This window comes from Roseburia sp. AF15-21 (genome assembly GCF_003479505.1).
GTDB lineage: Bacteria > Bacillota > Clostridia > Lachnospirales > Lachnospiraceae > Roseburia_C > Roseburia_C amylophila.
Genome location: NZ_QUHG01000007.1, coordinates 57,672 through 115,342, shown reverse-complemented (window position 1 = coordinate 115,342; position 57,671 = coordinate 57,672). Strand labels below are relative to the sequence as shown.

The 57,671-nt window shown below is 40.8% G+C and carries 62 protein-coding genes and 1 other annotated feature (2 of these 63 cut by a window edge); of the genes, 55 read left to right on the top strand and 7 right to left on the bottom strand.

The window, feature by feature from the left end:
* The 9 genes from DWW33_RS11015 to DWW33_RS10975 form a co-directional block, all read left to right on the top strand.
* Window positions 1-299 carry the 3' end of a DUF4367 domain-containing protein gene (locus DWW33_RS11015; RefSeq protein WP_118639508.1) on the top strand. The gene continues 451 nt to the left of window position 1, outside the view, so the window shows 299 of its 750 coding nt (coding positions 452-750); its start codon lies beyond the left edge, outside the window; its stop codon occupies window positions 297-299.
* A gap of 108 nt (window positions 300-407) precedes the next feature.
* Window positions 408-839: a hypothetical protein gene (locus DWW33_RS11010; RefSeq protein ID WP_118639507.1), complete on the top strand. Its 432-nt coding sequence runs from the start codon at window positions 408-410 to the stop codon at window positions 837-839.
* A 119-nt stretch (window positions 840-958) separates the two neighbouring features.
* On the top strand, window positions 959-1,147 hold the full coding sequence (locus DWW33_RS11005) for a hypothetical protein (RefSeq protein WP_118639506.1): 189 nt from the start codon (window positions 959-961) through the stop codon (window positions 1,145-1,147).
* 351 nt (window positions 1,148-1,498) lie between these two features.
* Entirely contained in the window at window positions 1,499-2,662 is a 1,164-nt protein-coding gene (locus DWW33_RS11000) for a starch-binding protein (RefSeq protein WP_158577484.1), read from the top strand.
* 56 nt (window positions 2,663-2,718) lie between these two features.
* Entirely contained in the window at window positions 2,719-3,945 is a 1,227-nt protein-coding gene (locus DWW33_RS10995) for an extracellular solute-binding protein (protein WP_147404723.1), read from the top strand.
* Window positions 3,946-3,949: 4 nt separating this feature from the next.
* Window positions 3,950-4,849, top strand: a complete 900-nt coding sequence (locus tag DWW33_RS10990) for a carbohydrate ABC transporter permease (RefSeq protein WP_118639503.1) — start codon at window positions 3,950-3,952, stop codon at window positions 4,847-4,849.
* Window position 4,850: 1 nt separating this feature from the next.
* Window positions 4,851-5,693: a sugar ABC transporter permease gene (locus tag DWW33_RS10985; RefSeq protein ID WP_117698341.1), complete on the top strand. Its 843-nt coding sequence runs from the start codon at window positions 4,851-4,853 to the stop codon at window positions 5,691-5,693.
* 17 nt (window positions 5,694-5,710) lie between these two features.
* Window positions 5,711-7,519, top strand: a complete 1,809-nt coding sequence (locus DWW33_RS10980) for a glycoside hydrolase family 13 protein (protein WP_118639502.1) — start codon at window positions 5,711-5,713, stop codon at window positions 7,517-7,519.
* Between the two features lie 66 nt (window positions 7,520-7,585).
* Window positions 7,586-8,611, top strand: coding sequence for a LacI family DNA-binding transcriptional regulator (locus DWW33_RS10975; RefSeq protein WP_117947381.1), 1,026 nt, complete (start codon window positions 7,586-7,588; stop codon window positions 8,609-8,611).
* Window positions 8,612-8,785: 174 nt separating this feature from the next.
* Here the strand turns inward: DWW33_RS10975 and DWW33_RS10970 are convergent, their stop codons facing one another.
* The 3 genes from DWW33_RS10970 to DWW33_RS10960 all read right to left on the bottom strand — a co-directional run bounded on the left by DWW33_RS10970 (window position 8,786) and on the right by DWW33_RS10960 (window position 12,880).
* Complete coding sequence (locus DWW33_RS10970; protein WP_117698344.1) at window positions 8,786-10,780, bottom strand: 2-isopropylmalate synthase; 1,995 nt, start codon at window positions 10,778-10,780, stop codon at window positions 8,786-8,788.
* Window positions 10,781-10,865: 85 nt separating this feature from the next.
* Window positions 10,866-11,096 (bottom strand) — a binding site (T-box leader).
* A 76-nt stretch (window positions 11,097-11,172) separates the two neighbouring features.
* Window positions 11,173-11,868, bottom strand: coding sequence for a zinc ribbon domain-containing protein (locus DWW33_RS10965; protein ID WP_118056977.1), 696 nt, complete (start codon window positions 11,866-11,868; stop codon window positions 11,173-11,175).
* Window positions 11,869-12,061: 193 nt separating this feature from the next.
* On the bottom strand, window positions 12,062-12,880 hold the full coding sequence (locus DWW33_RS10960) for a hypothetical protein (protein ID WP_118639501.1): 819 nt from the start codon (window positions 12,878-12,880) through the stop codon (window positions 12,062-12,064).
* A 159-nt stretch (window positions 12,881-13,039) separates the two neighbouring features.
* On the opposite strand from DWW33_RS10960, the gene putP reads away from it, so the two are divergent.
* From putP to DWW33_RS10780, 36 genes are all read left to right on the top strand, one after another.
* Complete coding sequence (putP, locus tag DWW33_RS10955; protein ID WP_118541694.1) at window positions 13,040-14,611, top strand: sodium/proline symporter PutP; 1,572 nt, start codon at window positions 13,040-13,042, stop codon at window positions 14,609-14,611.
* 410 nt (window positions 14,612-15,021) lie between these two features.
* Window positions 15,022-15,333 carry a 30S ribosomal protein S10 gene (gene rpsJ / locus DWW33_RS10950; protein ID WP_117698348.1) on the top strand — a complete coding sequence of 104 codons (312 nt, stop codon included), beginning with the start codon at window positions 15,022-15,024 and terminating at the stop codon, window positions 15,331-15,333.
* 92 nt (window positions 15,334-15,425) lie between these two features.
* Window positions 15,426-16,109: a 50S ribosomal protein L3 gene (gene rplC / locus DWW33_RS10945; protein WP_022242791.1), complete on the top strand. Its 684-nt coding sequence runs from the start codon at window positions 15,426-15,428 to the stop codon at window positions 16,107-16,109.
* A gap of 27 nt (window positions 16,110-16,136) precedes the next feature.
* Complete coding sequence (gene rplD / locus DWW33_RS10940) at window positions 16,137-16,757, top strand: 50S ribosomal protein L4 (RefSeq protein WP_022242790.1); 621 nt, start codon at window positions 16,137-16,139, stop codon at window positions 16,755-16,757.
* Window positions 16,757-17,056 carry a 50S ribosomal protein L23 gene (gene rplW, locus DWW33_RS10935; RefSeq protein ID WP_022242789.1) on the top strand — a complete coding sequence of 100 codons (300 nt, stop codon included), beginning with the start codon at window positions 16,757-16,759 and terminating at the stop codon, window positions 17,054-17,056. Before rplD ends, rplW begins: the two co-directional genes overlap by 1 nt.
* 68 nt (window positions 17,057-17,124) lie before the next feature.
* Window positions 17,125-17,967, top strand: coding sequence for a 50S ribosomal protein L2 (rplB, locus tag DWW33_RS10930; RefSeq protein ID WP_022242788.1), 843 nt, complete (start codon window positions 17,125-17,127; stop codon window positions 17,965-17,967).
* 18 nt (window positions 17,968-17,985) lie between these two features.
* The gene (rpsS, locus tag DWW33_RS10925) at window positions 17,986-18,267 is read left to right on the top strand and encodes a 30S ribosomal protein S19 (protein WP_022242787.1); all 282 of its coding nucleotides are present in this window, start codon (window positions 17,986-17,988) and stop codon (window positions 18,265-18,267) included.
* Between the two features lie 27 nt (window positions 18,268-18,294).
* Complete coding sequence (gene rplV, locus DWW33_RS10920) at window positions 18,295-18,681, top strand: 50S ribosomal protein L22 (protein WP_022242786.1); 387 nt, start codon at window positions 18,295-18,297, stop codon at window positions 18,679-18,681.
* A 10-nt stretch (window positions 18,682-18,691) separates the two neighbouring features.
* Window positions 18,692-19,348, top strand: coding sequence for a 30S ribosomal protein S3 (gene rpsC, locus DWW33_RS10915; RefSeq protein WP_117698349.1), 657 nt, complete (start codon window positions 18,692-18,694; stop codon window positions 19,346-19,348).
* Window positions 19,348-19,785 carry a 50S ribosomal protein L16 gene (gene rplP, locus DWW33_RS10910; RefSeq protein WP_022242784.1) on the top strand — a complete coding sequence of 146 codons (438 nt, stop codon included), beginning with the start codon at window positions 19,348-19,350 and terminating at the stop codon, window positions 19,783-19,785. The genes rpsC and rplP overlap by 1 nt, the downstream gene beginning before the upstream one ends.
* Window positions 19,775-19,984 (top strand): 50S ribosomal protein L29, encoded by a 210-nt coding sequence (gene rpmC, locus DWW33_RS10905; RefSeq protein WP_022242783.1) that lies wholly within the window; start codon window positions 19,775-19,777, stop codon window positions 19,982-19,984. The genes rplP and rpmC overlap by 11 nt, the downstream gene beginning before the upstream one ends.
* 64 nt (window positions 19,985-20,048) lie before the next feature.
* A complete protein-coding gene (rpsQ, locus tag DWW33_RS10900) occupies window positions 20,049-20,306 on the top strand; it encodes a 30S ribosomal protein S17 (protein ID WP_022242782.1) in 258 nt (85 codons plus the stop codon).
* A gap of 18 nt (window positions 20,307-20,324) precedes the next feature.
* Window positions 20,325-20,693 (top strand): 50S ribosomal protein L14, encoded by a 369-nt coding sequence (gene rplN, locus DWW33_RS10895; RefSeq protein ID WP_022242781.1) that lies wholly within the window; start codon window positions 20,325-20,327, stop codon window positions 20,691-20,693.
* 13 nt (window positions 20,694-20,706) lie between these two features.
* A complete protein-coding gene (rplX, locus tag DWW33_RS10890; RefSeq protein WP_022242780.1) occupies window positions 20,707-21,018 on the top strand; it encodes a 50S ribosomal protein L24 in 312 nt (103 codons plus the stop codon).
* Between the two features lie 24 nt (window positions 21,019-21,042).
* Entirely contained in the window at window positions 21,043-21,582 is a 540-nt protein-coding gene (gene rplE, locus DWW33_RS10885) for a 50S ribosomal protein L5 (RefSeq protein WP_022242779.1), read from the top strand.
* A gap of 17 nt (window positions 21,583-21,599) precedes the next feature.
* Window positions 21,600-21,785 (top strand): type Z 30S ribosomal protein S14, encoded by a 186-nt coding sequence (locus DWW33_RS10880; RefSeq protein ID WP_022242778.1) that lies wholly within the window; start codon window positions 21,600-21,602, stop codon window positions 21,783-21,785.
* 115 nt (window positions 21,786-21,900) lie between these two features.
* Window positions 21,901-22,305 (top strand): 30S ribosomal protein S8, encoded by a 405-nt coding sequence (gene rpsH, locus DWW33_RS10875; RefSeq protein ID WP_117698350.1) that lies wholly within the window; start codon window positions 21,901-21,903, stop codon window positions 22,303-22,305.
* Window positions 22,306-22,495: 190 nt separating this feature from the next.
* Window positions 22,496-23,035 carry a 50S ribosomal protein L6 gene (gene rplF, locus DWW33_RS10870; protein WP_022242776.1) on the top strand — a complete coding sequence of 180 codons (540 nt, stop codon included), beginning with the start codon at window positions 22,496-22,498 and terminating at the stop codon, window positions 23,033-23,035.
* 18 nt (window positions 23,036-23,053) lie between these two features.
* Window positions 23,054-23,422: a 50S ribosomal protein L18 gene (gene rplR / locus DWW33_RS10865; protein WP_117698351.1), complete on the top strand. Its 369-nt coding sequence runs from the start codon at window positions 23,054-23,056 to the stop codon at window positions 23,420-23,422.
* A gap of 18 nt (window positions 23,423-23,440) precedes the next feature.
* Window positions 23,441-23,950, top strand: coding sequence for a 30S ribosomal protein S5 (gene rpsE / locus DWW33_RS10860; protein ID WP_022242774.1), 510 nt, complete (start codon window positions 23,441-23,443; stop codon window positions 23,948-23,950).
* A gap of 13 nt (window positions 23,951-23,963) precedes the next feature.
* Window positions 23,964-24,143, top strand: a complete 180-nt coding sequence (rpmD, locus tag DWW33_RS10855) for a 50S ribosomal protein L30 (RefSeq protein ID WP_022242773.1) — start codon at window positions 23,964-23,966, stop codon at window positions 24,141-24,143.
* Between the two features lie 25 nt (window positions 24,144-24,168).
* A complete protein-coding gene (rplO, locus tag DWW33_RS10850) occupies window positions 24,169-24,609 on the top strand; it encodes a 50S ribosomal protein L15 (protein ID WP_022242772.1) in 441 nt (146 codons plus the stop codon).
* Entirely contained in the window at window positions 24,609-25,925 is a 1,317-nt protein-coding gene (secY, locus tag DWW33_RS10845; protein ID WP_117698352.1) for a preprotein translocase subunit SecY, read from the top strand. The genes rplO and secY overlap by 1 nt, the downstream gene beginning before the upstream one ends.
* A 117-nt stretch (window positions 25,926-26,042) precedes the next feature.
* A complete protein-coding gene (locus DWW33_RS10840) occupies window positions 26,043-26,687 on the top strand; it encodes an adenylate kinase (RefSeq protein ID WP_022242770.1) in 645 nt (214 codons plus the stop codon).
* Window positions 26,688-26,690: 3 nt separating this feature from the next.
* Complete coding sequence (map, locus tag DWW33_RS10835) at window positions 26,691-27,473, top strand: type I methionyl aminopeptidase (RefSeq protein WP_022242769.1); 783 nt, start codon at window positions 26,691-26,693, stop codon at window positions 27,471-27,473.
* The gene (locus tag DWW33_RS10830) at window positions 27,455-27,721 is read left to right on the top strand and encodes a KOW domain-containing RNA-binding protein (protein WP_117698353.1); all 267 of its coding nucleotides are present in this window, start codon (window positions 27,455-27,457) and stop codon (window positions 27,719-27,721) included. The genes map and DWW33_RS10830 overlap by 19 nt, the downstream gene beginning before the upstream one ends.
* Before the next feature lie 19 nt (window positions 27,722-27,740).
* Window positions 27,741-27,959: a translation initiation factor IF-1 gene (gene infA / locus DWW33_RS10825; protein ID WP_022242767.1), complete on the top strand. Its 219-nt coding sequence runs from the start codon at window positions 27,741-27,743 to the stop codon at window positions 27,957-27,959.
* A gap of 170 nt (window positions 27,960-28,129) precedes the next feature.
* Window positions 28,130-28,243, top strand: a complete 114-nt coding sequence (rpmJ, locus tag DWW33_RS10820; protein ID WP_003022746.1) for a 50S ribosomal protein L36 — start codon at window positions 28,130-28,132, stop codon at window positions 28,241-28,243.
* 262 nt (window positions 28,244-28,505) lie between these two features.
* Window positions 28,506-28,874, top strand: a complete 369-nt coding sequence (rpsM, locus tag DWW33_RS10815) for a 30S ribosomal protein S13 (RefSeq protein WP_022242766.1) — start codon at window positions 28,506-28,508, stop codon at window positions 28,872-28,874.
* A gap of 50 nt (window positions 28,875-28,924) precedes the next feature.
* Entirely contained in the window at window positions 28,925-29,317 is a 393-nt protein-coding gene (gene rpsK, locus DWW33_RS10810) for a 30S ribosomal protein S11 (RefSeq protein WP_022242765.1), read from the top strand.
* A gap of 18 nt (window positions 29,318-29,335) precedes the next feature.
* Entirely contained in the window at window positions 29,336-29,929 is a 594-nt protein-coding gene (gene rpsD, locus DWW33_RS10805) for a 30S ribosomal protein S4 (protein ID WP_022242764.1), read from the top strand.
* Between the two features lie 59 nt (window positions 29,930-29,988).
* Window positions 29,989-30,951 carry a DNA-directed RNA polymerase subunit alpha gene (locus DWW33_RS10800; protein WP_022242763.1) on the top strand — a complete coding sequence of 321 codons (963 nt, stop codon included), beginning with the start codon at window positions 29,989-29,991 and terminating at the stop codon, window positions 30,949-30,951.
* A 131-nt stretch (window positions 30,952-31,082) separates the two neighbouring features.
* A complete protein-coding gene (locus tag DWW33_RS10795; RefSeq protein WP_118639500.1) occupies window positions 31,083-31,619 on the top strand; it encodes a bL17 family ribosomal protein in 537 nt (178 codons plus the stop codon).
* 169 nt (window positions 31,620-31,788) lie between these two features.
* Window positions 31,789-33,222 (top strand): helix-turn-helix transcriptional regulator, encoded by a 1,434-nt coding sequence (locus DWW33_RS10790; protein WP_158577483.1) that lies wholly within the window; start codon window positions 31,789-31,791, stop codon window positions 33,220-33,222.
* A 228-nt stretch (window positions 33,223-33,450) separates the two neighbouring features.
* Window positions 33,451-35,256 carry a hypothetical protein gene (locus tag DWW33_RS10785; RefSeq protein ID WP_118639498.1) on the top strand — a complete coding sequence of 602 codons (1,806 nt, stop codon included), beginning with the start codon at window positions 33,451-33,453 and terminating at the stop codon, window positions 35,254-35,256.
* An 86-nt stretch (window positions 35,257-35,342) separates the two neighbouring features.
* Window positions 35,343-36,020 (top strand): TIGR00266 family protein, encoded by a 678-nt coding sequence (locus tag DWW33_RS10780; protein WP_118639497.1) that lies wholly within the window; start codon window positions 35,343-35,345, stop codon window positions 36,018-36,020.
* A 213-nt stretch (window positions 36,021-36,233) separates the two neighbouring features.
* On the opposite strand, the gene DWW33_RS10775 is transcribed toward DWW33_RS10780, so the two are convergent.
* From DWW33_RS10775 to pdxR, 4 genes are all read right to left on the bottom strand, one after another.
* A complete protein-coding gene (locus DWW33_RS10775; protein ID WP_118639496.1) occupies window positions 36,234-37,655 on the bottom strand; it encodes a HAMP domain-containing sensor histidine kinase in 1,422 nt (473 codons plus the stop codon).
* The gene (locus DWW33_RS10770; RefSeq protein ID WP_117698358.1) at window positions 37,652-38,353 is read right to left on the bottom strand and encodes a response regulator transcription factor; all 702 of its coding nucleotides are present in this window, start codon (window positions 38,351-38,353) and stop codon (window positions 37,652-37,654) included. The genes DWW33_RS10775 and DWW33_RS10770 overlap by 4 nt, the downstream gene beginning before the upstream one ends.
* A 41-nt stretch (window positions 38,354-38,394) precedes the next feature.
* Window positions 38,395-40,773: an endonuclease MutS2 gene (locus DWW33_RS10765; RefSeq protein WP_118639495.1), complete on the bottom strand. Its 2,379-nt coding sequence runs from the start codon at window positions 40,771-40,773 to the stop codon at window positions 38,395-38,397.
* A gap of 127 nt (window positions 40,774-40,900) precedes the next feature.
* Window positions 40,901-42,325 carry a MocR-like pyridoxine biosynthesis transcription factor PdxR gene (gene pdxR / locus DWW33_RS10760; RefSeq protein ID WP_118639494.1) on the bottom strand — a complete coding sequence of 475 codons (1,425 nt, stop codon included), beginning with the start codon at window positions 42,323-42,325 and terminating at the stop codon, window positions 40,901-40,903.
* A gap of 264 nt (window positions 42,326-42,589) precedes the next feature.
* Here pdxR and DWW33_RS10755 point away from each other — a divergent pair, with 264 nt between their 5' ends.
* The 10 genes from DWW33_RS10755 to DWW33_RS10710 all read left to right on the top strand — a co-directional run.
* Complete coding sequence (locus DWW33_RS10755; protein ID WP_117841527.1) at window positions 42,590-43,825, top strand: MFS transporter; 1,236 nt, start codon at window positions 42,590-42,592, stop codon at window positions 43,823-43,825.
* Between the two features lie 82 nt (window positions 43,826-43,907).
* Window positions 43,908-45,149 carry an MFS transporter gene (locus tag DWW33_RS10750; RefSeq protein WP_118639493.1) on the top strand — a complete coding sequence of 414 codons (1,242 nt, stop codon included), beginning with the start codon at window positions 43,908-43,910 and terminating at the stop codon, window positions 45,147-45,149.
* An 11-nt stretch (window positions 45,150-45,160) separates the two neighbouring features.
* Window positions 45,161-46,114, top strand: a complete 954-nt coding sequence (locus tag DWW33_RS10745) for a phosphoglycerate dehydrogenase (protein ID WP_118639492.1) — start codon at window positions 45,161-45,163, stop codon at window positions 46,112-46,114.
* A gap of 15 nt (window positions 46,115-46,129) precedes the next feature.
* Window positions 46,130-47,305, top strand: a complete 1,176-nt coding sequence (locus tag DWW33_RS10740; protein ID WP_118639491.1) for a pyridoxal phosphate-dependent aminotransferase — start codon at window positions 46,130-46,132, stop codon at window positions 47,303-47,305.
* A 152-nt stretch (window positions 47,306-47,457) separates the two neighbouring features.
* Window positions 47,458-48,732 carry a S1C family serine protease gene (locus DWW33_RS10735; protein WP_117841531.1) on the top strand — a complete coding sequence of 425 codons (1,275 nt, stop codon included), beginning with the start codon at window positions 47,458-47,460 and terminating at the stop codon, window positions 48,730-48,732.
* A gap of 13 nt (window positions 48,733-48,745) precedes the next feature.
* Window positions 48,746-49,693, top strand: coding sequence for a 3'-5' exoribonuclease YhaM family protein (locus DWW33_RS10730; protein ID WP_117841532.1), 948 nt, complete (start codon window positions 48,746-48,748; stop codon window positions 49,691-49,693).
* A 5-nt stretch (window positions 49,694-49,698) separates the two neighbouring features.
* Complete coding sequence (gene rlmD, locus DWW33_RS10725) at window positions 49,699-51,066, top strand: 23S rRNA (uracil(1939)-C(5))-methyltransferase RlmD (RefSeq protein WP_118639490.1); 1,368 nt, start codon at window positions 49,699-49,701, stop codon at window positions 51,064-51,066.
* Between the two features lie 431 nt (window positions 51,067-51,497).
* Window positions 51,498-51,725 carry a helix-turn-helix domain-containing protein gene (locus tag DWW33_RS10720; RefSeq protein WP_118639489.1) on the top strand — a complete coding sequence of 76 codons (228 nt, stop codon included), beginning with the start codon at window positions 51,498-51,500 and terminating at the stop codon, window positions 51,723-51,725.
* 91 nt (window positions 51,726-51,816) lie between these two features.
* Window positions 51,817-55,047, top strand: a complete 3,231-nt coding sequence (locus DWW33_RS10715) for a hypothetical protein (protein WP_118639488.1) — start codon at window positions 51,817-51,819, stop codon at window positions 55,045-55,047.
* A protein-coding gene (locus DWW33_RS10710) for a DEAD/DEAH box helicase (protein ID WP_118639487.1) crosses the window boundary here: on the top strand, window positions 55,044-57,671 show its 5' portion. 2,058 nt of this gene lie beyond the right edge of the window; the window shows 2,628 of its 4,686 coding nt (coding positions 1-2,628); it begins with the start codon at window positions 55,044-55,046; its stop codon lies off the right edge, out of view. The genes DWW33_RS10715 and DWW33_RS10710 overlap by 4 nt, the downstream gene beginning before the upstream one ends.

Below are 57,671 nucleotides of genomic sequence, written 5' to 3'. Positions count from 1 at the left end.
AGAACGAGGAGTATGATGATGATTTTCGTTTATATCAGAAAAGGTATGAAAACAGTGTTGGAAAGTATATATTATATCAGCAGATGAGGAATGATGGAATAGATAATATAGGAATCAGTTCTAATGGAGGCGAACAGCAGGAAGTTATGATTGAGAATTTTAAAGGATATTTTATTCCGGATAATGTACTGGATAAAAAGAAAGGAAATCTTGTTTGGAAAGATGGAAAGTATCTTTATATGATAGTAGGAGATTTGACAAAAGAAGAATTAATCAGTATGGCAGAAACAATAAAATAGTAAGTGAAATAAAATGTTGCTGCAAAAAATAAAAAAATGGAAAAAATTGTCATAAAACCTCTTTTTCATTTGTTACATAAGTAGAACAGGTGGAAAGGAGGTTTTGCAATGAAAAGAAAAACATTAAAAAAGAAAATCCTGGGTATCATTTGTGCCTTTTGCCTTTGCATATGTATGACTGGTGGTAGCACAGCAGTATATGGAGCAAGTGTAGATAGCTGTATAGATAAAATAGCAGAAGCAAGATATGCAAATATTGCGTCTTACTATACGAATATGATTAGAAAGGGCTCTACCTTTACTGCAAAAGCCAATGTAAGTGCAAAGATAAAGGCATCCATATCTATTACCATGACATTGCAGAGACAGTCAGGTACAAGCTGGTCAGATGTAACAAGCTGGTTTGATTCTACAACAGGCGGTGGCTTGGATTTGACTAAGAGTTACGTCGCTGGCACGAGAGGAAATTATCGTGTACGTGCAGTTTATACTGTGAATGGTGAAACAATAACAACATATAGCAGTACAGTCACCTATTAGCAGTAAAGGGAGAAAGTTATTTCGAGATATAAGAATGAGCAAAAAATACGGGAGAAAAGCACGAGAGACATGAGCAATATTTATATCGACGGTAAAATCGGTATATCAGAGGATGAAAAATGAATATATTCACAATCAAAATCATAGCATTAATCCTGATGCTGATTGACCATATAGGCGAGTTCTTTCCGGACTCGCCTATATGTTATGTGCCAGGGAGATATCCTGCAACGGAAAGCATGGCAAAAGCCTTAAATGGCTGTTTTATGCGGCATATCCGCTGCAATTTCTGGTATTGTATGGTATAAGTTATTATAAATAAGAAAGGTATATCGGCTGCTGCCGGTATACCTTTTTTGCGGGAAATTCGCAAAGCGTATTTCTTACATTTTCCGGTATCTGGTAAGGAAACCACAGGGAAACTGTTTCGTTAATAATTCACAAAAATTTCCTCTTTGTGCACATTGATAAGAAATCACTGTGAAACATCTACAAAAAATCCAAAACAAATTAGTAAAAACCACCATAAAATAAGGGAAAACGATTACCTAAATAAGAATTGACCGACAATTTCGGGTGAAATATAATCAGCTTATCAAACAAAAAGCGCGCAGATTGTTTTGGAAGATACTGATGAAGGATGTATAGGAGGAATGTTTATGAGTAAAGTGATGAAAAAAATAATCGCATTTTGCTTTATGGCAGTATTGACGATAGCCATGATACCGCAGACAATAAAAGCAGACGAAGCAACGGATGCAAAGAAGGCAGTATATGTACAGGTGCCACAGGACTGGAAAAATCCATGTGTCTGGGCATGGGATGATGATGGAAATAATGCATTTGAGGCGTGGCCGGGCGAAGAGATGGACGCAGACAGCGCAAATGAAGGCTGGTATTACATCTGGGTTCCAACCTGGGTAAATCATGTGATTGTAAATGCCAATGATGGAAATGTCCAGACTGCAGAGCAGGTGCTGGATGGAGAAAAGGACTGCTGGATTACCGTAACAGACGCAGATAATGCAGAAGTAACCTATGACAAGCAGACCACCGGTGAGACACCGGAATATGTGGAGAAATTTGCAATCCATGCAAAAGTAGATGCAGGCTGGGAAAATCCTTGCCTCTGGGCATGGTCAGCACCGGATGGAACTAACGCATTTGAAGCATGGCCGGGCATGGAAATGAAGCAGGATGACAACGGCTGGTATACCGCCAAAGCTCCAATCTGGGTAAATTCTATCATTGTCAATGCCAACGAAGGAAGTGTTCAGACCGATGACATTTCTATTGATGCCGCAGAAGTCTGGGTAACAGTAGATGCAGACGGAAAAGCAGATTTTAGTTATACAGACCCGGATAAAGCAGAGGTGGCAAATATAACCGTACATGTAATCGCACCATCTGACTGGGATGCACCTTGCCTTTGGGCATGGTCGGCACCGGACGGAACCAATGCATTTACATCCTGGCCGGGCGAAGCCTTAGAAGAAGGCGAAAATGGATGGCTCATAAAAGAAGTACCGGGCTGGGTAAATTCCATTATTGTCAATGGAAATGAAGGAAGTGTTCAGACCAGTGATATTTCTGTGGATACAGGAAAGGATATCTGGCTTGTGGTAAAAGATGCCGATAACTTTGAAGTAAGTTATGAAGAGCCACAGGTAGATGTGGCAGCAGAACCGGCAACCGAAGCTCCGACAGAGACAGCAGAAGCAGGAAGCAACAATACTGCTCCAATCGTAATCGGTATTGTAGTTATTGCGGCAGCAGTTGTGATTATAATAGTTGTAGCAAAGAAAAATGCAAAAAATAAATAAAGATTAAACAAATAAGAACCAAGAAAAAGTCACAAGTAAAAGACAGGAGGACAGAAGTGAGAAGAAGAGTTAGAAGTAAATTGATGTCAATGGCACTTACACTTACCATGGCAGCAGGATTGTTAAGCGGCTGTGGCGGAAACAGCGTGTCAGAGACGGATAAGACTACCATAACAATCTGGCATGATAAAGAAGATGCAGTGGCGGAAGTCCTTCAGAAGAAACTGGAGGAACTGGAACCGGATGTGCATGTTGTGCTGGAGAAGAAAAGTGATTTGACAGAAAGCCTTAAGATGGTGGGAAGTGACCCGAAAGCAGCACCGGATATGTATTTCTTTGCCCATGATAAAATTGGAGTATATGCAGAGATGGACATTCTTGCACCGATTACAGACATTATCCCGGAAGAGGAACTGGATGTATATATGGATAATACCTTAGAGGCAGCAACCTACAAGGGAGAAATCTATCAGCTTCCTGTCTATTACGAGACTTTGTTATTCATGTATAACCGGCTTTATATGAAGGATGATGAAGTGCCGCAGACTACGGAAGAACTGTATCAGTATATGCAGAATAACACTGCCGGCGGACATTATGGCTTTGTGGAACAGCACAGTACGCCATACTATGCAGCAGGCTGGATCAATGGCTTTAACGGTACGATTCTCTCAGCTGATGGCACACCGGGGCTGGATTCCAAAGAAACCATTGCAGCCCTGGAATATCACAAGAAATTTGTGGATTTGATGCCGGGCGAGACGGAGTATGCAACGGTAAATACCCTGTTTAAAGAAGGTATGGCACATTCTACCATTGCAGGGCCTTGGCTGGTGCCAACCGTAAGAGAAAGCGGAATGGACGTTGGTGTGGCAGCAATGCCGGTAATTGACGAGACCGGAAATCCGATTTCTCCATATATGGGAGTGCAGGGAATTCATGTGCTGAAAAATGCTGCAGAAAATAAGAAGGATGCGGTAGAAAAAGTACTTCGTGCCCTGATGGATCCGGAAGTAGAGGTGGATCTTGCAAAAGCAAGCGGCTGTGCACCGGCGATGGAAAGCTGCTATGAAATGGATGAAATCACATCAGATGAAGTGGTTATGGCAATGCACGATACCGCAGAACATGCAGTACCGATGCCGAATATTCCGGAAATGGATGTAATGTGGACGGTTGTTGGTAATTTGCTGACAGATGTCAACATGAGTGGAAAAGATGTGTCGGAAAGTGCAGAGGCGGCGCAGCAGGAGGCGTTGCAGTTGATTGAAAGTATGAGGTAACAAATTGAAGAAAAATAAGAAAAAAGAAATCCTGTTTGCCTATTCCTGGTCAGCACCATCCCTGATACTGATTTTGCTCATCGTAATCTTTCCAATCCTGTATACCGGGTACATTTCACTGACCAATATGAATGTGTATCACTGGAATAATTATGAACTGATTGGACTGAAAAATTATAAGGATGCCCTGCTGGTGCTGGACAATGGCTTTATACAGGCATTTCTGGTAACGATTTTATGGACAATTGTAAACATGGTGTTGCAGCTTATCATAGCATTCTTACTGGCAAATCTGCTGAACCTAAAGCGGCTCCGCCTGAGAAATCTATATAAGACACTGCTGATTTTCCCCTGGGCAATGCCGGGCTATGTATCCATTCTTCTGTGGAAAACAGGAATGTTTAACTCCCAGTTCGGTTTGCTCAATCAGTGGCTGGCAAAGTACAACATCGGGCCGGTAAAATGGCTGGGCAGCGATGGTATGGCATTTTTATGCTGTACCACCGTAAACCTCTGGCTGGCACTTCCATTTATGATAACGATTATGGACGGTGCATTGCAGAGTATTGAAAAGAGCTTTTACGAAAGTGCTGTTTTGGACGGAGCAACCTGGTTACAAAAAATGTGGTATATTACGATTCCGATGATTAAGCCAATCATTGCACCATCGGTTGTAATTACAACATTTACCACCTTTAAGCAGTTTGATATCCTGTTCCTGCTGACACAGCAGGTGGGTGCCAAGACCGGTTCGAATCTGCAGACAATCCTGACCTATGCCTATGAAAAGGCATTTATAACGAACAATTACGGCTACAGTTCTGCAATTTCCATGATAATATTTGTCGTTCTGATTGTATTTTCTGTGCTGACCAATATGAAGCCAAAGGAGGAGACGGACTAACATGAAGAAACGAACCAGAGAAAATATTGGACTCGTCTTTGCAAATATCTTTCTTATCCTGCTTTGCTTTGTGGTATTGGTGCCGGTATTGTATGCATTTTCCGTGTCCCTAAATGCGGATAACAGCTTATTGAGTACAAATTTTTCTTTCCTTCCGAAGCATTTCACCCTGGCAAATTATAAAGCAGTATTTACGGAAAAACCGATTATGCTGTGGCTGAAAAACAGTCTGATATTAGCAGTAGTAACCCTTGGCATTTCCCTTGGAACAGGAATTCCGGCGGCATATGTTTTCTCCAGAAAGGAATTTCCGGGCAGAAAAGCAATCCTTCGGACACTGATACTGCTCTATGCATTTCCATCCCTGCTTTCCATGACAGCGCTGTATAAGCTGCTGTCACCCATGGGACTGATTAATACCAGAACAGGTCTGATTATTGTATACACGGGAACCATGGCAGTATTTGCCCTGTGGAATATGAAAGGATATTTTGACACGATTCCGGTAGAAATTGAAGAGGCGGCAATGATTGACGGTACAACGCCTGTGCAGCTTGTGACGAGAATTGTACTGCCGCTTGCAAAGCCGACCATCGCAGTAACAGCCATGATGGTGCTTATCTATGTATGGAATGAATACATTTTTGCAATCAATTTTATGACAGGTTCCGATACTTATACGTTAGCAGCAGGCTTATATTCCCTGCAGGCAACGGAAATGAGCGGAAGCTGGCCGATATTTGCGGCAGCGTCCATTGTGGTATCGATACCAATTCTGATTGTGTTCTTTGCACTTCAGAAAAATATGACAACCGGACTGACCTCCGGAGGTGTAAAAGGTTAAGAAAGGCTGGACAGAGAATGAACAAAAGTGCAATTTTACATATACCCATGTCACAGTATGCATATGGAACAGACGAAGAGCATGTGACAATCCGGCTCCGTACAGCCAAAGATGATATCAAACGCTGCAGGTTGTATTTCGGAGACCGGGCATGCCGCCTGACACCGGTAATTTTCACGGAAGCAGAAATGCATGTGGTGGCAGGCAGTGAATTATTTGACTATTATGAGGTGAAACTGGTGCGCCCCTATAAGCGGCTGTGCTATTATTTCAGGCTGGAAAGTGGGACGGAAGAAATCTATTATTACGGAGACTGCTTCAGTGCAAAACTGGTGGATGACCGCTCCGAATATTACCAGCTTCCTTTTAATCACAGGGCAGACATTGTAAGACCGCCGGAGTGGGCGAAGGATGCCGTTATTTACAACATTTTTCCGGACAGCTTTGCTACAGGAAAAACGTATATCAGCGGCAGGCCAACAGAAGCCGCCTTTGAAGGAAATGTGGTAAGAGGAAAGCTGGGAGGCTGTCTTAAGGGCATTACCGAAAATGTGGATTACCTGAAAAACCTTGGCGTCAATGCCATCTACATTAATCCGATATTTGCAGCAGGCGAATATCATAAATATGATTTGCTGGATTATTTTCACATTGACCCATGCTTTGGAACAAATGATGATTTTAAAGAGCTGGTGGACACCTTCCATGCCAACGGAATCCGGGTGATTATTGATGGCGTATTTAACCATTGCGGCTGGCATTTTCCGGCATTTGAGGATGTGGTGCAGAAAGGCAAAGCATCCGATAAAAAGGGCTGGTTCTATGGATTGCAATTCCCGGTTATCCGCCCCGAAGACCCGGAGGAGTATCCGAATTACGAATGCTTCGGTTACGAGCGGATGATGCCAAAGCTTGATACGGCAAACCCGGAAGTGGCAGATTTTATCTGCAAAGTAGGGCGATACTGGGTGGAAGAATTTCACACAGATGGCTGGCGGTTAGATGTGGCAAGTGAGATTAATGATGCCCTGTGGCGCAGATTCTACCGGGAAGTAAAAGAAGTCAACCCGGAGGCAATCTTAATCGGTGAAGTCTGGGAGACTGCCAATCACTGGCTGGATGGAACCATATTTGATTCAACGATGAATTATGATTTCCGGAAACACTGTAAACGCTTCTTTGGAGAAGAGAGCATCAGCAGCGCAGCATTTGACAGCCGGGTTACAAATATGCGGATGCGTTACCGGGAACAGACCGTGTTTGCACAGTTAAATCTCTTAGACAGCCATGATGTGAGCAGGTTCTATTCCCTTTGCAATGAAAATGAATGGCAGTACCGGCTGGCACTGATTTTCCAGATGACATTTCCGGGCATGCCGTCCGTTTTCTATGGTGATGAGCTTGGCATAACCGGAATTGAAGAGGCGGACTACCGGCAGGCAATGCCATGGAAACAGGCATGCAAAGCAAAAGCCACGGAAGAAAAAGAACTCCGGGAGAAATCCTTTGAACAGAATTCGCCCGATTCTCTTTTTACTTTTATGCGGAGTCTGATTCAGTTACGCAGGAAAGAAGAACTGCTGCGAAGAGGTGATTTCCGTACGGTTTACACCCAGGAAAAAGGCGGACTCTACATTTATGAAAGATATAGTGCTACAGAGCGGATTCGTGTTATGATAAACAGGAATGAAGAACCGATGGACGTTGCGGCATTTCTGGCAGAGTCGGGCAGTGGACAGAGTGAGATTCTGTTGGTGCATGGACTGCTGGGAAGCAAATTAGACGGCTACGGTTATGTAATAATGAAAGGCAGAGTGGAAGAGTGATAGCACGCATTGCATGGTAACAGGATATCGGGCAATAGCATGCAGATATGATGGCGGAAAATTATTTTGGCGCAGAAAGGACAGAAAATGGCGGTTACGATTAAGGATGTGGCAAAGCAGGCAGGAGTGTCTACGGCAACGGTCTCAAAGGTTATGAATGGCTCTTATTCCATTTCTCAGGAGACCATAGACCGGGTGAAAAAGGTTATGCAGGAACTGGATTACCATCCGAATCTCCGGGCGAGAAATTTTGTCACACAGTCTACAAAGACCATTGTCTTTGTGACCTCGCTGGGGAAGAATGCAGGATTTGCCAACCCGCATATGTTTGAAATGGTGTGTGGGATGGAGCATGTCTTAACGGAAAAAGGCTATAGCCTTGTAATAAAGAATATGTCATCTGTAGAAGCGAGGGATTATATCCACAAAGCAGCAGAAGAGAAGGCGGCAGACGGCTATATCATTCATGCGGCTGTTATTTCTAAAGAACTGGATGAAATGATTTTTCAGGAATCCATTCCCCATCTGGTGATTGGCAATCCTAACTTTACCAGCCATTTCTGCTGGATTGATATTGATAACCGCCTGGCGGGTGAGCTGGCAGCGAAACATCTGCTGGAGCAGGGCTGTCAGTCCCTTGCATTTATTGGTGGAACAGAAGAGGATAAGATTTCCATGCACCGTCTGGACGGCGTGTTGTCGGTTCTGAATGAGCATGATGTGCTGGTGCCGAAAGATTATGTGCAGCGAGGGGAATCCCAATGTGACAGTGGATATGAGATGACCAAAGAGATTCTTTCCAATAAAGTAAGACCGGATGGCATTATCTGTGCCAACAATTACATTGCCTATGGCTGCGTCAATGCATTACATCATGCTGGAATAGAGATACCTTCGGATATCAGGGTCATTACTTTTGATGATTATCCATTTTCACAGATATTGAAGCCGCAGCTGACCGTAGTAAATATTGATATGTATGACATGGGAATACAGGCGGGAAAATACATCCTCCAGAAAATCAGAAAACCGAATCTGTATGCCCAGTCTTATATTACAATCCCGACATTGATTGTAAGGCAGTCGACCTGATATCGTAGCTGACTGATATCGCTGCAATCAGATACGGCAGTTAATCAGACCCGATGGTCGGTTGGAAATAACAGTTTGCCGGGAAGATAGAAACTACGAAAAAACGCTTAGTCCGAGTACTTTTTTAGTACAAGGTCTAAGCGTGTTTCTTTAATTAAATTCTTAAATCAGGATTTATTTACTACAGGAATTGCGGTACTGTACCGGTGTCATCTCGTATTTCTTTTTAAAGAGGCGGTTGAAATGCTCTACATTCTGATAACCCACGGAGTATGCAATGTTTTCAACAGTCATATTTCCGTTCTTTAAAAGAGTTCTTGCTTTTTTCATGCGGACACCCTGAACCAGTTCAACGAATGTTTGACCGGATTTTTCCTTAATATATTTGGAAATGTACGGCTCAGAGAGGTGGAACTGTTTTGCCATATCCTCTAAGGTGACGGTCTGGTAGTTTGTCTGAATGTAATTCTTCATTTCCATTAAGCGCTTATCCTGAATCTCAACACTGGATTTTATGGAAGGAACCTGATTTACTGCAACAACCAGTGCGCTGATAGAGGATTTGATGATATCGTCGTCGATACCAACACCCCAGTACATCTGACCATAGCAGGTGATTCCTACATAGGACATAGCCTTGGAAGAAGAACCATGGCTCAAAGCGTGTTCTTCGTATATGGACAGCTCATAGCTGATGCCGAAGTACTGTTTGATAATGTTGCTGACAGCATCCAGACGGCCATTTCCGTTGGCACTTACCAGGCGGTTCTGTCCACCATGAACAATAGTAGCTTCTGCCATAATACCATCCACCTGTTTGAAGTGGCATTCTTCGATCTGGAAGTAAGGCTGGCGTTTTACATACTTATCTTCAAAGATTTCATATACCCACTGTGGAGACAGCTCTTTGTGCTCTTCATCGGAAACATGTTTTACCAGATAGCCGACTTCCTCACGCATTTTCTCTGGCAGAGAAATGCCAAAGTTCTGTTTCAAAATGTAGTTTACGCCACCTTTACCGGACTGGCTGTTGATACGGATAACGTCGGAATCGTAAGTTCTTCCCACATCCATTGGGTCAACCGGCAGATAAGGAACAGACCACTCGTTGAGTTTTTTCTCTTCACGCCATGCCATACCTTTGGCAATGGCATCCTGATGGGAACCGGAGAAAGCGGTAAATACCAGATCACCGGCATATGGCTGACGTTCGTAAACGTGCATTCTGGTAAAATTTTCATATTTCTCACGGATTGCAGGCAGGTTGGAGAAGTTAAGCTTCGGATCAACGCCGTGTGAGAACATGTTCATGGCAAGTGTGATGATATCTACATTACCGGTACGCTCTCCATTACCGAAAAGAGTTCCTTCGATACGGTCGGCTCCGGCAAGAATACCAAGCTCTGCGTCACAGACACCGCAGCCACGGTCGTTGTGTGGATGCAGGGAAAGTGTTACGGCATCACGATATTTCAAATGCTTGTGAATGTATTCTACCTGAGTGGCAAATACATGCGGCATTGCATTTTCAACAGTGGTTGGAATATTAATGATTGCCTTATTAGAAGCCTTTGGCTGCCATACATCAAGTACTGCGTTGCAGACTTCCACGGCATAGTCCACTTCAGTTCCCGGGAAACTTTCCGGGCTGTATTCAAAGGAGAAGTTTCCTTCGGTCTCAGAAGCCAGTTTATTCAAAAGCTTTGCCCCGTCAATGGCAATCTGTTTTACTTCCTCTTTGCTCTTTTTAAATACCTGCTCACGCTGTGCAACAGAGGTAGAATTGTAAAGATGAATGACTGCGTGCGGAGCACCTTTTACCGCTTCAAAGGTTTTCTTGATGATATGCTCTCTTGCCTGGGTCAGAACCTGGACGGTAACATCGTCCGGAATCATATTGCGGTCGATTAAGGCGCGCATAAAGTTGTATTCTGTCTCGGAAGCAGCAGGGAAACCGACTTCAATTTCTTTGAAACCAATTTTAACCAGCATTTCAAAGAACTGCAGCTTTTCTTCTAAGCTCATCGGCTCAATCAGAGCCTGGTTGCCATCACGTAAATCAACGGAGCACCAGATAGGCGGCTTGTCGATATAATCCTTCTTTACCCAGTCATAAGTACATTCAGGCGGCATAAAATATGCACGCTGATATTTTTCGTATCCTTTCATATTGAACCTCCAAAAAAATATTCTGATTATGTTGCAGTGTTATTCGCGTAAAAAAATCTTCCGTCTCTATCATTCGAAGATGAATCATAGAGACGAAAGAAAACTTTCGCGGTACCACTCTATTTCATGTTGTTACATGCACTCATTAGCACTATCATGCCATTCCCGGGTAACGGTGGGAGTCCGTCGCGACCTACTATAGGGTTCAGCCGGCAGCTTCAAGGCGAGTTCACTGTATTCCTTCTGCCGTCTTGCATCAACCGGCGGCTTTCTGAGAGAATTCCTGACAGTTACTATTCCTTTTCATAGCCTTTTTCAAATGTCTTTGGTAATACTAACACAAAAAAGTACATTTGTGTATGATTAAATTTAATCACTTATATTGATATATTTTAATAAGGAATCTGACCACTCTTGCTATATTTATTCCAAGCACCCTGATACTGGAAAGTTGCCACAATAGCATAAATTGCTGCCACAAGAATCAGCCATCCGCCAAACTCTCCCGACGAAAGGAATACGAAAATGGTATTAATGACGCCATAGACACAAAGTAAAATGGAGCATACACGGCTCTGCGCAAGATGAATAGCAAGTCCGAGTCCGAGCATAATTGCAGCATCAATCAGTGAGGTATAATTATGTAAAAAAGCAATAAGAAGCAGATTAATTCCTACACATATATAAATGATAACAGAAGAAGCAATAATATTTCCTCTGTATTTCTTGCAGAGTGGAGAATGATAGAAATCGTGTTTACTCATTCCCTGTGGAACCTGATTCGGTGCAGCGTATGGATTGCCATAAGGATATTGCTGAGCATTGTTAAACTGAGGCTGTCCATTATAAGGGTTCTGCTGAGCATTGTTAAACTGAGGCTGTCCATTATAAGGGTTCTGCTGAGCATTGTTAAACTGAGGCTGTCCATTATAAGGGTTCTGCTGAGCGTTATTAAATTGGGGCTGTCCATTATAAGGATTTGGCTGTCCGTTGTATGGACGCTGGTTTGGCATTGGAGCCGGTGCACCGCAGTTCGGGCAGGTTCTAAAGTTATCTGGATATTGTGTTCCGCATGATTGACATTGCATAAAATGTCTCCCCCTTTTGTATTCATTATATTATATAAGGTAATGCAGATGTATTGTATTCAGGTCGTTGACAGAATGAAATCATCTTTCTCTCAAAAACCTTAAAAATATCATCGAATCACCTATATCATATCATTCTATCTGTTTTCCTGATATCTGTAAACAATAAAATAAGAAGAAATCCCCATCTGCCTTACACGCTGGCATCAATATGAGCTGCTTTTTTGCGTAGCCCGGAAAGATGGATATTAATTTCGCGTCGTACAGACTGAGCAGTGACAGGTTCTTCACCAGACTTATCGTCATGCTCTGCTTTGACCAAATTGGCAGTGTGCTTATCTGAGCCATCATCCGCTCCACCCACAGACTCTTCGGCAGAATCTGAACCGGAAGAGATTTCTGCATTATCGGTAGAATCGGATGTCGTTGCATCGGTTGAATCGGCAGAACTTTTGTCCTTATCGGCTGGACTTACATCTTCGTAAGGCTCTTTGTCCGGTTTTGTCTGATATTCCGGCGTCTTGGTATAATCATTGTGTTCTTTTTCAATGGCATAGGTACGCTTTAAAATCTGCTCTAACATAGCCTTTTTCTTGGCTTTTGGAATATGGGGGTCATTGGAAACTGTCTTAACTTCAGACATAAACTGCCCCATTTTATAGAGTTTTAGCTTTTCAACGTCCTTTTTGGTACGGCAGTTTTGAAGCTGTTTGCGGTAAGCTGCCACTTCTTCCTTTAGCTTTTCATGTTCTTTTAGGGCATCCGGATTGACTTTTTCTAAATACTGTTCTTCCTCCGGAGTTAATTCCTGACCGGAATCTAATTTTGCCTGAAGCTCCTGCTGGAAATTACTTTCATGCATCTGGGAAATCTGTTCCTGATAATGCTGTAACAGGCGTTCCTCCTGGGTCAGCTCCTGGTTCCGTTCTTTTTTGGTAGGTCGCTGCGGGAGCCCCTGTTCCTTCTTGCGTTGGGAAAGAACCACAAGTGAGTTTTCGAGTTTGAGATTCATATCTTTTCCTCCTTGAAAAGTTCTGTGAAAATCCATTTTCACATATGCCGTTTATGAGAATCTTCTATATAAATAATATCGGCAAAATAAAATAAGACTTTACAACAAAACAAACAATTGCTATTCTAAATATTAAGTAATTTAAGAGGAGGACATTTTATGTTTAACAGTAACGTGCTGTGGATTCTTGCGGCATTTGTGGTATATATGGGTGTGATGATTGCCATAGGTGCGAAATATATGAAAAGTACAAAGAATTCAGAAGATTATTTTCTTGGAGGAAGAGGCTTAAGCGGCTGGGTGGCAGCATTAAGCGCACAGGCATCTGATATGAGCGGATGGCTTCTGATGGGACTTCCGGGTGCGGTATATGCATTTGGAACCGGTCAGGCATGGATTGCTATTGGACTGTTTATTGGAACGGTCTGCAATTGGATATTTATTTCCGGAAGACTGCGCAGATATACCATCCGTGCCAATAACTCCCTGACTTTACCGGAGTATTTCCAGAATCGTTTCCATGATAAGAAGAATGTGTTGTTGTGTATTTCTTCTATAGTAATAGTCGTATTCTTCCTGGTATATACTGCATCTGCATTTGCAGCAGGCGGAAAATTGTTCCATGCAGTAACCGGTGTTGATTATACTATAGCTTTAACCATCGGTGCAGTTGTTATTTTACTGTATACCTTCATGGGAGGTTTTATGGCAGTATGTGTAACAGACTTTATCCAGGGAATGCTGATGCTGGTTGCACTTCTTGCAGTGCCTCTGATGGCATATGCGGTGGTAAGTGGCAATGGCGGATTAAGAGAACTTTTAGATGCCAGCGGAGTAGCAGGAGGAAGCGATTCCTATATGAGCCTCTGGCAGAATGGTGGAGAGCCATATCGTGCCATCGATATTATTTCACAGCTCGCATGGGGATTGGGATATTGCGGAATGCCTCATATCCTGACCAGATTTATGGCGGTAAAGAGCCAGAAAGAATTAAATAAATCCAAAGGTATTGCAATTGTCTGGGTAGCATTATCCTTAACCTTTGCCTGCATCATCGGTGTGGTTGGAAGAGCGTACCTGTATCCGGAAGTGCTTGGAAGCGCCGGGGCAGATTCTGCGGAAAATGTATTCATTAATATGATTACACATTTGTTTACGAAGCAGTATGCGTTGCCGTTTGTTGCGGGAATCTTCCTGTGCGGAATCCTTGCAGCAATTATGTCTACTGCAGATTCACAGCTTTTAGTAACCGCATCTTCCGTATCAGAAGATATATACAAAGGTGTAGTAAATAAAGAAGCAAGTGATAAAAAGGTTCTTATGGTCAGTCGTATTACCGTAGTGGTAGTTGCGATTATTGCTTATATTATTGCACTGAATCCGAACAACTCCATTATGGGACTGGTATCCAATGCATGGGCAGGATTTGGCGCTGCATTTGGACCACTGGTAGTATTATCCCTGTTCTGGAAGCGTACGAACAAACCGGGAGCAATTGCAGGAATTATATCCGGCGGTCTGGTAGTTATCATCTGGGATTATATTCCTTTGATGAAAAACGCAGACGGTGCCATGGTAACACTTGGAACCGGAACCGGAATCTATTCCCTTCTGGTAGGATTCTTCTTAAGTTTAATCTGTATCGTAATTGTGAGTCTTTGCACCAAAGCACCAAGCGAGGAAATGCAGAAAGAATTTGCAGACGTTGCTGACAAGAGCATAGAATTATAATAGAAAAGAAAAGCTGTTTATTTGCAATGGCAAAAGGATGCCGGCAAGTAAACAGCTTTTTATAATGAAAAAACAAGGCAGAAGTGAAAAATACCGTAAAAAAGATAGGAAATGGATTGTACACAAAAAAATACAATTTTTCTAAAAAAAGTATTGCAAAAGCGTAACCTGTCGTGTATACTAATCCTTGCTGTGACATTGATAGCGTAGAAGCGTGAGGTTGCTGCCCACTGTGGCAGGTTTTCCGTGGAGCGAATGTCAAGTTAGGAAACTGGCGACAAGTCACTGTATCACGAATATGGTCTACAGAGGTAGAAACAACGTGTGTAAAGCTTATGACACACACGGAGAAGTGTACAGTCACCGCTTGTCGTACTGAATTAAAGTGCGAAAAGGAGGCGACTTTTTTTATGGCAAGTCAAGTAATGAGAATCACATTGAAAGCTTATGATCACGAATTAGTAGATTCATCAGCAAAAAAAATCATCGAGACTGTAAAGAAAAATGGATCACAGGTGAGCGGACCGGTGCCGCTGCCAACTAAGAAAGAGGTAGTTACCATTCTTAGAGCAGTACACAAGTACAAAGATTCCAGAGAACAGTTCGAGCAGAGAACTCATAAGAGACTGATTGATATCATTGCTCCGACACAGAAAACAGTTGATGCATTATCAAGATTAGAAATGCCAGCTGGTGTCTACATCGATATCAAAATGAAATAAAGTCAAAACAAGTAGTAAATCCTGAGGGGCCGCAAGGCTTTCTAGGATGAACGGGAAACCGTTCCGCTGTAGAAAAAACAGGAGGAAAGATAATGAAGAAAGCAATTTTAGCAACAAAAGTCGGAATGACTCAAATCTTCAATGCAGACGGCGTATTAGTGCCGGTAACTGTATTACAGGCTGGTCCTTGTGTAGTAACACAGATTAAAACTGTTGAAAACGACGGATACAGTGCAGTACAGGTTGGTTTTGTTGACAAGAAAGAAAAAGTTGTGAACAAAGATGCCAACGGTAAGAAAGAAATCAGAAACAGACATGGCGTAAACAAAGCTGAAATGGGACATTTCAAAAAAGCTGGTGTGTCTGGAAAGAGATTTGTAAGAGAGTTCAAGCTTGAAAATGCAGCTGATTATAATCTTGCAGATGAAATCAAAGCAGATATCTTTGCAGAAGGCGATCATGTAGACGCAACTGCAATTTCTAAAGGTAAAGGATTCCAGGGCGCTATTAAGAGACTTGGTCAGCATAGAGGACCTATGGCTCACGGTTCTAAATTCCATCGTCATCAGGGTTCCAATGGTTCCTGTTCTACACCTAGCCGTGTATTCAAGGGCAAAGGAATGCCAGGACATATGGGAAGCGTTAAGATTACAACTCAGAACCTTGAAGTTGTAAGAGTAGACGCAGAGAACAACCTGCTTTTAATCAAAGGTGCTGTTCCAGGACCTAAGAAAGCTTTAGTAACAATCAAAGAATCAGTAAAAGCAGCAAAATAGTGCATTTAAGAAAGGAGGAACACACAGATGGCTAAAGTATCTGTTTATAATATGGAAGGCAAAGAAGTTGGCAATATGGACTTAAACGATGCTGTGTTCGGTGTAGAGATTAACGAACATCTGGTACACATGGCAGTAGTTCAGCAGTTAGCTAACAATCGTCAGGGAACTCAGAAAGCTAAGACACGTTCTGAAGTATCCGGTGGCGGAAGAAAACCTTGGAGACAGAAAGGAACTGGTCATGCAAGACAGGGTTCAACAAGATCTCCACAGTGGACTGGCGGTGGTACAGTATTCGCTCCAGTACCAAGAGACTATTCTTTCAAATTAAACAAGAAAGAAAAGAGAGCAGCTTTAAAATCTGTTTTAACATCTAAAGTTCAGGAAAATAAATTCATCGTTGTTGATGAGCTGAAATTAGACGAAATCAAAACAAAGAAATTCGCAGAGGTTATGAACAATCTGAAAGCAGACAAAGCATTAGTTATTTTAGGCGATATGGATACAAACGTAATCAAATCCGCTGCAAACATTGCAACTGTTAAGACAACACAGACCAGCGAAATGAACGTATTTGATGTATTGAAATATGACACAGTAGTAGCAACAAAGGCTGCTGTTGAAAAAATCGAGGAGGTGTATGCATAATGGCAAACGTACAGTATTATGATGTAATCCTCAAACCAGTAGTAACTGAGAAGAGTATGGCAGCTATGGGAGAAAAGAAATATACTTTCTTAGTACATCCGGAAGCTAACAAAACCATGATTAAAGAAGCAGTTGAGAAAATGTTCGAAGGCGCTAAGGTTGCCAAGGTTAACACAATGAACCAGGAAGGCAAGAACAAAAGACGTGGTGCTGTAGTTGGAAAAACTGCGAAAACAAAGAAAGCTATCGTTCAGTTAACAGAAGATAGTGCAGATATCGAGATTTTCTCCGGACTGTAAAATCCGGGAAACTCAACTAGGCACAGAAAAGTGCGATAATAAACTTATTTATTGAAAGGAGAAAAACAATGGGAATTAAGACATATAACCCATATACACCTTCCAGAAGAAATATGACTGGATCTGATTTCTCTGAAATCACAAAGAAGACTCCTGAGAAATCCCTTACAACTTCTTTAAAGAAGAACTCCGGTCGTAACAATCAGGGTAAAATTACAGTAAGACACCAGGGTGGTGGAAACAGAAGAAAATACAGAATCATCGACTTCAAGAGAAGAAAAGATGGTATCCCGGCAACTGTAATCGGAATCGAGTACGATCCAAACAGAACAGCTAACATCGCTTTAATCAGTTATGCAGATGGCGAGAAAGCATATATCCTTGCTCCAGAAGGATTAACAGACGGAATGACTGTTATGAACGGAGCAGAAGCAGAAGTAAGAGTTGGAAACTGCTTACCACTGGAGAACATTCCGGTAGGTACCCAGGTACACAACATTGAGTTATACGCTGGCAAGGGCGGACAGTTAGTACGTTCTGCAGGTAACAGCGCACAGTTGATGGCTAAAGAAGGAAAATACGCAACACTTCGTCTTCCTTCAGGAGAAATGAGAATGGTTCCTCTGAACTGCCGTGCATCCATTGGTGTAATCGGTAACGGTGACCACAACCTTGTAAATATCGGTAAAGCAGGACGTAAACGTCACATGGGTATCCGCCCGACAGTCCGCGGTTCTGTTATGAACCCGAATGACCATCCACACGGTGGTGGAGAAGGTAAGGCACCAGTTGGACGTCCAGGTCCATGTACACCTTGGGGCAAACCTGCTCTTGGACTTAAGACACGTAAGAAGAAAAAAGCTTCTAACAAGTTAATCGTAAGAAGAAGAGACGGCAGAGCTATTAAATAGTAGATAGGAGGAAATAAAATGGCAAGATCACTTAAAAAAGGACCATTTGCAGACGAAAGCTTACTGAAAAAAGTAGATGCTATGAACGCAGCAAATGATAAATCAGTTATCAAGACATGGTCACGTCGTTCCACAATTTTCCCATCCTTCGTTGGACATACAATTGCTGTTCATGACGGAAGAAAACATGTTCCTGTATATGTCACAGAGGATATGGTTGGACACAAACTCGGTGAGTTCGTAGCAACAAGAACTTACAGAGGCCATGGAAAAGACGAGAAGAAATCAGGCGTTAGATAAATAGAATTTTGAAAGGAGGTTTCACTCATGGCAAAAGGACATAGAAGTCAGATTAAGAGAGAAAGAAATGCAGTAAAAGATACTAGACCTTCCGCAAAGTTGTCTTATGCAAGAATGTCAGTTCAGAAAGCTTGTTTCGTATTAGATGCTATCCGCGGTAAAGATGTTGAGACAGCACTTGCGATTGTAACTTACAATCCAAGATACGCATCAAGCGTAATAGAGAAGTTATTAAAATCTGCTATTGCAAATGCAGAGAACAATAACGGAATGAGCACAGAAAACCTTTATGTTGAGGAGTGCTACGCAAACAAAGGACCAACAATGAAGAGAATCAGACCAAGAGCACAGGGTAGAGCTTACAGAATCGAGAAGAGAACAAGCCACTTAACAATTGTGCTGAATGAAAGATAGGAGGGCAAACATGGGACAGAAGGTTAATCCTCATGGCTTAAGAGTCGGCGTTATCAAAGACTGGGATTCCAAATGGTACGCAGAATCTGATTTTGCTGATTTCTTAGTAGAAGACTATAACATCAGAACATTTCTGAAAAAGAAATTATATGCTGCAGGTGTTTCTAAGATTGAAATCGAAAGAGCATCCGACAGAGTAAAGGTTATCCTTTACACAGCTAAGCCGGGCGTTGTAATCGGTAAAGGCGGAGCTGAAATCGAGAAAGTAAAAGCTGAATTACAGAAATTTACAGACAAGAAACTTGTTGTAGATATCAAAGAAGTAAAGAGACCAGACAAAGATGCTCAGTTAGTAGCTGAGAACATTGCACTTCAGTTAGAGAACCGTGTTTCCTTCCGTAGAGCGATGAAATCCTGCATGGGAAGATGTATGAAAGCTGGAGCAAAGGGTATTAAGGCATCCGTATCCGGACGTCTTGGCGGAGCTGATATGGCTCGTACCGAGTTCTATTCAGAAGGAACTATTCCACTTCAGACATTAAGAGCAGATATCGAGTATGGATTTGCTGAAGCAGACACCACATACGGTAAAGTCGGTGTTAAAGTTTGGATTTATAAAGGAGAAGTACTTCCTACAAAAGGAAATAAGGAAGGAGGAGTTCAGTAATGTTAATGCCTAAGAGAGTAAAACATCGTAAACAGTTCCGTGGTTCTATGGCCGGAAAAGCGATGAGAGGAAATAAAATTACAAATGGTTCCTACGGTATCGTAGCACTTGAACCATGCTGGATTCGTTCCAATCAGATTGAGGCAGCCCGTATTGCTATGACAAGATATATCAAGCGTGGTGGCCGTGTCTGGATTAAAATTTTCCCAGACAAACCAGTAACTGCAAAACCAGCAGAAACCCGTATGGGTTCCGGAAAAGGAACTTTAGAGTACTGGGTAGCTGTAGTAAAACCAGGACGTGTATTATTTGAAATCTCTGATGTATCTGATGAGGTTGCAAAAGAGGCATTACGTCTTGCTACACACAAATTACCTTGTAAATGCAAAGTGGTTTCTCGTGCAGACTTAGAAGGCGGTGAATCAAATGAAAACTAGTAAATATTTAGAAGAATTAAACACACAGTCCGCTGCTGATTTAAAAATGCAGTTGGTTGAAGCTAAAAAAGAACTTTTCAATTTGAGATTCCAGAACGCAACAAATCAGCTGGATAACACGAGCAGAATCAAAGAAGTTAGAAAGAATATTGCCAGAATCCAGACCGTTATTACTCAGAAAGAAAAAGTTGCTGAATAATTTCAAAAGAATCATACCTGCTTAAGCAGGCAAACAGGCAATCATAAATGAAAGGAGATTCGTCGTGGAAGAAAGAAATCTTAGAAAAACACGTGTAGGCGTTGTTGTAAGTGATAAAATGGATAAGACCATTGTTGTTGCTGTTAAAGATAACGTAAGACATGCATTATATAACAAGATCGTAAAGAAGACATACAAATTAAAAGCTCATGATGAGAACAACGAGTGTAAAATCGGTGATACCGTCAGAGTAATGGAAACAAGACCACTCTCTAAAGATAAGAGATGGAGACTTGTAGAGATTATGGAAAGAGCAAAATAATAGAAGGAGGCTACCGGCATGGTACAACAGGAAACCAGACTTAAGGTTGCTGATAACACTGGAGCAAAAGAATTGCTGTGCATCCGTGTTATGGGCGGTTCAACCAGAAGATATGCAAATATTGGTGATGTAATTACAGCTACTGTTAAAGATGCAACACCAGGCGGCGTTGTTAAAAAAGGTGACGTTGTAAAGGCAGTCGTTGTTCGTACAGTAAAAGGTGCTCGTCGTAAAGATGGCTCTTATATCAAATTCGATGAAAACGCTGCAGTTATTATCAAAGATGATAAAACCCCAAGAGGAACTCGTATTTTTGGACCAGTAGCAAGAGAGCTTCGTGAAAAACAGTTTATGAAAATTGTTTCTCTGGCTCCGGAAGTATTGTAGGAGGTACCCGAAAATGGCAAGCTTGAAAATTAAAAAAGGTGATACTGTAAAGGTAATCGCTGGAAAAGACAAAGACAAAGAAGGCAAAGTAATTGCTGTAAATAAGAAAAACAATACTTTACTTGTTGAAGGTATCAATATGGTAACAAAACATGCAAAACCAAGCATGGCTAACCAGCAGGGTGGAATCATCCATCAGGAAGGACCTATTGATGCTTCTAACGTAATGTATCTTCACAAAGGAAAAGCTACCCGTGTAGGTTTCAAAATGGATGGAGATAAGAAAGTACGTTATGCAAAATCTACAGGTGATGTAATCGATTAATCGTAAGAGAGGAGGAGCAGCAAGTTGAGTAGACTTAAAGATCAGTACCAGAACGAGATCATTGATGCAATGACCAAAAAGTTCGGCTATAAAAACATTATGGAAGTACCAAAGCTTTCTAAGATTGTTATCAACATGGGTGTTGGTGAAGCAAAAGAAAACGCTAAAATCTTAGAGTCAGCTATGAAAGATATGGAAACAATTTCCGGTCAGAAACCAGTTACTACAAAGGCAAAGAATTCCATCGCTAACTTCAAGTTAAGAGAAGGAATGCCGATCGGATGTAAAGTTACTTTAAGAGGCGAGAAGATGTATGAGTTCGTAGACCGTCTGGTAAACTTAGCTTTACCACGAGTACGTGACTTCAGAGGAGTTAATCCGAACGCTTTCGACGGTAGAGGTAACTACGCTCTTGGTATCAAAGAGCAGATCATTTTCCCTGAAATTGAATTCGATAAGGTTGATAAAGTAAGAGGAATGGATATTATTTTCGTAACAACTGCAAAGACAGACGAAGAAGCACGCGAATTATTGACATTATTCAATATGCCATTCGCTAAATAAGACAGGAGGGAATTTAAATGGCAAAGACTTCTATGAAAGTAAAACAGCAGCGTAAACAGAAATTCTCTTCTAGAGAATACAATCGTTGCAGAATCTGTGGTCGTCCACATGCATATTTAAGAAAATATGGAATCTGTAGAGTTTGCTTCCGTGAACTGGCTTACAAAGGTCAGATTCCGGGCGTAAAGAAAGCAAGCTGGTAGGCTGTAAAGCCATTCTCTTAAATTGAGTGAGACCGAAGCCCTTGTGGCGTAGGTCGAACTTGACGGAGAACATCTACAACAAAGAAAGAGAAGAATAATAGGAGGCAGACACATCATGACAATGACAAGTGATCCAATTGCAGATATGCTTACAAGAATCCGTAATGCAAACACTGCAAAACATGATACAGTTGATATCCCGGCTTCTAAAATCAAAGTGGCAATCGCAGACATTTTAGTAAGAGAAGGATACATTGCAAAATATGACATCATTGAAGATGGAATCTTTAAGACCATTCGTGTAACCTTAAAATATGGTGCAGATAAGAATGAAAAGATTATTACCGGACTGAAGAGAATTTCTAAACCAGGACTTCGTGTATACGCTGGTAAAGATAATCTTCCTAAGGTACTTGGTGGACTTGGAATCGCAATTCTTTCCACAAACCAGGGAATCATCACTGACAAAGAGGCTAGAAAGCTTCAGGTTGGTGGCGAAGTATTAGCATTTGTTTGGTAGGCATTGAACACTTGATGAAATCGAGCCGCAGGCGAAGATTGAGGCTAGTGTGAAAGCCGTTCTGTGAGATTACTGAGCGCAAGCCCTTTGGGGTGCAGCGCGAAGTTAGCGAGCAGAACTACCTTAAGAGTATATTCTTAAGGCATAGCGCAGGTAACAATAAACCACAAATTATACAGGAGGTACGGGCATGTCACGAATTGGAAGAATGCCAATCGCAATTCCAGCAGGTGTTACTGTGGAATTAGCAGAAAATAATCAGGTGACTGTAAAGGGTCCAAAAGGAACATTAAGCAGAGTATTACCATCCGAGATGGAAATCAAAGTAGAAGGTTCTGAAGTAACCGTTACAAGACCAAATGATTTGAAGAAAATGAAATCCTTACACGGATTAACAAGAACACTGATTCACAACATGGTTGTTGGTGTAACAGATGGATTTACCAAAGAACTTGAAGTAAATGGTGTAGGTTACAGAGCATCTAAAGCAGGAAAGAAACTTACATTAAACCTTGGATATTCTCATCCGGTAGAGATGGAAGATCCAGAAGGATTAGAGTCTACAGTAGATGGTAACAAGATTATCATCAAAGGTATCGATAAAGAAAAAGTTGGCCAGTACGCAGCTGAAATCAGAGATAAGAGAAGACCTGAACCTTACAAAGGAAAAGGTATCAAATATGCTGATGAAGTTATTAGACGTAAAGTTGGTAAAACTGGTAAGAAATAATTAAAGGAGTGACGAGAGATGGTTAATAAAGAATCAAGAACAGCAGCTCGTGAAAATAAACATAGAAGACTGCGTAATCGCCTGGCTGGAACAGCAGAGAGACCACGTTTAGCTGTGTTTAGAAGTAATAATCATATGTACGCTCAGATTATTGACGATACAGTTGGCAATACCCTCGTAGCAGCATCTACAATGGATAAAGATGTAAAAGCAGCTTGCGAGAAGACTAATAACGTTGATGCAGCAGCACAGGTTGGTACTGCAATTGCAAAGAAAGCATTAGAAAAAGGTATTACAACAGTTGTCTTTGATAGAGGCGGTTTCATATATTCCGGAAAAGTAAAAGCATTAGCTGACGCAGCAAGAGAAGCTGGATTAGAATTCTAATAAGGAGGAAAACAGTACATGAAACGTACAATTATTGATGCTAGTCAATTAGAATTAACAGAAAAAGTGGTATCAATCAAGCGCGTTACGAAAGTTGTAAAAGGTGGACGTAACATGCGTTTCACAGCTCTTGTTGTTGTTGGTGACGGCAATGGTCATGTGGGCGCAGGACTTGGAAAAGCAACTGAAATTCCTGAAGCAATCCGCAAAGGAAAAGAAGATGCTATGAAAAAACTTATCACTGTAAAATTAGATGAGAACAATAGTATTACTCATGATATCAGCGGAAAACATACTGGTGCATCTGTTTTATTAAAGAGAGCTCCAGAAGGTACCGGTGTTATCGCAGGCGGTCCGGCTCGTAACGTATGTGAGCTGGCAGGAATCGAGAATATTCGTACAAAATCTCTTGGTTCCAACAATAAGCAGAACGTAGTACTTGCTACTATCGATGCTTTAAGCAAACTGAAATCCCCGGAAGAAGTTGCAAAACTTCGTGGATTATCTGTAGAAGAAGTAGTAGGTTAAGGAGGAATAAGAAATGGCAAATTTAAAAATTACACTCGTAAAATCTACTATCGGTGCAGTGCCAAAGAATAAAAAGACAGTAGAAGCATTAGGTCTTAAGAAAATTGGCGCATCAGTTGAACGTCCGGATAACAAAGCTGTTAGAGGAATGATTCAGCAGGTAAGACATTTAGTGAAAGTAGAAGAAATCTAATTATAGAGATAAGGAGGTGCCAGAAATGGATTTATCCAATTTACAGCCGGCATTAGGTTCTAAGCATAGTGATAATTTCAGAAGAGGCCGTGGTCACGGTTCAGGAAACGGTAAGACCGCTGGTAAAGGACACAAGGGACAGAAAGCTCGTTCCGGAGCTCCAAGACCAGGCTTTGAAGGTGGCCAGATGCCTTTATACAGAAGATTACCGAAGAGAGGTTTCAAATGTATTAATTCCAAGACTATCGTTGGAATCAATGTATCTGCTCTTGAAGTATTTGACAACGATGCAGTAGTATCTGTTGAAACTTTACTGGAAAAAGGTATCGTAAAGAATCCAAGAGATGGAGTTAAGATCCTTGGAAACGGCGAACTTACTAAGAAGCTCACAGTTCAGGCTAATGCATTCAGCGCAAGCGCAAAAGAAAAAATCGAGGCTCTTGGTGGAAAAGCTGAGGTGATCTAATGTTTGATACAGTTCGTAACGCATTTAAAGTAAAAGATATTAGAAATAGAATTTTATTTACCTTTTTTATGCTGATTATCATCCGAATCGGTTCACAGTTACCGATTCCGGGTGTTGACCGGAATGTGTTTGCAGACTGGTTTGCTAATCAGAGTAGTGATGCGTTTAACTTTTTCGATGCAGTAACAGGCGGTTCATTCTTACAGATGTCCGTCTTTGCATTGAATATCACACCATATATCACATCTTCCATCATCATGCAGCTGTTGACGATTGCAATTCCAAAACTGGAAGAGATGCAGCGTGACGGCGAAGAAGGAAGAAAGAAAATTGCAGAGATTACACGTTATGTGACTGTTGCTCTGGCTTTAATCGAAGCAATTGCAATGGCAATCGGATTCTCCAGAAGCGGTTATCTGACCGATAAAGGATGGCTTACGGTTCTTCAGGTAATTGTAACCTTGACAGCAGGTTCTGCAGTACTTATGTGGATTGGTGAGAGAATTACGGAAAAGGGTGTTGGAAACGGTATTTCTATCGTACTTGTAATCAACATTATTTCACGAATTCCTAGCGATTTTGGAACACTGTATGAGCAGTTTGTAAAAGGAAAGATTCCTGCAAAAGCAGTTCTTGCAGTAGTAATTATCGCAGCAATCATTTTAGTAACCGTTGTCTTTGTCGTTGTCCTTCAGGCAGCTCAGAGAAAGATTCCGGTACAATATTCGAAGAAAATTCAGGGGAGAAAACAGGTAGGCGGTCAGTCTACGCATATTCCTCTGAAAGTAAATACCGGTGGAGTTATCCCGGTTATCTTCGCACAGTCTTTAATGCAGTTCCCGGTTGTTATTGCGTCTCTCTTAGGAAAGGGCAATGGAACAGGAATTGGCAGTAAGATTTTAAAGGGATTATCCCAGTCTAACTGGTGCAACCCACAGGAGCCAATCTACAGCATTGGTTTGGCTGTATATCTTGTATTGATTATTGCATTTGCATACTTCTATACATCCATTACATTCAATCCGCTGGAGATTGCGAACAACATGAAGAGACAGGGTGGATTTATCCCGGGTATCAGACCTGGAAAACCAACCAGCGATTATCTGAATCGGATTTTAAATTACATTGTCTTTATCGGTGCGGCAGGCTTATCCATTGTTGCAGTTATTCCAATCTTCTTCAATGGAGTATTTAAAGCAAACGTATCTTTCGGTGGAACATCTATCATCATTATCGTAGGTGTTGTTATCGAGACAATTAAACAGATCGAATCCCAGATGTTAGTTCGTTACTATAAAGGATTTTTGAATGACTAATGTGTACCAGAAGGGGGTGCTGCAAATGCAGCGTCTCCTGTGGTGCACTAAAGTTGTTTATAGAAGAAAAAGCAGATTAGCTTGCAAAGAAGAAGGTAAACAGGAGGTTTTCTTTATATGAAAATTATTATGTTAGGAGCGCCGGGTGCTGGTAAAGGTACACAGGCAAAACAGATTGCAGATAAATATTCTATTCCACACATCTCAACAGGAGATATTTTCCGTGCAAATATCAAAAACGGAACAGAATTAGGCAAGAAAGCAAAACAGTATATGGACCAGGGAGCTTTAGTTCCGGATGAATTAACCTGTGATCTGGTAATGGACAGAATACAGCAGGATGACTGCAAGAACGGCTTCGTACTGGACGGTTTTCCAAGAACCATTCCTCAGGCAGAAGCATTGGATGCAGCACTTGGTAAAATAAACGAGAAGATGGACTATGCAATTGATGTAGATGTTCCAGACGAAAATATCGTAAATCGTATGAGCGGCAGAAGAGCCTGCTTAAATTGTGGAGCAACCTATCATCTTATTTCCATTCCACCAAAGGTAGAAGGAATCTGTGACCGTTGTGGCAGCGAAATCGTATTGCGTGAAGATGATAAGCCAGAGACAGTTCAGAAGAGATTAAAAGTATATCATGAGCAGACACAGCCATTGATTGATTATTATAAGAATCAGGGCATTTTAAAATCTGTAGACGGAACACAGCCGATGGATGAAGTATTCAAAGCCATCGTTACAATCTTAGGAGCGTAAATAATGTCGGTTACGATTAAATCAGCAGAAGAAATAGAGCTGATGCGTCAGGCAGGAAAGTATCTTGCTAAAGTACATCAGGAACTGGAACGTGCAATCAAACCTGGAATCAGCACATGGGAGATTGATAAAATCGGAGAAGAGACCATCCGCAGCCTTGGCTGCGAACCGAATTTTCTGAATTATCAGGGCTATCCGGCATCCGTCTGTGTATCGGTCAATGACGAAGTTGTTCATGGAATTCCAAGAAAAGACCATATTATTAAGGAAGGCGATATCGTAAGCCTTGATACCGGTCTTATCTATAAGGGATATCATTCCGATGCGGCAAGAACCCATGGAGTTGGTGAAATCAGTAAAGAGGCTGCTCTTTTAATAGAAAGAACCCGGGAAAGCTTTTTCCAGGGAATGCAGTATGCAAGAGCCGGAAGAAGGCTTTATGAAATCTCAGGAGCAATTGGAGATTATGCAGAAAGTTACGGCTACGGAGTTGTATATGATCTGGTAGGGCATGGCATTGGAACCCATCTTCATGAGGAACCGGAGATTCCGAATTTCCGTCAGTGGAGAAGAGGACTGAAGCTGAAGGCAGGAATGACATTGGCAGTTGAGCCGATGATAAATGCCGGAAGCCCGGATGTGGAATGGATGGATGATGAATGGACAGTAGTAACCTACGATGGTTCCTTATCTGCACATTATGAAAACACCATTTTGATTACAGAAGGAAGACCGGAAATCCTTACATTGACAGAGGAGGAAAGAGAATGTATCTGGCAAGAGTAAAGGCAGGTCACGACCGGAATCAGTACTATGTAGTGCAGTCACAGGATGAAAAATTCGTCTATCTTGTAAATGGAACCACAAGAACCTGTGACCGGCCGAGAAAGAAAAGCTACAAACATGTACAGCTTGTAAAAAAGCTTCCGCAGGAAGTCTTAGAAGCAGTAAATAACCCGGGGCTTACAGAAAATGCAAAAGCAGCAAAGCTGATTAAGGCTTATGAGCAATATATATTAACCAGAAAAGATTGATTTAGCAGGAGGAAAGAAAATGTCAAAGGCAGATGTAATTGAAGTAGAAGGAACAATTTTGGAAAAGCTTCCAAACGCAATGTTTCAGGTGCAGCTTGAGAATGGCCATCAGGTACTGGCGCATATCAGCGGCAAATTAAGAATGAATTTCATTCGTATCTTACCAGGTGATAAGGTTACGATTGAGATGTCTCCATATGATCTGACAAAGGGCAGAATTATCTGGAGAGATAAATAAGGAGAAAATTCGAGAAAAGTAGTTGATTTTTCGGATTCTCTATGCTAAAATGCTAAATGGACGCTTTTGTGAAAACAAGGGCATATTATGCTGTTTAGCAGAAAGAAAAGAGAAATACCCATGGAAACAGGTTTTCCGGGGCGCAGGCAAGTAGAAAGGAGGATTATGCTGTGAAGGTAAGATCATCAGTTAAACCTATTTGCGAGAAGTGCAAAGTTATCAAAAGAAAGGGAAGCATCAGAATCATCTGTGAAAACCCTAAGCACAAACAGAGACAGGGTTAATTTCCACTTTGTTTGAAAAATTATGTGCGGCTGCAGCGCATGAGAATGTGCTGTTCATAATATAACGCGAACGCGCGTGGTCTGTTGCGCAGTCCTTACATACCGAGAGGATGCAGCAGATTGTGGCTGGGATTGCTAAGCAATCATTACTATAGGAAGAAAAAGGTGTATGCACACATTTCAGGGCGGGAAACCGCAGCTGCATGGGTCTTTGGAATTCCTTACTATTAACAAAGAAATCTATATGGAGGTGTAAACACACATGGCTCGTATTGCAGGTGTAGATTTACCAAGAGAAAAACGTGTTGAGATTGGTTTGACTTATATCTATGGAATCGGCAGAGTTAGTGCTGACCGTATCCTTGCTGAGGCAAACGTTAATCCTGATACCCGTTGCAGAGACTTAACTGACGACGAGGTAAAAAGAATTAGTGCAGTAATCGATGAGACTCAGGTTGTAGAAGGTGACTTAAGACGTCAGACAGCTCTTGATATCAAGAGATTACAGGAAATCGGATGCTATCGTGGAATCCGTCATAGAAAAGGACTTCCGGTTCGTGGTCAGAAAACAAAGACCAATGCAAGAACAAGAAAAGGTCCTAAGAGAACTGTTGCAAACAAGAAGAAATAATTCTTGGCAACTTTATAATTTTAAATTTAAGAAAGTAGGTTAGTTTAGATATGGCTAAAGTTACAAAAAAAGTGACAAAAAAGCGTGTAAGAAAAAACGTTGAACATGGACAGGCACATATTCAGGCATCCTTCAATAACACCATCGTTACATTAACAGATGCTGAAGGTAATGCATTATCATGGGCAAGTGCCGGTGGTCTTGGATTTAGAGGTTCAAAGAAATCTACTCCATATGCTGCACAGATGGCAGCAGAAACTGCTACAAAAGCAGCTCTTATACATGGATTAAAAACAGTTGATGTTATGGTTAAAGGACCAGGATCAGGAAGAGAAGCAGCAATCCGTGCCCTTCAGGCAGCCGGACTTGAAGTTCTTTCTATTCGTGACGTAACTCCAGTTCCTCATAATGGATGTCGTCCACCAAAACGTCGTAGAGTATAATTAGGAGGGATATCTAAAATGGCAGTAAATAAAGTTCCTGTTCTGAAAAGATGCAGATCTCTTGGTTTAGAGCCAAGTTATTTGGGATATGATAAAAAATCTAACAGAGAATTAAAGAGAGCGAACAAGAAGGTATCTGAGTATGGCCTTCAGCTTCGCGAAAAACAGAAAGCAAAATTCATTTACGGAGTATTAGAGAAACCATTCCGTAACTATTATGATAAAGCAGACCAGATGAAAGGTATGACAGGTACAAACCTGATGACTATCTTAGAGAGCCGTCTTGATAATGTTATCTTCCGTCTTGGATTTGCAAGAACCAGAAGAGAAGCAAGACAGATCGTTGACCACAAATTCGTTACAGTTAACGGAAAGTTAGTTAACATTCCTTCTTACCTGGTAAAAGCTGGCGATGTAATCGAAATCAAAGAGAGCCGTAAAAATTCCCAGAGAATGAAAGATGTCGTAGAAGTAGCTGGCGGCAGATTAGTTCCGGAATGGCTTGATGTTGATGCAGAGAAAATGCAGGGAACCGTAAAAGAGTTACCTTCCAGAGAAATGATTGATGTACCAGTAGACGAGATGCTTATCGTCGAGTTGTATTCTAAATAATCATAAACTAGCGGGCTGAAAGAAGAAACAAATTACCCGAAAGAAGGAGGGGCTTTGTAGTGTTCGATTTTCAAAAACCAACAATTGAAATTGCTGAAATTTCTGAAGACAAAAGATATGGAAGATTCGTATGCGAACCTTTGGAAAGAGGATATGGTACAACACTTGGTAATTCTTTAAGAAGAATCATGTTGTCATCCCTGCCAGGTGCAGCAGTAAGTCAGGTTAAAATCGATGGTGTACTTCATGAGTTCAGTTCTATTCCTGGCGTAAAGGAAGATGTTACTGAAATCATTATGAACATCAAAGAGCTTGCAATCCGTAATAACAGCGCTGATGATGAGCCTAAGGTAGCTTATATTGAGTTCAGTGGTGAAGGCGTTGTTACAGCAGCAGATATTCAGGTAGATCAGGATATTCAGATTATGAATCCGGATTTAGTAATTGCACACTTAAACGGCGGTGCTGATTCCAAATTATACATGGAATTAACCATTACCAAAGGTAGAGGTTATGTCAGCGCAGATAAGAACAAAGATGCAGATTTACCAATTGGTGTAATCGCAGTAGATTCTATCTATACACCGGTAGAGCGTGTGAACTTATCCATTCAGAATACCCGTGTGGGTCAGATTACCGATTACGATAAACTGACACTTGACGTATATACCAATGGAACACTTGCTCCAGATGAAGCAGTCAGCTTAGCTGCAAAGGTATTAAGCGAGCACTTAAGTCTTTTCATTGACCTTTCCGAGAATGCTAAGACAGCAGAAGTCATGATTGAGAAAGAAGACAATGCGAAGGAAAAAGTTCTTGAGATGAACATTGACGAACTGGAGTTATCCGTACGTTCTTACAACTGCTTGAAGAGAGCAGGTATCAATACTGTTGAAGAACTTACAAACCGTACACCGGAAGATATGATGAAAGTTCGTAACCTTGGACGTAAGTCTTTGGAAGAAGTATTAGCAAAATTAAAAGAATTAGGCCTTCAGCTCAATCAGGGCGACGAGGTTTAAGATAACTCAGTGCAGCAGCACCAGTAAGTCCGACGAGCGTGGTGATGTTGGTTCATGAGTGGCACAAAACAAGCATTCGGTAAGTAAGTCCGATGAGCATGGCCGGATGTACCACAAATGGAGGAATAAAAATGGCAAAGTATAGAAAATTAGGAAGAACATCTTCCCAGAGAAAAGCATTACTGAGAAATCAGGTAACAGCATTATTAAACAATGGTAAAATTGTTACCACAGAAGCAAAAGCAAAAGAAATCCGTAAAATTGCAGAAGGCCTTATTGCAATGGCAGTTCGTGAGAAAGATAACTTCGAAGAAGTTACTGTAAAAGCTAAAGTTGCAAGAAAAGACAAAGACGGCAAGAGAGTAAAAGAAGTTGTAGATGGTAAGAAAGTTACTGTATATGACGAAGTGGAAAAAACAATCAAGAAGGATAATCCTTCCCGTCTTCATGCAAGAAGAGAGATGTTAAAAGTTCTTTATCCTGTAACTGAAGTTCCTACAGAAGCAGCTGGAAAGAAGAAAAATGCAAAGAAAGTTGATTTAGTTGCAAAATTATTCGACGAAATCGCACCTAAGTATGCAGACCGTAACGGTGGTTACACAAGAATCGTAAAGATTGGTCAGCGTAAAGGTGACGGAGCTTTAGAAGTTCTTATCGAGTTAGTATAATTAACATCGTTTTATATGAATCAAAAAAGAGTCAGGACATTCGTGTCCTGGCTCTTTTTTTGCTTGTTTACAGGAAATGAGACATTTGTCAACTTGATGGAAAGAGACAATTGTATATAATGAAATTAAGACAAAAGAATGGAGCAGGGAACAGACGATGAGACAATTTATGAAACCAGAAAGAATTCGAATCATAGCAGTGCTGGCTATTTTCAATTATATATTTTTAGGCTCGGAGTATCTGTTTGACAATATGATACGCTATGCAACAGATTCCGCAGGAGTAGTAAGGGCACAGAACTATGTGCTGGGAATCAGCGTAATAGGATTCCTGTTATTCCCATGCATTAACCGTTATTTTAACCAGAAGATGCGGGAGATAGGTTTATATTTATTGCCGATAGCAGGAATCATCTGCATTTTCGTAATTCAGGAGCATTTGTCCTATCGAAGTATGCTTTTATCCGGATTCCTGCTTTATATTTTATATGGCATGATTGGAAGTGCTGTACATTATTATGCTGCGGTAAGCCTTTCGACAGAAAAAGGACTTGCACAAACCGTTGGATTTGGATATGCCTTTGGATTATTGCTTCAGTTTATCAGCAATAATCTGATACATAACAGCACTGTAGAGTCTGTTGTACTTTCCGTTTTTCTGGCGGCAATGGTATTGCTGGTTCGCAGACTGAGTCTGGAATGCAGCCGGGGGGGAGTAGGAGCAGAGGATTCAGGGTCAGATTCAGATACTGATATCCGGAAGAATAACAGGCGAAGCCTCCGGCATCCGATGCTTGCGGCATTGCTTTTGATTTCGATAGTGGTTCTAATGACATGCATTTTTTCCAGTCTAGACAATGCAGTAACTTTAGTACATGCAGGTGGAAGTATAGATATTGGTCAGTGGCCGAGATTATTGCTTGCGGTAAGCGGACTGTTGGCAGGAGTGCTTTTTGATATAAAAGAGCATAGATTTATGCAGATTATGATGTACTGTGTGACACTGCTTTCAACAATGTGTGTAGTGATAATAGTCTGGGGTGGGCCATTTATGGCAGGTCTTATTGTGTTCTATTTGTCCGCAGGCTTCTTTGTGGTATATTTTACCACCAGTTTTATGGACCTTTCCTATTATATGAAAGTACCGGAGTTATGGGCTGGACTTGGAAGGGCAACAAATAATATCTGTGTCGGGATTACAGGAACTATTTCCCTGATGCTGATAGAGACCGGGGATGGAATGCGCATCAGCATCATAGCATTGATTTTATTTGCAGTTATCAGTATGCTGGTATATTTGTATATGGTACAGTTTCGTATGGATATACAGGAAGAAAATATGGCAAAAATGTTGGAAAAAGAACGTGAAAAATTTTTGGAGGATAAATTCCAGGCATTTGTGAAGAATTATGCACTTACAAACAGGGAGCAGGATGTGTTAAGATTATTGCTTTCTTCTGATGAAAGTGTGCAGGTAATAGCAGAGCAGCTATATATTTCAAGAGCAGCATTGTACCGTTATATGGCATCTTTAAATGAAAAGACAGAGACGAAGTCGAGAATTGGGCTTCTTCAGTTCTATTATAGCTGGAAACAGCCATAAATCGTGGGAAATCTCTAAAATGAGACAAATGTAAACTTATCAAAACAGGTGGGAAAAGCGTATATTACATATAGTAAAAGGATGGAAAGGGAAGGAGAAAAAACGTGAGAAAAAAATCCATTAGAGGATTGCTTTGTCTGCTTATGCTGGTGGTACTGGGAGGCAGCGGAGCCTGTAACGTGTGCGGTGGAAGTGGCAGTTTATAGAAGAAAGTAAAGGAGAAAAAATATGAAGATGCGAAAGAAAATTTCCTGGTTGTTAAGCTTTTTTATGGTATTTTCATTATTTATGGGAAGTGCCGGCATGATTGTAAAAGCTGATGGACAGAAAGCAGTGGTCAGAATTGCAAGACAGGACAGCACAGCGACCGGAACCGTGTATTATAAATGGGATACGGCGGCTGAATGGACAGAAGTAAACCAGACTGCATATAATGATACACCAATAGAAATAAACAGACCGGATGACAGTCTTGATCATACGGTACATTTTAAAGTAGTATGTGGAACGGATACAATAATCAATCACTGTCAGGTGAATAAAAATGGTGCACAGGATGCAAGCCTTGACAAGAATATACTTACATCAGAGGGAGGACAGGCATTTTCTGTAAGTGCCTCAGAGCAGGTGGAACTGATTCTGGAATTTCGTACTGCAGCATCCGGAGGCGGTGGTTCCACAACGGGTCCGGCATCCGGAGAAACAATTGCAGTTACAGCAACTGCAGTGGGAGGAGCAATTGGAGACTTACAGATAGATGGCATGAGGATTGGTTCCGGAATGGGAACGAATATATCGGGCAGCTTTGCCGGAGATAAGACGCAGCAACACAGAGTGGCAATTGCAGCAGATTTTGGTTATGCATTTGCATCCATTATGGTAAATGGAACAGCAATTCCATTAGGTGGAACGACAGACCATCTGGAATTTGAAGTGGCTCCGGCAGATTCCTATCAGATTGAAGTGGCACTGACTACGAACAGCAGCCGTAATTATAATATTATATGGGCACCATCCCTTACAGTAGCAGAACAGCATGGATTTGGAAATGACTGCGTTATTGAACATGGAAGCGTGGAAATAATCAGTGCACAGTTAGGGGATGGAACTGTGGTAAATGCAGCAGAACTGGCAGGTGGAAATATAGCAGATGCATCCACAAGACTGGATGGAGACTTTGGCTATGCCGAATTTAAAGCAGGCACCAAAGTAACCATTAAGTTTACACCGGATTATGGTTATCAGTTATTGAGCGCATCTTTAAATGGTGGAAAGCTGACAGCAGTAGATTCACAGGTAAGTACCTTTGTATTGGATATGCCTGCAACAGATTTACATCTGAGTGCATTATTTACAAAGTCAGAGGATAAAGTAAATACGGCAAGTACAAAAGTAGACGGTGCAACCCTTGGAAATGCAGAAAACATTATTGGTTCCGGAAATCTTCAGTTAAATATTGCAGATATCAGTGGAACAGAACTGAATCAGATACAGAGTGGCATGCAGGCACAGGCAGGAAATGGAGAGATTCAAAGCTATCTTTCCATGGATTTATTCCAGGTCGTAAACAAAGGAAATTCCAACGATGCATGGGAAACCCAGTTGACCGATTTAAATGCGAAATTAAATGTAACCCTTCAGGTAAAAGATGAGATGAAGAACCAGCAGGGAACTTATTATGTGATTCGAGAGCATGATGGTGCCTATGAAAAACTTCCTGCAACGTATGATGCAGCAAGTGGAACCATAACCTTTGCAACTGATAAATTTTCGGCATATGCACTGGTATTTGAAGCCGGAACTTCATCAGGTACAACAACGCCGGGAAGCGGAACAACAGGAAATGGCAACGGCACAGCAGGAAGCGGTGCTGCAGGAAGTAGTACAACAGGAAATACCACCGCAGGAAACACATCACAGACCGCAACCGTGAAAACAGGAGACATGACTCCGGTTGGCATCTGGTTTTTACTGGCACTGTGCAGTGGTATAGGAGCTATTTATTTTGGATGCAGAAAACGGATAAAAGATTGAAAGAATATATTGGCAGACCACTCCTATATTGTTATAATAAAAAAGGTTCATGAAAATGTTATACAAATCAGCAGGAGGGTTTAGAAATGAGATTTAATATTGAAGGCGAACCAATGCCGGTTGTAGTCTGTGAATTAGAGTCAGGCGAAATGATGATTACCGAAAAGGGAGCAATGTCCTGGATGTCTCCGAATATGCAGATGAATACTGTTGGCGGCGGAATTGGAAAAATGTTTGGAAGAATGGTTAGTGGAGAGAGTATGTTTGTAAATACATACACTGCAATGAATGGTCAGGGAACCATTGCATTTGCATCCAGTTTCCCAGGATGTATCCGGGCATTTGAAATTCAGCCAGGGTCAGATATTGTATGTCAGAAGACAGCGTTTTTGGCAGCTACTTCAGGAGTAGAATTGTCCGTATTTTTTCAGAAGAGAGCAGGAGCTGGTTTCTTTGGCGGAGAAGGATTTATTATGCAGAGACTTTCAGGACAGGGAATGGCATTTGTTGAATTTGATGGCTATATCAAAGAGTATATGCTTCAGCCTGGCCAGTCAATTATCGTAGACACAGGATATCTTGCAGCAATGGATTCTTCCTGTTCTATCGACATACAGACCGTACCTGGCCTTAAGAATATCATGTTTGGTGGAGAGGGAGTATTCAATACCGTAGTAACCGGACCGGGCCGTGTATTCTTACAGTCCATGCCAATCTCACAGATGGCAGGATGTCTGCGCCCATATCTTCCAAGCGGAAAATAAATCTCCGAGGAAAAATGAAACTCCAACTGGAAAGTAAATCATAGTAATATGCAGAGAAAAACAGCAGCCTATGAACAGGATAAAGTTCATGAGCTGCTGTTTTCAATTTGCATGAGTAGCGTGAAACTCACAAAGGGTGTTTTTCGTAGTTGCCAAGCGATTATTATTTGTAAGAAGCTGCCGGTGGCGGGTTCTGTAGGTTATAAACTGGCGTTATAACTCTTCCCGCTGGGCTGCCGGCAGGGTGAAGATAAATTCGGTGCCGACTCCTTCGGTACTGATGACATTGATATTTTCATCATGTGCCTGAATAATTTCTTTTACGATAGAGAGTCCAAGACCGGAACCCTTCTTGTCCTTTCCACGGGACAGGTCGGTTTTGTAGAAACGCTCAAAAATTTTGTTCTGGCTGTCTTTGGGAATTCCGATGCCGGTATCCTTGACAGAAACAAATACTTTTTCGCTTTTCTTGGTGGTCTCAATGGTGATTTCAGAATCATGGTGGCTGAACTTGATGGCATTGTCAATCAGATTATAAACCACCTGCTGAATCTTGCTCATATCCGCTTTTACATAAAGTGTTTTACCGGCAAGAATCAGGTGAAAGGAAATCCGTTTGGCTTTGCAGGTTCCCTCAAAGGTAAGACAGGTCATTTTAATTAACTGGTTAATGTCAAATTCGCTGACGTCTAACATTGTGCCGTGGCTGCCGTATTTATTTAACTCTAAGAGGCTCTGGGTGAGCTTGGACAAACGGTCTGTTTCGAAAACAATGATATTTAAATATTTTTCCTGCATCTCCGGTGGAATCGTTCCATCTAACATGGCTTCCACATAACCTTTGATGGAAGTAAGCGGAGAACGAAAATCATGGGAGACATTGGAAATAAATTTACGCTGGTCATCCTCCAGGGTATTCAGCTCATTTGCCATATAATTTAGAGAAGCGGCAAGATAGCCGATTTCATCATTTTTATGCACCGGAATTTTATAACTGAAATTGCCCTCGGCAAAAGCATCAGCACCCTTAATCATTTTGCGGATTGGGATGTAGATCTCGAAGCCAATGATAATCAGTAACAGGGTTGCACAGATAAAAATCAGAAGCAGAGTCAGGTACATAATATTCAGTAAATGTGCATGATGGTGCGTGATTACGGAAAGCGGCTGGTGAATCAGCACATATCCACGCACCTTGTAATTAATCGTAATCGGCGAAAATACCGTAAGATGCGTATCGCCATAATAATTATAAAAAGAACCGGTGGTGTAATATTTGCTGCCAAAATCTGCCACATTAAATCCGTCAATGTGTGTCAGGTGGTCCATGTCCACAGATGCATTGGAGTTAATCAGAATATCACCATCTGTATTCATGACCCATATTTCTGAAGAAAGATAAGTGCTAAGGGTGGCAAGACTGTCATGCAAGTCATCTACCGTAATATCTTCATTGAAATAATTTGAAGCATAGGTAGATGCAATCATATTGGCTTCCTTGTAAAGCCGGTCAACTTCGGTATCTTCAATATATTCATAAGTATAGTGGGAGCTGAAGGTGGATACAAGAATAAAGCCGAGAATGCCAAAAATCACATATCCAATCAGCAGCTTCAGATAAAGTCGTTTCTTCATTCTTTAACCTCGAATTTGTATCCGATGCCCCAGACTGTAGAAATGCTCCAGGCGGTATGATCGTTAATTTTCTCACGAAGTCTTTTTACATGAACGTCAACGGTTCTGGTATCGCCTACGTATTCATAGCCCCAGATATGGTCTAAAAGCTGTTCTCTGGTAAATACCTGATTCGGTGAGGATGCAAGAAAATAAAGAAGCTCTAACTCCTTTGGCGGCATATCAATTGTTTTGCCGTAATATTCTACGGAATAGTTGGAAAGATTGACCACCAGATCCGGATAAGTAACACATTTTAAATCCGGCTGTACAGGCTCCTGCTTCACCGGCTGGTAGCGGCGGAGCACTGCCTTGACTCTGGCAACCAGTTCTTTGGAATCAAAAGGCTTCATGATATAGTCATCTGCACCCAGCTCCAGTCCGAGAACCTTGTCAAAGATTTCACCTTTGGCAGATAACATGATAATTGGAACATTTGCTTTTGCCCGGATTTCACGGCATACCTGATAACCATCAATGCCCGGAAGCATCAAATCAAGAAGAATCAGATTTGGTGCATAGGTTTCAAATTCTTTCAAAGCGGATTCCCCATCATGAACCATCTTTGTATCAAAGCATTCTTTTGTCAGATAGAGGGAAATCAGTTCTGCGATATTAACATCATCATCTACAATTAAAATTTTCTGTTTTGCAGCCATAGGAAACTTCCTTTCTGTTTTACGTAGTTCATATACTTGATTTATTTAAATTCTGCAATGGTAACACCGGCATCTCCCTCACCAAATTCTCCTAAGTGGAAGGACTTGATATAAGACTGTCGTTTCAAATGACTCTGTACGGCACTGCGCAGGGCACCGGTTCCTTTTCCGTGTACGATGCGCACGGAAGGAAGATGTGCAAGATAAGCATCATCCAAGTATTTATCCAAAAGAGCAATAGCTTCATCCACTGTTTTTCCAATCAGATTGATTTCTGTGGAAACAGAAGCGGATTTACTCATCTTAAGCTTTCCGGCACCGGTCTTGGCATATTTCTTGCTGCCCGGAGCAGCATCTTCAATTAGTACTAAATCCTTGATGTTTACCTGGGAGCGGAGAATTCCCATCTGCACAAAGAGGTCACCCTTTGCATTCGGCAGGGAGTGTACCGTTCCGGTTAAATTCATACTTAATACTTTTACGCTGTCACCGATACGAAGCTTCTTTGGAACCTTTGGATTGTAGATGGCAGTATCTTTTTCCTTTGAGCTCTTTTTCTCATTGGCAGCCATTTTCTCCCGGATATTGGTACGCTGTTTTTCCATTTCCTGAATGGAAGGTCTGGTAGTGCCATATTTATTGAAATTACGGATTGCCTCATCGGCAGTATCTTTGGCTTCCTGCAGAATCTGGTTTGCTTCTTCTTTTGCTTTACGAAGAATGGCATCCCGGCTTTCATCTAATTTTTCCTGCTTGTTCTTTAACTGCTGTTTTAATGCAGCAATTTCTGATTTGTAACGGTTGATTTCGGCCTGTTCTTTCTCTATGGTGATGCGGCTTGCTTCCAGGTCAGAAAGTAAATCTTCAAAATTCTGTTCATTACTGCTGATACGGGTTCTGGCATCCTCAATTAAAGTATCGGAAAGACCGAGTTTTTTGGAAATTGCAAAGGCATTACTTTTTCCCGGAATACCGATGAGAAGACGGTAAGTCGGACTTAAGGTCTCTACATCAAATTCGCAGCAGGCATTTTCAATTCCACTGGTAGTTAAGGCATAAATCTTAATCTCACTGTAGTGGGTGGTCGCCATGGTACGGATGCCTCGACTGTGAAAATAAGATAAGATAGAAACCGCCAGGGCAGCGCCCTCCGTAGGGTCAGTTCCGGCACATAACTCATCAAAGAGAACCAGGGAATGTTCATTGGCTTCTTTTAAAATGTGGATAATGTTGGTCATATGGGAAGAAAATGTGCTTAAGTTCTGCTCAATGCTCTGTTCATCTCCAATATCTGCAAAAATATCGTCAAAAACAGCAAGCTCACTACGGTCTCCGGAAGGAATCGGAAGTCCCGCCTGTCCCATCAGAGTGAGAAGTCCCACAGTTTTTAAGGAAACGGTTTTACCACCGGTATTCGGTCCGGTAATGACAAGCTGGTCAAAATCGCTGCCTAAGGAAATGTCGATAGGAACTACTTTTTTTGCGTCCAGCAGAGGGTGTCTGCCCTTTAAAATACGAATTTTCCGTTCCGTATTAAAATGCGGTGTAATTCCATTGTATTCCAAGGCATAAGCGGCTTTTGCAAATATAAAATCAAGCTCTGTTAAAATCTGATAATCGGTTTCAATGGCAGGAATATATTCCCCTGCTTTTGCCGATAAAGTGGCAAGAATAACGGCAATTTCGTCCTGCTCTTTGATGGATAATTCTTTTAATTCGTTGTTCAGATTTACCACAGCCATTGGCTCAATGAAAAGAGTAGAACCGCTGGAGGACTGGTCATGCACCATACCGGTAATCTGGGATTTGGCTTCGGCTTTTACCGGAAGGCAGTAGCGGCCGTTACGCATGGTAATGACAAAATCCTGCAGGCAGTTTCTGACATTCTGGTTATTTAACATCTGGTTTAACTGCGCATGGATGCGGTCGCCGGTTGAGCGGATAGAACGGCGGATGGATTTTAAATTACTGCTGGCATCATCACTGATTTCATCCACAGAAATGATGCAGCGGCGGATCTCATCACAAAGAGGACTAAGAGGTTCTAAACCATCAAAAAGTTCGCTCAGGGAATCAGACGGAATATCTTCCTGTTCCTTTCTGCCATAGGCTTTGACCCGGCGGGCAGTCTCTAATAATTTACAGAAGCCGAGAAGCTCTTCGATATTCATGGTTCCGCCGATTTCCACACGCCGGATGGCGGAAGAAAGCGGTTTGATACCGGAGCAGTCAAGCCGTCCCTTTTTCAGGCTGCGGTTCATGGCATCCTTAGTCTGCTGCTGTGCATTGGTAATCTCTGAGAGGCTGGTGGAAGGAAGCAGGGAAAGACAGCGTTCCTTGGTATCCGCACCGAAAGCATACTCCGCGAGCCGTTCTACAATTTTATTATATTCTAATGTTCTTAAAACCTTTTGATTCATAAATATTCTCCGTAAAATGTACTAAAAATCACTGCTTCTATTATACCCCAAACCGATTGTGGTGAAAAGGGCGGTTGAAAATAAGTTTCCTGATAAATGGCAGGATAAATATTTTGATTCCACGATTTTATAATAACTCGGACAGTGCCTTTGCCAGTGCTTCACAGGCTTCTGGAATTTCTGATTCTTCCAGTGAACTAAAGCCCAATAGAAAGATATCTTCGGAAGCCGTTCCAGTATGGAAGTACTGTTGAACACCATAAATGGAAATGGACTTTTCACGCAGGGCGTCGATTAGCTTTTGCTGGTTGGTGCAGTTGCGGATCCGGACAATAATGTGGGAACCGGCAGGCGTATCTACTACATCCATATAGGAAGAAAGAAATGTATGTATGGATTTCAGCAGAAGATTATATTTATGTTCATTTATCTTAACCAGCTTCCGCAGGTGACGCTCAAAGTCACCAGATGCAATAAAATTAGATAAGGCAATCTGGTTAAAGGAAGGAAGTGCCGCATTAAAATAGCGGTACATCTGCTCATACTTATCCAAAAGAGAATATGGGAGAACAAAAAATGCCGTCCGCATGGATGGAGTCAGTATCTTGGCGAAAGTGTTAAAATAAATGACATGGTCATAGTGGTCAAGAGACTGCAGGGATGGAATCGGTCTGGTCTGATGCGGGAATTCACTGTCGTAGTCATTTTCTATGATGTAGGCATCGTTTCTGATTGCCCACTCCAAAAGCCGCAGCCGGTTGCTGACCGGAATGGTGCGGCCGGTAGGAAACTGATGGGATGGCATAACATAAAGGAGGTTACAGCAGGAATCAAAAAGCTTGTCAATATCAATGCCATTTTCAACAACTGGAATCGGAAAAAGTTCATATCCGTTCTGGAGAAAAATATTCCGGATACCATTGTGAGATGGCTCTTCATAGGCAATCCGGTGCTTCTCTGCCGGGAGCAGCCGGCTGATGATTTCAATGCCGTACTGGGTGCCGGGCACAAGGATTACTTGTTCCGGGTCGCAGTGAACGCCACGGTTCCGGTTCAGATAATGACAGATATTGGAACGGAGTTCATAGTTTCCTTTATTGGATTCGTATTGGATTTTCTTCTGATTCTCTTCCTGAAGTAAAGCATTGTTTACGTACTGCCGCCATAGCTTCCACGGAAAAAGATGGGAATATACGACATCATGTTTAAAATCATAACGGACAGGAGTTGCTCTTGGTGCAGGATTTTGTCCGGAAATAGAAGAAGTTATCTTTTTGGAAACCGGAGGAACAGAAAGGGTATCCAAGAAAGTATTGGAGATATCCTCTACATAATAACCGGAGCCTGGAACAGAGCGGACATAACCCTCTGCCGTTAATTGCAGATAAGCTTTGGATACTGTGTTCAGGCTGATATTAAGCTTTTCAGAAAGCGTCCGGATTGGCGGAAGGGCAGAGTTCTTTGGCAGGGAGCCATTAGTGATTTCTTCAATGATGGAAGTATATAACTGCTGATAGAGCGGAGCCGAATCCGCCTTGTTGACATAAATCATAAAATCCTCTCCTTTGCATCAGGTGATACAGTTAATTTATTATATAGTCGCATAAAATCCTTTTCAATAGAAAATACAAAATTGTAACCATGAAAAAAGTAAAAATTGTCACTTTTCGAATAACAAAATTAGTGATATGCTCAGGACAACAAAAAAATAAAGAGAACAAATCAACGACGGAGTTGACCAGGGAAACCTGTGTCAACTCTATTTTTCGTTTTAAGCGAGTAGCGAGAAAAAATCTGGGAGAAAGGAGTGATTCCAATGGCTGAAAGCAGAAAACGTCAGACATCAGTATTTATATTATTAATATTAGCCGCAGGAACCGTTTATAAAGTTCCATATCTGAAGTCTGTTTTCTATGACCAGCTGGTAGCAAGCCTTGATATTACCAATACACAGCTTGGAATTCTTTCTTCCTTCTATGCAGGCGTAAAGATGTTAATTTATATTCCGTGCGGAATCATAGCAGACCGGCTGGATACCAAGAAATGCCTTGTCTTTTCCTTATTGGGAGAGGGAATTTTGACCGGTGTCTATGCACTGCTTCCTTCCTTTGGAATCCTGGAACTGATACAGGCACTGTTAGCACTGGTAAATGTATTTTTCTGGACCTCATTTATTAAGAGTATCCGAATCCTGGGTAAAAATATGGCACAGGGTAAAATCTTCGGATTAAGTGAAGGCTTTCGCGGAATTACCGGTTCCATAGCAACATTCATTGCATTAAAATGCGTGTCCATGATGGCAGAGACCGCACACTCTATCAGAGGAGCACTGCTTTTCTATGGAGCGTTGTATCTGGTGACAGGAATTCTCATTTTGTTTCTATATCCAGATGATATGGAAGAAGATGCAGACCATCATCAGACCTGGGCAGATTATGTAGCAGTCTTTAAGAAACCGGCAATCTGGATGGTATCACTTTTGATATTTACCACATACAGCATGCAGGTAGCTTTTGAATATACCACAACTTATATGACACAGGTACTGGGAATCGCCGCAGTTACCGTTGGAACCATAGCAACCATCCGGGATAATATCTGTGGAGTAATCGGAGCACCGTTAGCAGGCGCTTATGCAGACCGGGTGAAATCTTCCACAAAAGTGATTTCCTGGTTAATCGTAGTAGAAATTGTTTTATCCATTGTACTTTTCTTAAGTCCTGAGACACCAAAGATTGCATATGCTGCAATGGGATTTGTACTGGTGTTCAGCGTGGTACTCCATGGAGTCCGCGGAGTATATTATTCAACAATGTCAGAAACCGGAATACCGGTTTCCATGACAGCAACTGCAACGGCAGTAGTGGCAGTGCTTGGTTATACACCGGATATGTTTATGTCACTCTGGTGCGGACATATTTTAGATGCTTACGGCTATGAAGCAGGATTCAAAAAAATATTTGCAATTATAGTTATTTTTGGAATCATTGCATGGGGCATCAGTCTTGTGATGCGCAGTTATCAGAAACGGCTTTTAGCAAAGCAGAAATAAAATAGCTTTTACGAGATTTCCTGCTTCCCGGGATTTGCAGGAGTCTCTGTAAATAGAAATAAAAAGTAAAGGAGATTTTCTTATGAGTGATGCAAAATCAAATAAGATGACAAAGTGGATTGGTTTTATTATCCTGACACTTGCAGCAGGTTTAATTTACCGTGTCCCATATTTAAAAACAGTATTTTATGACAACATGGTATCTGACTTCGGACTTACAAATACACAGATTGGTTTATTGATGACGGTGTATTCTTTGACAAAAACAATTCTTTATATTCCGGGTGGTATTCTGGCAGATAAATTTGACAACCGGAAAATGTTACTTGGTTCCACCGGCTTGCTGGCAATTTTAACATTCTGGTATGCAACTTCACCGGGGTTTGCCGTATTGAGAGTAATTTATTTCTTCCTGGCAATTTCTAACGTATTATTCTGGGTATCTTTTGTAAAGGCGGTCCGTTTGTTTGGCTCAGAGGATGAACAGGGTTCCGTATTTGGTTACAGCGAAGGAATCCGTGCAGTAGCAGGCTTAATTATTAACTTTGCGGCACTTGGTATTTTAGGAATATACATTTCTTCCACCTGCCCGTTACGCTATGTCTTAATCTTCTATGGCATCGTATATGTAATTATGGGAGTATTCATGTTTTTCCTGCTTCCACATGATGATAAGAAAGAAAATGTTGCAACTTCCTTTAAGGATTACATCAATGTATTGAAAGTACCAAGCGTATGGCTGGTAGCAATCCTGGTATTATGTGCATACAGCGTACAGGTTGCAGCAGAATATACCACAACATATCTTACAACCATATTTGGCATGAGTGCAGTAGTAGCCGGAATCGTAGCAACCATTCGTTCTTATGGCATTGGAATCTTTTCCGCACCAATCATTGGAAAGATTTCTGATAAGGTAGGTTCTTATACCAAAACATTAATTGGTTTATTTGTGATTGAAATTATCTTTGGTATTGCATTAATCGCAATTCCTGGAAAACCGAACTTCTTAATCCTTGCAATCGTTGTAGTGTTGGCTTTGGCAACTGTTTACTATGCAGTTCGTGGTGTTTATTATGCAACCATGGGTGAAGCTGGCGTTCCGGTAGCAATGACAGGAACTGCAACCGGTATTATTTCCGTTATCGGATATCTGCCGGATTCTTATGAAAATACAATTTTAGGTAACTTCTTAGACAAATATGCAGCAGGCGGTTTCAACTATGTATTCGGGACCATCGTAATATTTGCATTACTTGGAATCGGCGTATGCTTCATCATCCGCTTCGTTGGAAAAAGAAATAAAGCTCAGACTGAGAAATAGAGGAAATTGATATGAAAATAGCAATTACCTGCCACTATGCATCGCTTCCGGATGATCATCCTACCTGGAAGCGGGCAATAGAAGCAGCAGAAGTAGTATTAAGTGAAAAAGTAAATTTAAGCAAAGAAGAACTTTTAGATTTTGTTTCCGATGCAGATGCATTGATTTCAGGAACAGATTTCATCAAAGAAGATGTGATTGCAGAACTTCCGGACTGCTTAAAGGTAATATCAAGACCGGCGGTAGGCTATGACAGAGTAGATATTAAGGCTGCCAGAGCCCGTGGCATTGATGTATGCAATGCACCGGGAACTAACAGCAACGCAGTAGCAGAATTGGCAATGGGGTTAATGTTGTGCTGCGCAAGGTCACTTCCGTATCATTTTGCCAATACAAAGCAGAAATTATGGAAGAATGACAGAAATGGAATGGAGCTTACCGGAAAGACATTGGGAATCTTAGGATTAGGTGCAATCGGAAAAGAACTGGCAAAGAAAGCTGCCGCATTTGGCATGAAAGTATTAGGCTATAGCCGCCATATAGATGAAGCATTCTGCAAAGAATATGGAATCATACCTGCTGACCGGGAGACGATTTTGCAGGAAAGTGATGTTATTTCCCTGCATATGCCACAGACTCCGCTGACGAAAGAAAGTATCAATAAAGAAGCATTTGTACAGATGAAAAAAGGAGTCATTTTAATTAACACATCACGAGGTTATCTTGTAAACCGTGCAGATTTAGTGGATGCCATAAAGGCAGGAATTGTTGCATCCTATGGAACAGATGTCATGCAGGAGGAACCGCCGGAGACAGATGACCCGCTGTTTTCGCTGGATGAAGTTGTGATAACACCGCATATGGGTGCATCCACAGAGGAAGCACACATTAAAATGATGGATGTGGCAATGACGAATGCACTGGATATTCTGGAAGGAAAGGCTTGTAAGAACATTGTAAATTAAGGGAGGAAGAGAAACATGGAACAGACATTAAGAGATGGTCTGAATGACCAGATTTTATCAATAGAGGTATCACTGATTCGAAAATTTGATGAGCAGACCAGTGATGTACCGGATATTTTGAAATTAACATTAGGAGAGCCGGATTTTAATACACCGGAACATATCAAACAGGCAGCAATTAAGGGCATAGAAGAAAACTTTACCCATTATACCGCAAATGCCGGAATGCCGGATTTGCTAAAAGGTGTTGCCGCATTTATGAAGACAAAATATCATTTAAATTATGACCCTGCCGGTGAAATCTTAACAACGGTCGGAGCAGAGGAAGGTGTAGCAGCATCTATTTTAACTGCACTGAATCCGGGGGACAAAGTAATTGTGCCATCCCCGATTTATACCGCCTATGTTCCACTGATTCGTCTGGCGCGGGCAGTACCGATTACAGTAGATACCAGTGACACCGGAATGGTGCTGACACCGGAACGGTTAGAAAAAGCCATCGAAGAAAATGGTGGCGATATCAAGGCAATTGTATTAAATTATCCGAGTAATCCTACCGGAGTTACTTATTTAAAGGAAGAGCTGGCAGCATTGGCTGAAGTCATCAAAAAGCATCATATACTGGCTATCTGTGATGAGATTTACAGCGAATTAACCTATGGCGATGAACCGCACCATTCTATGGCAGAATTTGCCAAGGAGAATACCATTGTAATCAATGGATTGTCCAAGTCCCATGCCATGACCGGATGGCGTGTCGGATTTATCTTAGCAAGTGCCGATATTATCAAAGAAATCCGCAAGACGCATATGTATCTGGTATCCAGCACCAGCTCCATTTCCCAGAAAGCAGCATTAGAGGCTGTAACAGCGGGTATAGATGATGCACTGGGAATGAGAAAAGAATATCAGAAACGGAGAGATTTCCTATATGAAAAATTAAGCGCATTGGGATTTGAAATTGCAAGACCAAACGGAGCTTTTTATATCTTTGCAAAGATTCCGGCAGGACAGATTCAGGATAGTATGCAGTTCTGCGTGGACCTGGCAAAAAAAGCACATCTTTCCGTGATACCGGGCATTGCCTTTGGCAAAGAGGGCGAGGGCTATATCCGTATCAGTTATGCGGCAGCCATGGAAAAATTAGAGGAAGCCATGCGCCGGATGGAAAGCTATATTCTTGGAAAATAATCTTTTATATAGAAAACATATTTATATCATTACTCTTAAAAGAGGGCAGGTACTGATTGTATCTGCTCTCTTTTTTAAAAAATGTTGCAACATAGGCAGATAGAAAGTATAATTAAAATTGGTTGTATTTACAGTAGAAAAGAGGATTCCCTATGTCAGAAAATGAAAAAGAGGAATTTGCATTTATCAAAGAGAAAATCAAGAACAAGCCGTTAAATAAGAGACGTATTATTTTAAAAACGGCATTTACGGTTGTGCTTGCGGTTGTCTTTGGACTTGTATCCTGTTTTGTATTTACATGGATGCGCCCGGTGATGGAAGAGTGGCTGAATAAGCCGGAGGATACCAGGGTGAGCATCCCGAAAGATGAAGAGGTACAGCCGGATACGGAAGAAGAGACAAATTCCACGGAGACAGGTGTAGACGAGCCGGATGTAGAAGAAGGCTTAAAAGAGCTTACACCGGAGGAATATCAGAAATTACAGAGTAAGCTTTATGCGATTGGAAGCGAAGCAAATAAGTCCATTGTTACGGTGACAGGTGTGACCAGTGATGTGGACTGGTTTAACACGCCTTATGAGAGACAGGGACAGGCAAGTGGGGTCATTATTGCGGATACCGGTCAGGAGCTTCTGATTATGACAGAGCGCAAGGTCATAAGCGGAGCAAAATCCATTCATGTGACCTTCCTTGATAACAGCACCGTAGAAGCGGAGCTTAAAAACTATGACGGAAATACCGGAATTGCGATTTTAAATGTAAAACGTTCCGACATCGAAGAAAGCACTCTGGGCAGAATTAAAGTGGCAGTACTTGGAAATTCACTTCAGACCACACAGGGCAGCGTTGTGCTGGCACTGGGCAGTCCGCTGGGAACGAATTTCTCCATATTGACAGGAAATATTACATCGACTTCTAACAGCATTTCCACCTTTGATGCAAACTACAATGTACTGACAACAGATATTGTGGGCAGTAGTCAGGGAAGTGGTGTACTGGTCAATCTCTCTGGTGAAGTGGTTGGAATTGTTATGCAGGATTACAGTAGCGGCGATGAGAATACGCTGACCGCAATTTCCGTTTCCCAGTTGAAAGACATTATCGAGAAGCTTTCCAATGGACAGGATATTCCGTATCTTGGACTGAAACTGACTTCTGTAACATCTGACATTGAAAAGGAATATGACATACCAAAGGGCGTATATATTAAATCAGTGGGAATTGATTCCCCGGCGATGGCGGCAGGCTTGCAAAGCGGTGATGTCATCGTAAAGATTGCCGGAGAAAATGTAGAGACAGCGCAGGCATATAAGAATGTGTTATCCGGGCAGACTCCGGGAGATGTTGTAAAGATTACCATAAAACGCCAGGGGGCAGCAGGCTATGTAGAAATCGAATGTTCTGCAACCGTTGGTGTACTAAAATAGAAAGAGGAAAATTATGCATTATATTGAAACATTACGCGAAGGCGAAAGAGTAAATGAAATCTATCTTTGTAAAAATAAGCAGTCAGCGCTGACGAAGGCAGGTAAGCCTTATGAAGCATTGATTTTACAGGATAAAACAGGCACACTGGATGCAAAAATCTGGGAGCCGGGCTCTGTGGGAATTGATGATTTTGACCGCTTTGATTACATCAATGTAGTGGGAGATATCACAAGTTTTCAGGGTGCATTACAGTTAAATGTAAAGAGGGTCCGGAAAGCAGCCGAGGGAGAGTATGAACCAAAGGAATATCTTCCGGTCAGTGAATATAATGTAGATGAAATGTATGAGCAGTTACTTGGATATATTAAGCAGATGGAAAATCCATATCTTAAGAAACTGGCAGGCAGTTTCTTTATCGAGGATGCAGATTTTGCAAAACGTTTTAAATTCCATTCTGCAGCAAAAAGCGTACATCACGGTTTTGTGGGCGGACTTTTAGAGCATACTTTAAGCGTAACGAAGCTTTCTGCTTATTTTGCTGACAACTATAAGATTCTCAATAAAGATTTACTGGTTTGTGCCGCCATGTTTCACGATATCGGAAAGTTAGAAGAGCTTTCTACTTTCCCGGAAAATGATTACACCGATGAGGGACAGCTTTTAGGACATATCATGATTGGAGCCATGGAAATTGCAGAGCGTATCAAGACCATCGATGGTTTCCCGGTGAAACTGGCACATGAGATGGAACACTGTATTCTGGCACATCATGGAGAGTTAGAGTATGGTTCTCCAAAGAAGCCGGCATTACCGGAAGCTGTAGCATTAAGCTATGCAGATAATATTGATGCAAAGATGGAGACCATGCGTGAGCTTTTGGCAAACGTACCGGAAGGAGATACTCAGTGGCAGGGATTCAACCGTCTGTTTGAATCGAACATCCGCAGATCGAGTATATAAGAAATATGAAAAAAGATGACATTGTTACACTGACCATTGACGATATCGGAACTAACGGCGAAGGTATCGGAAGAACGGAAGGCATCACACTTTTTATCAAGGATGCTCTGCCGGGAGACATGGTTCGTGCCAAAATCATGAAGATGAAAAAAACTTATGGCTATGCCCGCCTGATGGAAATTCTTAAGGAATCCACCATGCGGACAACCCCGCCATGCCCGGAGCATAAGCGGTGTGGTGGCTGCCAGATCCAGGCACTTTCTTATGGGAGCCAGCTTAAGTTTAAGGAAAATAAAGTACGCAACAACTTAAAACATATCGGCGGATTTGAAAATCCAAAGGTCTTACCAACACTTGGCATGCAGGAGCCTTACCGCTACCGGAACAAAGCACAGTTTCCGGTGGGTTATGATAAAGAAGGCAACCTGGTGGCAGGCTTTTTTGCGTCTAGAACCCACAACATTATTCCGGTGCAGGACTGCCTTTTGGGAAAAGAAGGCAACGGAAGAATCCTGTCCCTTATTTTAGACACCATGAAAGCCTATGGTGTTAGTGCCTATGATGAGAAAACCGGAAAAGGCTGCGTCCGCCACATCTTAATCCGTTACGGCGAGAAAACCGGAGAGTGGATGGTCTGCTTTGTCATCAACGGAAAGAAGCTGCCGCATGCAGAAAGTTTTATTGAAGTATTAAAAGATTTGCCGGGAATGACAAGTATTACTGTAAATATCAATGAATCCCGGGGCAACGTGATTTTAGGAGAAGAAACTTATACCCTCTATGGAAAGGGTTACATTACAGATTATATCGGAACGATTTCTTTTCAGATTTCTCCGCAGTCTTTCTATCAGGTAAATCCGGCGCAGACAGAGGTGCTTTATAACAAAGCTTTGGAATATGCCAATCTCACCGGCGAAGAGACGGTCTGGGATTTATATTGCGGTATCGGAACCATTTCTTTATTTCTGGCACAGAAAGCGAAGAAGGTTTACGGTGTGGAAATTGTACCGCAGGCAATCGCAGATGCCAAAGAGAATGCCCTTCGAAATCACATTTCCAATGCAGAATTTTTCGTTGGGAAAGCAGAGGAAGTCTATCCGGCATACTGTGCCGCCCATGGCGAAGAAGCCCGTGCAGAAGTTATCGTAGTGGACCCGCCACGCAAAGGCTGCGAGGAATCGCTCCTTGCCATGATGTGTGAGATGGAACCACAGCGTATCGTCTATGTAAGCTGTGATTCCGCAACCCTGGCCCGGGATTTGAAATATCTTTGCAGCCATGGATATGACCTTGTGGAGGTGCAGCCGGTAGACCAGTTCGGCCATACGGTGCATATAGAGACAATAGTGGCACTACATCGGACAGATTTGTAAGAATCCTTGATTTGCACGAAAGAAATTTCTGATGGAGTAAACGTTTCTGTGGTATTGGACTGCGGCTTCGGAAACATATCAAAGGAAAAGTGATTTTTTTATCATTCAACAGAATAAAAGAAACGTGAAAGACCGTTTATTTTCAAGAAAAATTGAAAGTGAGTGGTCTTTTTTATACATCTAAAACGGATTTTTATTAAGACGTTTTGAAGGGATGATTCGATGTGTCGAAAAAGAAACAATGGAATGGGTTTGCTTATATTCGAGATTAATAAAAAATATTCAATAATAAAAAAATGATGAGGTATGGTTTTTGTGAGTGCTTGAGAAACTCAAATACTGAACATTGAAAATATCAACCTTTTGGTTTATAATATGTCTAACATTACTAGGTTCTCAGAGTATAAGTTTCAATAGATAAGGTGGAATTAATGAGCACATCAAATTTAATTAAAAACTTATGTAAAGAAAAAGGCATTAGTGTTGCAGAATTGGCTCGTAGAATTGGTCAGACACCGCAGAACTTCAACAAAAAATTAAAGCGAGAAACTGTGAGTACAGAAGAACTTATGGAAATAGCTGAAGTACTGGGAGTTGTATTTGAGCAGTCTTATATTCTTGAAAACGGAGAAAAACTAACTATTACAAGTGAGTCCTAATAAATGGGCATATGGTTTTGTATTATAAGCATAGATTGCAGAAGCTTTCTGCAATTATAGACACCAGATGAAAGGAGAACTGTGGTAGTTTTTGAAACAGATATCACACAAGCTGATTATGCGTAACATAAATGAGTTAATAGGAATAATAAACGGCATTAGCTACGATGGTATTATCAACAAACTAGAGGTAGCAAGATTATCTTCATGGGTAAAAAAGAACAGAAACTTATCTTACGAACATAAGCAAGCTCACTTAATTTCGCTGGTAGAACAAGTTCTTGAAGATGGAATAATCACAGACGAAGAACGAGAAATGCTTTTAGAAAATTGTAGTCAGTATACAGCTTTTGAAACTGATTCCATCGCTAAGGTTTATGAGCTTAATGGAATCATTGAAGGTATTATTTGTGACAATGAAATTAACGAAAAAGAAGTATGTCGCTTGCAGGATTGGATGAGAACAAATGAATCTTTTATTCGTTATCATAAACCATCTAAAACTATCTGTGAAAAAATCGATCAGATACTTGAAGATGGTATTGTTACTCAGGAGGAACAAAAATCACTTCTAGAAATGCTGAAAAAGAGATTAAACGATGCTCAGATAGAAACAAAAATAGAATACTTAAAAAACTGTGTCAAAGAAAGGAAAAATCTCGGCATTGATTTGATTGATTTATTGGATAATGCTGATGCAATAGATATTATTCATAGTCGTGCAGAGAGTCAACTGGGAAGTACGTTAAATTCGTATTCAGGTACTTATGTCTGTGATCCTGAAATTGTATTCGTATCTCTTGTTTTGATTGGTATGCTTTATTATGATGGGTCTTTTTATGAATCGGTAAGAAAAACTTACAAGAGTTTGTATCAGCGTTATTCGGAGCAAAAGGTAGAAGGTCTTATTCGAACATTATTAAATAATTACAGAACAAAGGATGATGCAACAGGCACAAAGACTCGTATTATCAATGTGGTATTAGCGGGATCTATTGTACCAAGCTATTATCTGGGATCATTCTTTGAATTTATCTATGACATATATAAGTTGAATTTTGATAGCAACTTACCTGATGATTTATATGGCGAGTTTCAGTTTGTTTATGACGGATTGCAGAATGTGATGCGTTCTGAAAGTGACGAAGTTCAAGTTAATGTAACTAAGAAAACATATAAATTGATTAAATCAACAAAGCAGCTGATTACTAATCCTATATATAATGATGCTGTTATTAAGCTTAGTATCATTGTTGTTAGGCTTATTGATAAATATATTTGGGGCAAGGATAATGTCCTTTACAATCCATATTTAAAAAGAGGATATCAAGAATGGCTTTCAACAATCAATAGAGAGAAAGAGTATGGAAATCGCAGTAAAGTCGAACAATTGAGATCACGCTGTGAACCAGAATTTGTTTTGACTCGAAACACAATTTGTTTAGTTCCACCGACTCATCGTGTGAAAGCTACATATGATTATCGAGCTATTCGAATCATTGTTAAGAAAGAGGAAAAGGTTATTTATGATGATTATGTAGAAGATATTCGTGAGATTATTGGTGGATATCAGATAAAGAATCATGCAATTGAACTCCCTAATCCTCTTGGAAGAATTAATTATCAGCTGGTTGTAGGAAATGAAATAATTTATGATAGCAAAACCAGACTGCACCGTAATTTTATTGTGTTTGATGAGAGAGGACAAGAACTGGCAAATAATAAAGATTATTCTGGAACAGCTGTTTTTTGTACAAAGAGTAAGGTTGATAAGTTGCATTTATATTTTTCGGGAGAGGCATATTGTCTATCCTCATATATTGCACACTTGGGAGATGCTATCCTTATAGAAGATAAAGTGTTCAATTTTTCAGAGATGATCCGTCCTGGTGTGTTTGGGGAAAAGCATGAGGGATATTTCGTTGCACAGGGTGATTGCAAATTTGAAGTATTTAAAGATGAGGTAATCCTTGTATTTGAAAGTGAGTTTACGGACAGTGGTTTTGAAATACAAATAAATCAGCGTTCATATAAGATTGATGCTTTTGAATATTCTACAGTTGAAAGAAAAGGTGTTAATAAGTATTCTGTAAAACTTGGATGTTTAGACTCTGGAATTTATCAGCTAAGAGTGAATGCGTTACATTCGGGAAAAAGAATTAGTGTGCTGCGCACTCAATTTGCCATAGATAAAAAACTATATGTTGAGCAGGTTGAAAACAATAATGATTCGTATATTGTTTCTGTAGATTCTGATTTGATGCCAGAACCAATTTTTGATGAGATAAGTGTTCAGGATTTTAGAGAAGATTGGATTAAGTTTAATTGGAATAATCAGGAGTATATTTATTATGTTCCTTTCCGATTCCCGTTATACAGGATTGATAATGGTGCCTGGAAGCCATTCTCACAAGAAATTTGGATCGGCGATATTACTCAGGAAAGTTCAATTGATCTGTATGGATGCAAATATGACAAAATATGCTTGCTAACCAGTACCGGTCAAATTATTGAAGAAGCACCTGGACTTAAGACGGAAGGAGTATTTAGCAGGTTTTCTGCAGGATTTTTACTGTCATATAAGTCGCATTATGATTATGTAGGGATTTCTTTACTTGCAGAAGATCATTACCAGGATGGAATTTTGTGTTATAACAAATGCATTCTTGACGAGGCTAAAACAACGGTTATTTATAGTCATGAAGATAAGGCGATAGTTGTTACACCATACTTTTATGGGCAAGGGAATATTAGATTCAAAGTAATCGATGATGTGAATAATGTCATATACACAAGTTTTGCTTTGGACAAGGACGTTCCAGAATATGTATATGATTTATCGTCTTTTATAAATTATAAAGTGATTTTCTTTGAGAAAGAGAGAGGACTATCACTCAAAAAAGAACGTATTTTAAAGGAATTTCCAATCGTCTTTTATGCGAGAGAAGATTTCATAGGAAAATCCTTCAAAATCAAGGAGGTTTACTTTGATCAGCTTGTCAGAGGAGAGTTCCTAAGAAAGAAACATTACTTTAATACAACGTATGTTTATTTTAAAGAAATGATAAGTGGAAATGAATATATAGGTGAAGTATATGTAAGAACATACAATGGTGCTTTTATGTTGGATAATATAAATCCCGTTGATATTGAAATATGTAGCGATGTTATAGACGGGATGATAGAATTGTCCATTACTAAGGATGGCGACGGGCTGTTACTTGATTTCGAACATCATGGAATTATGAATTCAATGGATGACGACAAAGCTGTTGATATCTTTTCTTACAATATCGATATGAAGGGAGTTGAATCAGTGTGAGCAAGAGAAATCCTATTGAACGATCTCAATATATAAATAATCAGTATAAAGAATATCTCAGGTCTTCCTTTGAATTTAAAACTCCAACATTGCAAAAATTGTTTGAGCAACAATTGGAAATTGAAGATTTATTTAAGGGACCCTATGTCGATTTAAATTTACCATTTCAAAGAGGAATGTCCTTGGATGAAATGATTGCAGATGGTGCGGTATGTAAATCATTTCATAGATTGGGAGATATGAATTTCGAGAGACCTTTATATTCTCATCAGGAAGAGAGTATTAGGCATATTTGCTCTGGTCGAAGCGCAATTATTACAACGGGTACAGGATCAGGAAAGACAGAGAGTTTCTTATATCCAATCTTAAATGAATTGATGTCAGATGTAGAAAATGGTAATAGGGAAGTTGGTGTTAGGGCAATATTTTTATATCCAATGAACGCTCTCGTAAACGATCAGATTGATCGTGTAAGAAAGATACTTACACAATGTCCTGAAATTACATATGGATTCTTTACAGGCGAAACGAAAGAAAGCATTCCGAAGGACTATCGTGAGAAATATGGCGCAGAGAACGATACCTTTATCCCTGAGAATGAATTGGTTTCGAGGGAAGAGATCAGAAAGAACCCGCCACATTTGTTGTTCACTAATTATTCCATGTTGGAATATTTACTGATCAGACCAAATGATTATTCGATCTTTGCACCGGAGAGGCTAAACAATTGGAAGTTTGTTGTTCTGGATGAGGCACATTCATATTATGGTTCATTGGGAATCGAATTATCTTTGTTAATGCGTAGATTGACTGGATTAGCACCAAAGAAACCGCGCTTCATTCTAACCAGTGCTACGTTGGGAGAACAAGGTAAATCCGAAAGTGAAATTGTAAATTTTGCAAGAAGCCTTACTTCTGCAAGTTTTGATATTCAAGACATAATTTTTTCTAAAAGAATTACACTTTCTAATTCTAAGCTAAGTTATACGATTGCTGGAGAAGATTATTCTGAGATAAAGAAAGCGAAGTATGATATACAGACGGTTAGAACCATTGGAAATAAATACAAAAACATAGATTCAATGGAATTGAAGAGTTACCTATATGAATTGTTTGTAGGCGACAGAAACGTGTTTCATCTATATGAAGTATTAAAAGATGGTAGTAAGAGTTTCAAAAGTATTCTTGCTAACTTTAATAATCAAATAATGTCTGAGCAGTTGATAGATTTGATTGATCTCATCAATATGGCAGAAAAGGACGGGATAGGTATTTTCGATTTGAAATACCATTCTTTCGTGCGCCCATTAGCTGGTGCATATGTCACTCTTGGAGATGATCCACAATTAAGTCTTACTAAAACCAATATGATTGGGGAGTTAAAGGCTTTCGAAGCTGGTAACTGTAGATATTGTAATTCACCATACATAATCGGAAAGATTCAGCGTAATGAAGCAGATGGGCTTGAATATCTGTATCAGAACAAGGAAGTTGATATTTACGAAAATTATGGAAATAACGAATTTGTAAGCATCGACTATTTCTTAATGAGCAATGAATTTAATGAAGAGGAAGTTGACCATGATATACTTGAAGAATATAAAGTTTGTGCAAAGTGTGGTGCGATTTATGCCGCAGGAAATTTAAATGCACGCAGATGTAATTGTGGAGACAGCTTTCAACATTCGATATTTAAAGTCCTTCAATCAAAGAAGGATGGAGAAGAAACGGCGTTCAATAATATAAATCAGTGTCCTTGCTGCGGTCACAAAGCAAGAGCCGGTGTTGTTAAGAGTTTGAATGTAGGTAAGGATGAGGGAACAGCATTACTTGCTCAGATTTTATATGAAGCAATTGATGATGGCACAGAGACTAAGAAGAAAATTAGTAAAATTTCCTTAAAGAGAAAAGAAACCGTTCAATCAGAAATAGAGACATCAAATGTAAAACAATTTTTAGCATTTTCCGATAGTCGTCAACAAGCAAGCTTTTCAGCGGCTTTCTTGGATTCTAACCAAGTTAGAATGTTGCAGAAAAGACTGATTTGGAAGGTAATAGAAGATAATCAATATAGAAATATTTCTGTAGATCAGCTTGCTGCAACTCTTTCGGGAATGATTAAAGAGGGTAACTTATTTCAAAATGATTTAAGTGCTCATAAAAATGCTTGGATTACAATACTTGTCGATTTGCTAAAGGTTGATGGTTCGAACGACGGTGAAGGTTTGGGGTTATATTTCTTTGATGTAGATATAACTGACATAATGTCTCAAATTGACGAAGAGGACGTTGAAGCTGAATTTGGAGAATATAACATTACTAAGAAGGATCTGGAAACAATTATGCAGGTTGTATTTGGTGTGTTCAAAGTTACACCTGCTATAAATTCGATCAAATCAACATTAACTCCAGATGAAAAGATGGAAGCTTTGGAATATAGAAGATTTGATAACTATGTAATGTTTAATTGCCCTAAGACAATAAATGGTGTTAGAAGTTTTTTACCTGTAAAAGGAAAGGATAATATGGTTGTTCGTTATGTTCAGAAGGTTTGTGAATGCGACGAAGAATCAGCAAAAGCATTATTGGAGGTTGTTTTTAATAACTTGGCGGTTGCGGGTGAA

Bases quoted from the DNA above. Each gene is read 5' to 3' on its own strand.
- DWW33_RS10980 (WP_118639502.1), top strand. From the start codon at position 5,711: ATGAACAAAAGTGCAATTTTACATATACCCATGTCACAGTATGCATAT.
- DWW33_RS10765 (WP_118639495.1), bottom strand. From the start codon at position 40,773: ATGAATCAAAAGGTTTTAAGAACATTAGAATATAATAAAATTGTAGAA.
- DWW33_RS11000 (WP_158577484.1), top strand. From the start codon at position 1,499: ATGAGTAAAGTGATGAAAAAAATAATCGCATTTTGCTTTATGGCAGTA.
- DWW33_RS10785 (WP_118639498.1), top strand. From the start codon at position 33,451: ATGAAGATGCGAAAGAAAATTTCCTGGTTGTTAAGCTTTTTTATGGTA.
- DWW33_RS10770 (WP_117698358.1), bottom strand. From the start codon at position 38,353: ATGGCTGCAAAACAGAAAATTTTAATTGTAGATGATGATGTTAATATC.
- rplB (WP_022242788.1), top strand. From the start codon at position 17,125: ATGGGAATTAAGACATATAACCCATATACACCTTCCAGAAGAAATATG.
- rpsE (WP_022242774.1), top strand. From the start codon at position 23,441: ATGAAACGTACAATTATTGATGCTAGTCAATTAGAATTAACAGAAAAA.
- DWW33_RS11010 (WP_118639507.1), top strand. From the start codon at position 408: ATGAAAAGAAAAACATTAAAAAAGAAAATCCTGGGTATCATTTGTGCC.
- rpsH (WP_117698350.1), top strand. From the start codon at position 21,901: ATGACAATGACAAGTGATCCAATTGCAGATATGCTTACAAGAATCCGT.
- rplF (WP_022242776.1), top strand. From the start codon at position 22,496: ATGTCACGAATTGGAAGAATGCCAATCGCAATTCCAGCAGGTGTTACT.
- DWW33_RS10730 (WP_117841532.1), top strand. From the start codon at position 48,746: ATGCATTATATTGAAACATTACGCGAAGGCGAAAGAGTAAATGAAATC.
- rplW (WP_022242789.1), top strand. From the start codon at position 16,757: ATGGCAAACGTACAGTATTATGATGTAATCCTCAAACCAGTAGTAACT.
- rpsC (WP_117698349.1), top strand. From the start codon at position 18,692: ATGGGACAGAAGGTTAATCCTCATGGCTTAAGAGTCGGCGTTATCAAA.
- rpsJ (WP_117698348.1), top strand. From the start codon at position 15,022: ATGGCAAGTCAAGTAATGAGAATCACATTGAAAGCTTATGATCACGAA.
- rpsK (WP_022242765.1), top strand. From the start codon at position 28,925: ATGGCTAAAGTTACAAAAAAAGTGACAAAAAAGCGTGTAAGAAAAAAC.
- DWW33_RS10965 (WP_118056977.1), bottom strand. From the start codon at position 11,868: ATGCAATGTCAATCATGCGGAACACAATATCCAGATAACTTTAGAACC.
- DWW33_RS10985 (WP_117698341.1), top strand. From the start codon at position 4,851: ATGAAGAAACGAACCAGAGAAAATATTGGACTCGTCTTTGCAAATATC.
- rplR (WP_117698351.1), top strand. From the start codon at position 23,054: ATGGTTAATAAAGAATCAAGAACAGCAGCTCGTGAAAATAAACATAGA.
- DWW33_RS10880 (WP_022242778.1), top strand. From the start codon at position 21,600: ATGGCAAAGACTTCTATGAAAGTAAAACAGCAGCGTAAACAGAAATTC.
- rplC (WP_022242791.1), top strand. From the start codon at position 15,426: ATGAAGAAAGCAATTTTAGCAACAAAAGTCGGAATGACTCAAATCTTC.
- DWW33_RS10775 (WP_118639496.1), bottom strand. From the start codon at position 37,655: ATGAAGAAACGACTTTATCTGAAGCTGCTGATTGGATATGTGATTTTT.
- rplD (WP_022242790.1), top strand. From the start codon at position 16,137: ATGGCTAAAGTATCTGTTTATAATATGGAAGGCAAAGAAGTTGGCAAT.
- map (WP_022242769.1), top strand. From the start codon at position 26,691: ATGTCGGTTACGATTAAATCAGCAGAAGAAATAGAGCTGATGCGTCAG.
- rpmC (WP_022242783.1), top strand. From the start codon at position 19,775: ATGAAAACTAGTAAATATTTAGAAGAATTAAACACACAGTCCGCTGCT.
- rplN (WP_022242781.1), top strand. From the start codon at position 20,325: ATGGTACAACAGGAAACCAGACTTAAGGTTGCTGATAACACTGGAGCA.
- rpsM (WP_022242766.1), top strand. From the start codon at position 28,506: ATGGCTCGTATTGCAGGTGTAGATTTACCAAGAGAAAAACGTGTTGAG.
- rlmD (WP_118639490.1), top strand. From the start codon at position 49,699: ATGAAAAAAGATGACATTGTTACACTGACCATTGACGATATCGGAACT.
- DWW33_RS10840 (WP_022242770.1), top strand. From the start codon at position 26,043: ATGAAAATTATTATGTTAGGAGCGCCGGGTGCTGGTAAAGGTACACAG.
- infA (WP_022242767.1), top strand. From the start codon at position 27,741: ATGTCAAAGGCAGATGTAATTGAAGTAGAAGGAACAATTTTGGAAAAG.
- rplX (WP_022242780.1), top strand. From the start codon at position 20,707: ATGGCAAGCTTGAAAATTAAAAAAGGTGATACTGTAAAGGTAATCGCT.
- DWW33_RS10970 (WP_117698344.1), bottom strand. From the start codon at position 10,780: ATGAAAGGATACGAAAAATATCAGCGTGCATATTTTATGCCGCCTGAA.
- rpsS (WP_022242787.1), top strand. From the start codon at position 17,986: ATGGCAAGATCACTTAAAAAAGGACCATTTGCAGACGAAAGCTTACTG.
- DWW33_RS10790 (WP_158577483.1), top strand. From the start codon at position 31,789: ATGAAACCAGAAAGAATTCGAATCATAGCAGTGCTGGCTATTTTCAAT.
- DWW33_RS10750 (WP_118639493.1), top strand. From the start codon at position 43,908: ATGAGTGATGCAAAATCAAATAAGATGACAAAGTGGATTGGTTTTATT.
- DWW33_RS10795 (WP_118639500.1), top strand. From the start codon at position 31,083: ATGGCAAAGTATAGAAAATTAGGAAGAACATCTTCCCAGAGAAAAGCA.
- DWW33_RS10830 (WP_117698353.1), top strand. From the start codon at position 27,455: ATGTATCTGGCAAGAGTAAAGGCAGGTCACGACCGGAATCAGTACTAT.
- rplO (WP_022242772.1), top strand. From the start codon at position 24,169: ATGGATTTATCCAATTTACAGCCGGCATTAGGTTCTAAGCATAGTGAT.
- rplV (WP_022242786.1), top strand. From the start codon at position 18,295: ATGGCAAAAGGACATAGAAGTCAGATTAAGAGAGAAAGAAATGCAGTA.
- DWW33_RS10960 (WP_118639501.1), bottom strand. From the start codon at position 12,880: ATGAATCTCAAACTCGAAAACTCACTTGTGGTTCTTTCCCAACGCAAG.
- secY (WP_117698352.1), top strand. From the start codon at position 24,609: ATGTTTGATACAGTTCGTAACGCATTTAAAGTAAAAGATATTAGAAAT.
- DWW33_RS11005 (WP_118639506.1), top strand. From the start codon at position 959: ATGAATATATTCACAATCAAAATCATAGCATTAATCCTGATGCTGATT.
- rplP (WP_022242784.1), top strand. From the start codon at position 19,348: ATGTTAATGCCTAAGAGAGTAAAACATCGTAAACAGTTCCGTGGTTCT.
- DWW33_RS10780 (WP_118639497.1), top strand. From the start codon at position 35,343: ATGAGATTTAATATTGAAGGCGAACCAATGCCGGTTGTAGTCTGTGAA.
- DWW33_RS10755 (WP_117841527.1), top strand. From the start codon at position 42,590: ATGGCTGAAAGCAGAAAACGTCAGACATCAGTATTTATATTATTAATA.
- pdxR (WP_118639494.1), bottom strand. From the start codon at position 42,325: ATGATTTATGTCAACAAGGCGGATTCGGCTCCGCTCTATCAGCAGTTA.
- rpsD (WP_022242764.1), top strand. From the start codon at position 29,336: ATGGCAGTAAATAAAGTTCCTGTTCTGAAAAGATGCAGATCTCTTGGT.
- DWW33_RS10720 (WP_118639489.1), top strand. From the start codon at position 51,498: ATGAGCACATCAAATTTAATTAAAAACTTATGTAAAGAAAAAGGCATT.
- putP (WP_118541694.1), top strand. From the start codon at position 13,040: ATGTTTAACAGTAACGTGCTGTGGATTCTTGCGGCATTTGTGGTATAT.
- DWW33_RS10740 (WP_118639491.1), top strand. From the start codon at position 46,130: ATGGAACAGACATTAAGAGATGGTCTGAATGACCAGATTTTATCAATA.
- DWW33_RS10745 (WP_118639492.1), top strand. From the start codon at position 45,161: ATGAAAATAGCAATTACCTGCCACTATGCATCGCTTCCGGATGATCAT.
- DWW33_RS10735 (WP_117841531.1), top strand. From the start codon at position 47,458: ATGTCAGAAAATGAAAAAGAGGAATTTGCATTTATCAAAGAGAAAATC.
- rpmD (WP_022242773.1), top strand. From the start codon at position 23,964: ATGGCAAATTTAAAAATTACACTCGTAAAATCTACTATCGGTGCAGTG.